This is a genomic window from uncultured Gemella sp. (genome assembly GCF_963525165.1).
Lineage (GTDB): Bacteria > Bacillota > Bacilli > Staphylococcales > Gemellaceae > Gemella.
Genome location: NZ_CAURJN010000004.1, coordinates 1 through 57,671 on the forward strand (window position 1 = coordinate 1; position 57,671 = coordinate 57,671).

The following is a 57,671-nucleotide window of genomic DNA, read 5'->3' on the forward strand; positions in this document are numbered from 1 at the left end:
CTTAATGACGAATTTCTTCCGTTTATGTTAAAACATGGAATAGTAAAAGAAAAATTCTCTACACTTCTTACGGATTCTGTTCGTAGTGAAGTCTTAGAAGCATTCGGATATAAATCTGATATAGTTGAGTTTATATCTGCTGAGAACACACCTAAAAATCAGCTTATCCGAGCTTATAAAACAACAAATACTATCGATAAAGATAAATTGTCCAATATAGAAAAATTCACTTCATCTTTAAATGTTAAGATGTTCTTACTAGATGAAGTAAAAAAACTAATATAAAGAAAAAAGCACTAGCTCTTACTTGAGAGCTAATGCTTTTTGTTATTCTAAAAATTATAGTTCACTAAAGTCGTAAACTTTACCTTTTTGTCTATTTGGTAATACGGCTGCAACTACTAAGCAAACTAATGCTGGTACTAACCATTCTAAACTTTGCGCTGCTAGTGGAAGTTTTGCGATTAAGCCACTTAAAGCAGCAACTTTGAATGTACTTCCTACTACAGAAAGGATAGATATTAGTGTAACTACTGCCATTGTTAATTGCATTCCTAATTTTGATAATGCAACGTATTTATTAACAATAACGATTAATACTAATGCAATTGTGATTGGGTATAAGAATAATAGCATTGGTACTGAGAATTGGATAACACTTTGTAATCCAACGTTTGCGATAGCAAATCCTACAACTGTGAATAATGTAGCATACATTTTGTATGAAAGTTGTGGGAATTTTTTGTTAAAGAATTCTGAAGTTGCCACGATTAATCCTACTGTTGTAGTGAAACATGTAAGAATTACCATGATTCCTAAGAACATACTTCCGAAGTTACCGAATAATTGACGAGCTGATTCAGATAGTACATATGCACCTTTATTAACTTTAGGGTTAGCAAGTACATCTGCAGGTACTGCAAATTTATTACCTAATAATCCTAATCCAACGTATAAGATACTGAATCCAATACCTGTTGCAATACCAGCAATCCATACACTAGATAAGAATTCTTTTTTATCTTTAAATCCTAATTGTTTTAAAGCACTCATCGCAATGATACAAAATGCTACTGAAGCAAGTGCATCAAGTGTGTTATATCCTTCGATAAATCCTGTACCAAATGCCAAACCACTAGTTGCATAAGTTTTAGCAGCTTCTCCTGTTGAGTTGAATTTAGATACTCCTAGGATTACTAAAATTACGATTAATAAAGCAAAAATAGGTGTTAAAATTTTACCTACACTATTTAAAATTTTAGTTGGGTTAACCGCTAATAAGAACGCACATACAAAATAAATAATTGTAAAAATTAATAACCATGGTAAACTACTTCCAGCTACAACTGGTGCTACTCCAATATCAAATGCAGTTGCTGCAGTTCTTGGAATCGCAAAAAGTGGTCCAATTGATAAATAAAGTAAAACTAAGTACGCTGTTGAGAATAATGGTGAAATTTTTTCATCCATCTCTGCCCCATAACCATTTGGATTAAGTGCCCCAACAATAAGTGTAACAATTGCTATACCTACTCCAGAAACTACAAATCCTAAAATTGCTGGCCAAAAGTTTCCACCAGCACTTACCCCTAGTGCTGGTGGAAAGATTAAGTTTCCAGCACCAAAAAAGATACCAAATAATAACAATCCGGTTAATAAACCTTTTTTCATATATAATATTTCCTTTCATTTTTTTGTAATACACTTATAATACTACAACTTAAAAAAAAAGGCAAACGCTTTTAAAAAACTAATATAAATTATTTAACTTTAATTAGAATTGACAGAAAATATGGTATATATGTAAAAAAATCGGGAGTGACTCAAAAATCGCGATTTCAGAGAAATCGATTTTATCGAATCACTCCCACACAGTTTATTAGATATCTAAAAAGCTTTTATAAAGCGAATTTAGATATCAATAAGCCACTGCATCTATGAGTTTTCATATGAATTCTGTTAAATATTAGGACTTTTGGTTCAGCCCCAACTTCTACTTTTATAAGATTTCTAGTTAATTATACATGTAACCATAACAACTGAATTACAAATAATATTGCGAATAAATACATAAGTGGATGAATATCTTTCCATTGTTTTTTAGATAATTTTAATACTACGTAGAAGATAAATCCAAATGCAATACCATCATTAATTGAACCTGTAAGTGGAATACCTACAATTGTCACGAATGCTGGGAAAGCTTCTGTAATATCAGACCAATCAATCTTAGCAATACTTTCCATCATAAATGACCCAATGATGATTAATGCTGGTGATGTAATCGCTGGTACTGAAGCTAAGCTACTTGCAAGTGGGAATAAGAAAATCGAAATTACAACTAAGATACTTGTTGTTAAAGCTGTAAGACCTGTACGTCCTCCGTTAGCAACTCCAGCAGAAGATTCAATATAAGCTGATGTTGGAGTAGTTCCGAATAAAGATCCTGCTAGTGAAGCAAATGAGTCAGCTAATAAAGCTTCTTTTGCTTTTTCCATTTTTCCATTTTTAATTAATCCTGCTTGACTAGTTACCGCAACCATTGTACCCGTAGTATCAAATAATGTTACCATTAAGAATGTGAATACTATACCGTATAATCCTAATTGTAAGGCATTAATACTTTCACTAACTGGATTATATAGCAAGCTTAAATCCATGTGAGGAATACCAAAGACTTTTTCTACTTTTAACATTCCTGTAAAGTATGAAACGATAGCAACTACTGCCATCCCAATGAAAATAGCTCCTTTTACTTCTAAAGCTAATAGAACAAGGATAATAAATATACCTAAGATTGTCATATAAGCTACAGGATTTTTCAAATCTCCCAATGAAAGAATTGTGTGTGGATTTGCTACAATAAGAGCAGAGTTTTTAAGCCCTAAGAATGCGATAAATAATCCAATTGCTGCTGAAATACCATATCTTAAATTATTAGGAATTGAATCAATTAAACTTTCACGGAATTTTGTTGCTGATAAAATTACAAAAATAACAGCTCCTAAAAAACACGTTGCTAATAAAGTTTTATAGTTATAACCTGATGTAGCAGCTAATGTAGCGAAATATGAGTTTATCCCCATACCAGGTGCAACTACTATCGGATAGTTTGCTGCCAATGCCATAATTAAAGTACCGACTAAAATCGCGATAATCGTTGCTGTAAATACTCTATCTAATGGAATACCTGCTGCTGATAATACAGCTGGATTTACCACTAAGATATAACTCATAGAGAAAAATGTAATTAAACCAGAAACAACCTCAGTTCTTGCATCTGTATTATTTTCTCTTAATTTAAAAAGACGTTCTAACATATATAGAAATGCTCCTTAGTTTTTTATTAATGCTTAAGCACATAAATAATAATATACGTTTCATCTCTAAAAGTCAAGAGCTTTTATTTTTAAAGTTCACATTTGACATGAAAATTCTATCTATTATATCAGTTTCCGATAAAATATATCTTCTCATTTTAAAAAATGCGAGAGTTTACATAAATAAATATTCGTTATAAACGAACTTTAACTTTATTTGCACCCGTGAAAATTCGACTAAAATAAATAAAAAATTCTTTAAACACTATACTACCTAAAGTTTAGATTTAGTATAATGGGGTTAACCCAAAAGTCCTAAAATTTAACAAAGTATATATGAGAACTCATAGACGCAGTGGTTTATTGATATCTAAATTAGCTTTATAAAAGCTTTTTAGATATCTAATAAACTGTGCGGGGGTGACTCGACAAAATCGATTTCTTTGAAATCACGATTTTTGAGTCACTCCCTTATTCTTTATCCTCTGGAATAACTCCCATTAATTTTAATAATTTATCCCATTCAAAAACATCTGCAAAGCATATAATGCTAAAAATAGATAAACCATCTTTGTAATTGGAAAATCATAATAATCTAAAAAGAAAAATCTTAAAAAAATCACAAATAATAGTGAAACAGAAGCTATCTTAAAATGCTTTTCACCTGATACTTTTACATTAAAAAATATCATAACTATAGGAATTAAACTCAAACTTACAAAACATTCTACTATATTCATGATATATCCTCCATATAAATACAACCCTCTTACTACTATAATTTCTACTTATATTATATCATATAGTTAACACAATATAAAGCGTTTTCAATATAGTTTTACATAGTAAAAATTCTATATTATATAAAAAATATCACTAAGAAATATTCTATATTTCTTAGTGATATGATAGGTTCTATATTATAATATTTTCGAGAAGAATTCTTTCGTTCTTTCTTCTTTTGGATTATCAAATATTTCTGATGGAGTTCCTTGTTCTAAAACTATTCCACCATCCATGAATATTACTTTATCAGCAACTTCTTTTGCGAAATTCATTTCGTGAGTAACTATTAGCATAGTTAATCCTTCTTCTGAAAGTTCTTTGATTACATCTAGTACTTCTTTTACCATCTCTGGATCAAGAGCACTTGTCGGTTCATCGAATAATAACACTTCTGGTGAATTAGCTAAGGCACGTGCGATTGCAACACGTTGTTTTTGTCCGCCTGAAAGACTATTCGGATAAACATCTTTTTTATCTTCTAGTCCTACACGTTTTAGCAACTCAACTGCTTTTTTCTCTATATTTTCAGCAGTATCCTCTCCAAATGTTTTGGGAGCAAGTGTAATATTTTCTAATACACTCATATTTGGGAATAGGTTAAAGTTTTGGAATACCATTCCAACTTTTTTTCTATATTTATTGATATTTTGTTTAGTAATGTCTTCACCGTTGTATAAAATTTGTCCACTAGTAGGAGTTTCTAATAAGTTCACACAACGTAACGCTGTGCTCTTTCCACTACCACTTGAACCTAGAATTACGATTTTCTCCCCTTTTTCGACGCTGATGTTTACACCTTTTAATACTTCTAATTTCCCGAATTTCTTATGTAAATCTTTTATTTCTAATAACAATTTCTTCACCTACTTCGTTAATTTTTTCTCTAAACGTTTTACCAATAGTGATAATATTGATGTAATGATAAAATATATTGCAGCGGCAACTAAATATGGTCCAAAAGTTTGGTATGTTGCATTTTTTACTGTGTTTGCTGTAAACATGATATCTGCTACTCCTACAAAGTAAACTATTGAAGATTCTTTTACTAATGAAATAAACTCATTCCCTAAGGCTGGTAAGCTATTTTTTAAAGCTTGTGGTAAAATGATTAATTTCATAGTTTGGAAATAACTTAATCCTAAAGAACGTCCTGCTTCCATTTGACCGTTATCAATGGCTAATATTCCTGAACGGAATATTTCACTAACATACGCCCCCGAGTTAATTGAAAGAGCAATTATCGCTGACATAAATGGTGTGAATGAAATTCCAATTTCAGGTAATGCAAAGTAAATTATCATAATTTGCACTAGTATTGGAGTATTTCTAATTACTTCTACATATATTCCTGCTATTATATTAAATACCTTAAAAGTACTAATTTTTGCTAAACATATTACAATTCCAAGTATTAATCCTACTAGTAAAGCTATAAGTGAAACTTTTAAAGTTGTTACCGTAGCTTCTAAATACGTCGTGTAATAATTTGGAAGAAAATCAAACATTCTATTTTATACCTCTCTTCTATTCGCTTTGTGCAGCAACTTTAGCATATTTATCAAGCTCTTTTTCAAATTCTTTTTGTGCTTGAATTTCTTTAATTACTGCGTTTACTTGTTCTAATAATTCTTTGTTACTATTATCTTTTCCTTTTTTGAAAGCAATTGCCATACCTGTTGCTTCTGGATCGTTATCTGCAGTAAATGTACTAATTTTAATATCAGTGTATTTGTTCATTGCAATTTTTGCAACGTCGTCCGGAATTAATACTGCATCAATTTTTTTGTTTTTAAGATCTTGTAATAAGCTTGGTACATCAGTTAAAGCTTGGATATTTTTCTCATCCATTTTTAGTTGTTCTTTAGCATAAGTCTCATATGTTGAACCTTTTTGAACACCGATTTTTTTGTTTTTAAGATCAGCTACTGATTTAATTTCTTGGCTATCTTTATTTACTACGAAAATTCCTTTACTTGTGTAGTAAACATCTGAGAAATCAACTGCTTTTTTTCTTTCCTCAGTTGGATTAACTCCAGAGATTACCATATCAACCTTGTTAGCATTTAATGCCGCAATTAATGAATCAAATGCCATTTCTTGAATTTCTACTTGAACCCCTAATTTTTTAGCAACTTGTTCTGCTAGGTAAATATCAGCACCAACAACTTTTTTATTACCGTTTTCTGTTGTTAAAAACTCATACGGAGGATAGTCTGGAGAAACTCCTAATACTATTTTGTTCTTATCCTTAATTTCTTGTGATTTTGTTTTTGTGCTGCTGCTTGAGCATGCTGTTAATGTAACTACTGTAATAATTGATGTAATGAATAATAATAATTTTTTCATTGTTTTGTCTCCTTTTTTCTTTATTATATTATAGAAAAGAACAAATTATAAATAAAAAATCTCTTTGTAACTAGTTATCCTAGCTACAAAGAGACGAATTTTCGCGGTGCCACTCTTTTTGATATACTAAAACTAAGAAAGATACAGTCCATGGTCTGTAGAACGGCACGAGATAAATAAAAAAGTCTTTTTATAATTTCCTAAGAAACTATAAAAAGACGAAATCAATTCCGCGTTGCCACTTTTCTTGGTATTTAGCATACCCACTCAATCTCTTTAAGGCAGAGTTACCAATTATTTTATAATTGCCTAAAAAGTGCGTTCATCTAGAAAAATTACTAACCTCACACCAACGTTAGCTCGCTAAAAATTTTTTACCAAATTACTATTCTTTTCTAAGGTTTTTGTTTTATTGTTACTTATTTTACACCTTTAATATTTTCTTGTCAAGTAAAAAATTATTATTTTTTACTTTTTTTCATTTGACTCATTTAATTTTTATGTATTATAAAAATGGGGCTGACCCAAAAGTCCTAAAATGTAACAAAGTTCAGATGAGAACTCATAGACGCAGTGGTTTATTGATATCTAAATTCGCTTTATAAAAGCTTTTTAGATATCTAATAAACTGTGCGGGGGTGACTCGACAAAATCGATTTCTCCGAAATCACGATTTTTGAGTCACTCCCATTGAGCTCTTTCCTTTTCTCTAAATATTATTTGTTTAATAGATTATACAATGTTTTAACATGTACTCCTGTAGCACCTTTTGGAAGGTATTTTTCGGCTTTTGATAGGTATGCAGTTCCAGCTATATCTAAGTGTACCCATGGAACATCATTTGCTACGAAGTTTTCGATAAATAATCCAGCAGTAATAGTTCCACCAAGTCTTCCACCTGTATTTTTTACATCTGCAATAGTAGATTTATTTAATTCTCTGAAGCTATCATCAGCTGGCAATTGCCATACCCTTTCTCCAGCATCTTTCGCAGCTTTACTTAGTTCGTTATAGAATTCTTGGTTGTTCGTCACAGCTCCTGTATAGAATTCTGCTAATGCTACTAAGCATGCTCCTGTTAATGTAGCTAAGTCTATTACTTTGCTAACTTTTAATTTTTCAGTAGCGTAGTATACTGAATCTGCTAAAGTAATACGCCCTTCTGCATCTGTATTTAATACTTCTACAGTTTTTCCTGAAAGTGTTGAAACTACATCACCTGGTTTGTAAGAACCGCCAGCTATCATATTTTCACATGCACCGACAACCGCGATTACATTAGTTTTTAATTTTCTAGTCGCAACTAGTTTCATTGTTCCAATTACAGTTCCTGCACCACCCATATCACAGTGCATTATATCCATGCTATTAGCAGTCGGTTTAATTGAGTAACCTCCAGAATCGTATGTTACACCTTTACCTACTAATCCAATTACTTCGCTTTCTTCTGGGCTATTTAAGTATTTCATAACGATAAATCTTGGTTTTCTATCTGAACCACGTCCTACAGCTAATAAACCTTTTAATCCTAGCTCTTCACATTGTTTTTCATCATATACTTCTACTTCAACGCCTAATGCTGACAATTCCTTACTAGCAATATTAGCAAGTGTTTCTGGATATAAGTACTCTGCTCTTTCATTTACTAAATCACGTGAGAAGAATACTCCATTCATAATATCACGAGCTTCATTCACTACTTCTTCTAAATTATCTAACTTCTCTTCTGTTGATAAGTTAATCGTAATTTCTGGGAATTCTTCTCTATCTGATTTATACTTATCAAATTTATAAGTCGCATGTAATGCACCTTCCACTGCCGCATTTACAAATTTTTCTGTTGAAACATTATCCACCTTAGGTAAAGTTACATACACTTCTAATTCTTTATTTTTTTCTAGTGCTTTCACCAACTTAAAGAATACTTCTCGTACTTTATCTTCTACTAACTCTTCTTTTTTTCCGAATCCTAAAAGTATTTCTTTTTCTCCATCAAAAGGAAGATTAGTATACACTTCTTTAATTTTTCCAGAAAATAATTCTTTTTCTTTTGTATATTCTAATAACTTACTATCGTATACTTCATCTTCAAATATTGGTGTTACTTTTACACCTGCTTGTTTATTTGTAAAAAATTTCATTTTTTTCACCTCGTACTGTGTACGTCCTTTCTTATCTTATATTTTCTAAAATTTGTTTGGCTACTTCTTTGGCTTCCAATACTGTATTTTCAAGAGTTGTACCTTTTTTCGACTTCCCTATTATAAACACATTTGGGTATTCTTTTTTCATATATTCGTTAAATTTATTTATGTTTTTATTGTAATTTTTACAACAAAATCTGTAGTTATCTTTAACCTTACTAACGTAGTACTTGCCAACTTTACCAACTACACCATGAACTTTAATTAATTCTTTTTCAATTATTTCTATTATTTCAGAATCACTTTTATCCATTAATTCGCTAACCGCTTCTTCTCTATTAATATAAGCCCTCACGATTTGTATTCCACTCATTTTAATATCTATCCATTTATTACTTACATACTCTAACTTTGTCACATATTCACTATCATCTTTTGGAAAAATTATTTCTCCAATTTCACGATTAATATGTAATTCATCTCGTTTATAAACAAGAGTGACAACTATATTAGAAACATAATTCATATCTGAATAAAATTCAGTAATTTTTTCATCACCATTAAACCACGGTAAAAAATTTTTCTGGTTTAATGTCAGTATTACATAATCATAATAATATATACTACCATTTGAATAAACTAAATACTTATCACCTTTTTTTTCTATTTTTTCAACCTTACGATTCAATTCTAAAAATACTTTATCTGAAAAATTTGACTCTAGTGTTTCTATAAATGATTTTAACGTGAATTTTAATCTATATTCCGAGCCAACGGTAATATTATCTATGACATTTTTATCATACATTTCTTCTAATATTTTATTAATATCTTCTTTTTGAATCGTTAAAAATGAAAGTTCAGGCATCAAACTAACCATACTTTGATTAGAAATATCACATGCATAATAACTAGTCAATAAAGGTTCAATAAGTTTATCATAAATTTTTTCGTTGATTACAGCTTTAAAAAACTCCTCAACCGTCAATTCTTTTATATCTTCATCTTCTAACGTATTATACATATTGTATATTATTGATAATTTTTCTTTAAAAGTAAATAAGTCTGACAGTAATAATTCTTTTTTATCTAATGGCACCCCATAAAGCATCTTTTCCGGCAAATATTTAATCCCTTCTTTTGTAAAAAATACTTTTTTAGTTACACCACTTTTAATTAAATATCTGTGAAGCCCTAACTCGATCATTAAATAAAATAGTACACCTTGTTCACTAATTGAATTATGCCAACCATTATCATAAATTTCTTGACCATATTGAAATTTTCCAAATCTATCATTCGAAAATTCTAAATCTCTTTCAATTAGATCAATATTAAATTTTCTTGAGTTTATTCCTGAGAATTTATCTAGAAAATAAGCACAGCTTACTCCTGATAAGTCTCCTCCTATTATCGCTATATTTTTCATGATAATACCTTCTATTTTACTTTTTCAATAAATATTTTAGCTATAATATTAGCTAACACTACTGATACAATAATTATTACTATCGTCATGACTTCAAAATTACTAAATAAGATAGCAAAAATTGCGAGCATAATAGTAGTAGTTAACATAACAACCATTAATAATTTTTTGAAACTACCTATTTTGATACTTTCATCAACTGGTAATATACTATGCCAAATATTATTACTCATCTGTTTATACAGAGGGACAAGTTGAATAATTGTTAAGTAACTATAAGATATAATAGCTACTGCACTTACGTACGGATTTTTAAAACTAAAAATTATTAATCCAGCTAATAACATAAGTCTTAAAGCTAGAAATACCGTATTTTCCTGTCTTAAAAAGACTCTATAATAATAATATTTAAAGCTATTTTCTTTAGTGAAATTGTCTTTAGTTAATTTAGGTAAAATCGCATCAAAATATTTTCTTCTAGCTACTTTTACTCCACTTAACGGAACATCTACAAACATATTCACGAATTTCAAGTAACTTTCCATACGATGTTTGTCATATTCAGCCGCTTCAGTCCATTTTACAACGAACTTTTCTTTATCGTCAGCGTTTCTTACATTTCCGGCATTCTTAAGAATATAATATATACTATACGATAACGCAATTATTCCAACTAAATCAGTAACTAGTATATAAGTATTAACTATAAAGACTGAAATAATTTGTATAAAACCCACAATAAATTGTAGAATTTTAACCCAAATAAGTTCTTTATAGTGAATAATTTGAAAGTATTTCAATAAATTATTTAATAAAATAACCATAATCAATAAACAAATAGCAATTCGATCAACAGTACCTATAATACTCGTAATAGGCTTAACTGCAAAATAAAAGATGACAAACGCTATAATGTGCACTACCGATATATTAATAACGTTTTTTCTACCAACGTTTTTATAATACTTCTCTAATGGTAATAAAAACACTGCATCTGCTTCTTTTATATACGTTTTAATCTTTGTACTTATCAAATAGTAACTAAATGCTAATGATGCGGCAATAAATACTGAATATAATTCAAATTGGCTAGCTACAGCAATCCATTTAGAATAATTAATCAATGCTGCTCCTAACACAATAATAAGAAACATAATTAGGTGCGAATTAAAAATGTACTTACTATAGGTTAGTTTTAGCTCCTGCTCTTTCTTGCGTCTATTGGCAAAAATATTCTCTATATTACTCATTACTATCTCGCACCGTTAATGATAGATAAATTTCATCTAAAGACGCACCTGCCATATTAAATTCAGCCCTTAGTTGTTCCAAATTCCCATTCGCTAGAATTTTCCCTTCATGAATAATAACGAAATTATCACAATACTTTTCTGCTGTAGCTAGTATGTGTGTAGACATTAATAAACTAGCTCCATTATCTCTTCTCTCACACATTAAATTAATTAAGTCATTGATTGCAATTGGATCAAGTCCTAAAAATGGCTCATCAATTATATATAAATTTGGTTCTACTAAAAAGGCACAGATAATCATTACTTTTTGTTTCATACCTTTTGAAAAATGTACTGGGAAAAATTTCTTCTTATCACTTAGTTTAAACAGTTCTAGTAATTTATCCGCTCTTTCCCACGTATCTTCCATATTTAATCCATAAGCCATTGCTGTTAGATTTATATGTTCTTCTAGTGTTAATTCTTCGTATAAAACAGGCGATTCTGGAATATAACTTATACTCTTTCTATATTTTTCATTATCACGAGTAATTGTAATGCCATTAACTTTTATCTCACCTTCCATAGGTCTAAGTAATCCCAATATATGTTTAATTGTAGTGCTTTTACCAGCTCCATTAAGACCAATTAGCGCTGTTATACTACCTTTAGGTATTTGTATATTGATGTTATCTATAATCTTTCTTCGATTATATCCACCACCAAGATTACTAATTTCTAATACATTAGTCATTGTGCTTATCTCCTCTTTTTAACTTTTCTAATATTTCATCAATTTGTTGAAATGTGTCTTCTTTTCTATAACTATTATTTATGACAAAATCACCTAATGATGCTTTTTCCTGTGGACTCATTTGACTTTCTATACGCTTAAGAGCCTCTTCTTTTGATAAAGAATTTCGCGTCATTAATCTTTCTAATTGTACACCTTCATCTACATATATAACTGCTACTTTTTCTACCAAGTCTACAAAATTGGCTTCATATAATAATGCTATATCTAAAAAGACCAGATCCTCATCTTTATGTTCTTCTTGTAATTTTAAAATTAATTCTTTAATTTTAGGATGAATAATACTATTTAAAATTTTTAAATTATCATCATTACCAAAAACTAACTTACCTAATTTTTCTCGATTTATTTCATTGTTTTCTAAAATCTCATCACCGAATTTTTCAGCTAGTTTTCTTTTTATATCATTGCTAGTAAGTGCAACATGTCCAAGTTTATCAGCATCAATAATGGTATACCCCTTAGCTATCAAATATTCTGATACAGTACTTTTTCCACACGCTATACTTCCTGTAATTCCAATATTCAAATTATCATCTCCATTAAATTACTTAAATACAATTTTATCATAAACTGCAAGCATTTACCATAGTTTAAAAACTATTAAATATTATAAATATACATATGGGCTTCATTACAGTTTTAGTACAAAAAAAAGGGAGTGACTCAAAAATCATGATTTCGTAGAAATCGATTTTGTCGAGTCACCCCCGCACAGTTTATTAGATGTTTAAAAAGCTTTTATAAAGCGAATTTAGATATCAATAAACTACTACGTCTATGAGTTATCATATACACTTTGTTAAAATTTAGGACTTTTGGATCAACCCCATCTTTTTCAAATACTAATTATCCTTTATATGGATGTATATCCATTTCTTCTAGTTTAACAAATTTTTTCTTTGTTATTATTTTAAATACAATATACATTACTACACCAACAGCCGGACAAACTAAGTTATATGACATTTTAACAAATCCACCTGTTGCATAATCAGCTACTAATTGTAGTAATATTATTGTTGCAAAAGAAATAAGTGCGATATATGATCCTACAATACCTGTTTTCGATGTGTAGGGAAGAACATCTTCAGCTTTTTTCCCTTGTTTCACAATTGCTTTTCTTAAGCGAATTTGAGATATTAAAGATATCATCCAAATTATCATTACTATAATTCCTACCATAGATAGTAACATATAGTAGCCACTTGGGTTTAATCTTTCGAAAATAAAACATAATACCATAAATACTGCTGAAAAAGTTAGAGCAAATACCGGTATTGAATTAGTATTTAATTTTTTAAATACTTTAGGCCCATAATTGTGTGAACTTAATGAAAATAGCTGTCTACTAGAAACATACATACCTGAGTTAGCTGCTGATAATACAGAAGTTAAAATTACAGCATTCATAATAACGGCAGCAATTTCTAAACCAATGTTTTGGAATACGATTGTAAACGGTGATGCTGTTACATTATTAGTATCTAATAGTCTTGGGTCATTCGCCGAAACTATTGAAGATATAATTAACATTGTAGCTATATAAAATATTAAAATTCTCCAGAATACTTGTTTAACTGCCTTAGGCATTGTTTCCTTAGGATTTGGAGACTCACCTGCTGTAACAGCTACTACTTCTGTACCACCAAATGAGAATGCTGCAGTAGAAAGAACACCAAATAATCCTAACACACCAGCACTACTTGTTTTTTCTCCATTTTGAATAAAAGTATTAATTCCAGCTTCACTATTTCCAGTGGCTCCAAAGATAATTGCAACTCCTACAATTAAAAATGCAACAACTGTCATTACTTTTATAATTGTTATCCAGTATTCGACTTCACCAAATACTTTAACACTCACTAAGTTTAATAAATACAATAATACTAAAAATACAATACAAATAGAAAACGTTGAAAATTGTCTGAAGAATTCCCAGTAATGTAATATTTTCGATAATGTTATTATGTCTACACTTGCTACTAATATCCACAGTATCCAGAACAACCACCCTACTCCAAATCCAACACCTGGATCTATAAATCTAGTTGCATATGCTCCGAATGACCCTGAAACTGGATAAAATGTTGCTAGTTCTCCTATAGAAGCCATTAAAAAGTAAATAATAACTCCAATTAATGCATAAGTTAAAACTGCTCCGTAAGAACCTGCTTTACTAACTACCGCTCCACTTGCCATAAATAATCCGGTACCTATACATCCACCTATAGCTATCATACTAATATGACGAGCTTGCAGTTTTCTTTCCATCTTTGAATCTGCCATTTTTTTCATCCTTTCATTATTTTATTATATAAATATAGATTATACAAGATTTAATAGTATTTGTAAATAAATTTTCAGACTTTTTTTAATAATTTTTTCACTTTTTATTTTTATAATTTAATTGTGCCTTTTTGAAAATGATATCACCTATCAACTAAAAAAATTTATTTTTATATTTTAAAATATAATATATTTATTAAAATGCTTATAAATATATCATTTCACATTAGTTAATTATAAAATATTTATTATATATTTTATATAAATTTATTTTTTAAGCACACTTTTAAACACTGTACAGAAAGCATTTACAGACTTGTTCTTTGTGGTATAATTTTTGTATAAAAATATATTAGATATATTAATGTTAGGAGGCATTATTATGACAACATTTTATTACGAAGCTAGGGAATTTGCAAAAAAATACATAGATCCTATTGCAAAAGAAATAGATGAAAAAGAAAGATTTCCTGAGGAAGTATTTAAAGAATTAGGAAAAGCTGGATATTTCAAACTTATGATTCCTACAGAACTTGGTGGCCTTGGAAAAGGTATGCAAGAACATGCCGATGCATGTCGCGCTTTCGCTAAATCAAGTGCTACAGTAGGTCTATGTTATATGATGCATAATGTTGCACTAAACTGTGTTCTCTCTTATGCCGACGATAATCTAAAATCAAAAATCTGTAGAGACATTGTTGAAAATGAAAAATTCATGGCACTAGCATATAGTGAATTAGGTACAGGTACTCACTTCTATATCTCAGACGTTAAAACTCAATTCAAAGACAACTCTGTGATTTTCAATGGACTAAAAAGCATGGTAACTTCTGCTGAATTTGCATCTTACTATCTAGTTCTAACACCATCAGATGTTGAAGGTGGTATCGACAACTGGGTATTCCCTCTAGGTAGCGAAGGTCTAGAATTCAAACCTTCTACTTGGCATGGTCTAGGAATGAGAGGAAATGTATCTTGTCAAATGGCAATTAACGATGTTGAATTAGATAGAGAACTACGTATTGGTAAAGCTGGATCAGGAGTTGATCAAGTATTCACCATTGTTGCTACATACTTCATCACTGGACTGGCTGCTGTCTACAGTGGTCTTTGCGAAGCAATACTAGAAGAAGCTGTTGCACATACTACTAATAGAAAATATCCTGATGGAAAATCTCTAAGCGAAATTGAAACAGTACAAATTCATCTTGCTAAAATCTATAACCAAACTAATGCAGCAGTTCTTGGAACTAATGAAGCTGTACGTAGTTTCTTAAATAATGATGCTGATATGCTAGCTAAAATCTTATCGGCTAGAATCTTTGCTAGTGAAGCTGCTATTGAATTAGCCCGTCTTGGTATGCGTGTTGGTGGTGGTAAAGCATATAACCGTATTGGAAATATGGAACGCTATTTAAGAGATGCATTCGCAAGTCATATTATGGCACCTAGTGTTGATGTTCTTACTATCTGGTTAGGTAAAGCCATCACAGGTCAACAATTACCATAGAATAGTTTTCTGAAATAACTCATATAAGAAGAACCCTAAAGTCCTAAATTTTCTAAGGTTTATATGAGAACTCATAAGCTTTGTAGGGGGGCTCGACAAAATCGATTTCATAGAAATAATGATTTTTGAGTTTCCTCCTATTTTTAAAATATAATTAAGAAGAGGTATATTATTATGACAAAATTAAAAGTTGGAGCTGTTATTTATGACCCTAAGGTTACTGTAATTTGGGGAATTATTGCAAAATTTTTTGAAGATGAAAACTTCCCTATCGAACCAGTTTATTACAAAGATTACAAAGGTCAAGTTGACGGTTTATTAGCTAAAGAAATTGGTGTAGCTTGGAATTCTCCTTTAGCATGGTTAGATACTCACCTACGCACTAACGGAACTGCGTTAAATGGTTCTATGCGTGATACAGACCGCGATCGTAGTTCATATTTAGTAGTAAAAACTAATAGTAACATTAACTCTATTCAAGACTTAAGAAACAAAACAATTGGATTTGGTGCAATTGATTCACCACAAGCTAGATTAATTCCAATTAATCACCTTCACAAAAACGGTTTAGAATTTGGAAAAGATTATACTGAAAAACGTTTTGATATTGGTGTCGGGCTTCATGGTGACCATGTTGGCGGAGAACTTGATTCAGCAATTGCTTTAAAAAATGATGAAGTAGCTGCTACGTGGATGTTAGATTTAAACTATAATGCTTGGATTGCAGATGGAACTCTAGATAAAAACCAGGTGAAAATCTTATCGAAAACTGATTTCTTTGATCACTGTATCTTCTCAGGACATCCAGAATTAGATGTAGCTCGTTTTGAAAAATTTATAGAAGTATTACATAAAATGGATTACAACAATCCAGATCATAAAGAAATGATGGATATGGAAGGCTTAAAAGAATGGATCTCAGGTCGTACTTCTGGATTTAAGCAACTTACTGAAGCCAATGAATATCTAGATTTTTTTAAAGAGTTTCATGGTGAATAATTATGAATAATTCATCTTTCTTAGTTTCTCTTCTTGGCAGTATGCCTCGAAGTAAGAAACTTCTTACTGCAAAGCGAAAATTAAATAAGGGCAATCTTGATATAGATACGTATCAAACAATTTTGGATGAAGAGACAAAACTTGTTGTCGATCTTCAAGTACATAACAATATAGATATTATTACAAGTGGTGAACTAAATAGAGATAATTATGTCTCATTTATTGCTGAACGTTTAGACGGTGTTACAATGATGAGTATGGCTGATATGTTTGATTATATTGAGGACAAACAAGGTTTTGAACAAATACTAGAAATATTAGACGTTCCTGCAATTAGTATAAAAAATGCAATTTGTACAGGGAAAGTAAAATATAATAAACCTCTGGTAGCTGATGAAATGATTGAACTAAAAAAATTAACCGATAAGAAAATTAAAGCAACATTACCAGGTCCTTATTTAATAACTAGGTCCATGTGGTTACCTGCTCTATCAAAACAATATTACGATAGCAAAGATTCTCTAGGAGAAGACATAATTAAAGTATTAAAAGAAGAAATTGATTCATTAGCAAAAATAGGCATAGATGTTATTCAATTTGATGAACCTGTATTAACCGAAGTGGTATTTTCTGAAGGTAAGACAAGATCTTTTATGTGTGCCGCATTATCTGAGAAAAAAGATCCTACAGAAGAATTAAAATTTGCTACTAAATTAATTAAATCTGTAATAGATTATGCCAAAGAAAAAGAAATATTAGTTTCTCTTCATGTTTGTCGTGGTAATTGGAGTCGTGATGAAAGTATTCTCCTTACCGGACCATATACTCCTCTACTTCCATTATTCGAAGAAACTCTTCCTAATATACTTACATTAGAGTTTTCTACTCCTCGCGCTGGAGAAATATCATCATTATTTAATAGTGGTTTAATTAGAGAAAATTGTATTCTAGGATTAGGTGTTATGAATCCAAGAACTGATGAAATTGAACCGCTAGAAGATATCCTAAATCGTGTAGAAGAGGTAATGCAATATATTCCTAAAGAAAGAATTTGGTTAAATCCTGACTGTGGTTTTGCTACATTTGCTAATAGACCCGTAAGTACAATAGATATAATCGATAAAAAATTAGCACGTCTTAATGAAGCTAAAAACACATTGAGGAATTTGTATGACTAATTTATACGAATCAAATAATTATGACCTTAGTTTTAGAGGGATTTTATCGAATAATGATTTTAAATTATATACTAACAATGATAGTATAACTATCTCTAGTGATATCAGTTTTGATATAAACGCTGATTATAAAAGTAGTATTAACTATTTTTCTGCTTCAATATTAGGAGGAATAGCTCATACCATAATAAAAGAAAGTAAACATTCTGATATAGAAATTGAAGAACTTGAAGGAAAAATTCATCTAGTATTAAAAAATCCTCTAACTCTTTTAAATGTTAAAGGATATGATGAAGAACCAAAAATTGAAAATTGTTCAATTACATATTATCTATATGCTGATATAGAAGAAGAACAGCTTATTGAATTTTGTAATAAAGCACTTCGAAAATCGTTTATATACAACACTTTAAAAAATGTAATCAACTTCGATATAAAATTCATCTTGATAGATTAAAACAACGTCATTCAAAAATTTTGAATGACGTTGTTTTAAATCTCAATAAACCACTGTGTCTATGAGCTTTTATATGAACTTTGTTAATTTTAGAACTTTTTGGGCAGCATCCATTTTCTTTAAAATTATTTTACTTTTTTTATATTCCAAATATCTTTAGCGTACTCTTCTACCGATCTATCTGCTGAGAAGATTCCAGCATTAGCTGTATTAACTAAACTCATTTGTCCCCATTTTTCTTTATCTTGATACGTTTGAGCTACTTTTTCTTGAGCTGCAACATAACTTTCAAAGTCCGCTAGACACATGTAATTATCTTGAGTTAGTAGATAATCAACAATAAAATTGAAGTTCATTCCACCTACAGTCATAGTTCTGATGAAATCTAATGTTTCTTTAATCTTCACTGAATTATTGTAGTATTCCCATGGTTTATATCCCTGTGCATTTAGTGCATCTACTTCTGGTGTTTCTAAACCGAAAATAAAGATATTTTCATCTCCTACCGCTTCATGGATTTCCACATTGGCTCCGTCAAGTGTCCCTAATGTTAACGCACCGTTCAGCATTAGTTTCATATTACCTGTACCACTTGCTTCCTTCCCTGCTTGTGAAATTTGTTCACTGATATCAGCAGCTGGAATAATTTTTTCCGCAAGAGTAACTTTGTAATCTGGTAAGAATACAACTTTGATGTATTCACGAACTAATTCATCACATTCAATCATTTGAGAGATTGAGTGGATAAATTTGATGATGTTTTTAGCCATTTGATATCCTGATGAAGCTTTTGCTGCAAAGATAAATGTTCTTGGTACTGGACGTAATCCATTGTATTTAATTTCTCTATATAAGTATACAATGTGCAATGCATTAAGTAATTGGCGTTTATATTCGTGAAGTCTCTTAACTTGAACATCAAAAATAGAGTCTGGATTTACAGTTATACCTGTAGTATTTTGAATGTATGTAGCAAGTTGTTCTTTTTTAACTTTTTTAATTTCTTGAAGTTTAGCAACAACTTTCTTATCATTTTTGTAGTCATTTAATTTACTAATCTTAGATAAATCTTTAACAAAATCATCACCAATTAGATCTTTTAGATAAGATGCTAACTCAGGGTTTGCTTGCCCTAACCATCTGCGGTGAGCTATACCATTCGTAACATTACCAAATTTTGTTGGATATAATTCGTTAAATGCTCTAAACGTAGAATCTACAAGAATATCACTATGTAATTTTGACACACCATTAACGTTATGACTTCCTACAATAGATAAGTTGGCCATTCTGATTTGATTATCATATATAATTGCTGTTTCTGCTAATGTATAATGTTTACCTTGATCGATTACCCACTGACAGAATCGTTTGTTAATTTCTTCAATAATTGAATAAATACGTGGTAATAACGGCTTGAATAAATCTACAGACCATTTTTCCAAAGCTTCTGCCATAATTGTATGGTTTGTGTAGGCAAATGTCTTATTTGTAATTTCCCAAGCTTTGTCCCAAGAATATCCGTATTCATCAAGTAATAATCTCATTAATTCCGGAACTCCCATGGCAGGGTGAGTGTCGTTAATGTGTAACGCTACATGCTCACTTAAATTTTCTAATGTTCCAAATTCATTGTAGTGATTTTTTACTAGTTGTTGTAAAGATGCACTAATAAAGAAGTATTGTTGTTTTATACGTAATTCTTTACCTTCATTTGTGCTATCTGCTGGATATAATAATTTAGAAATTGAAGAAGCAATTGCCTCTGCTTCAGAAGATTTTGAATATTCCCCACGTTCAAATAATTTCATATTAAATCCAGTTTTAGCTTTAGCTTCCCATAAGCGTAAAGTATTTACTGTTTTTGTTTTATATCCAGAGATTAATAAATCATAAGGTTCTGCTTGAATTGAAGTATAGTCTACATGCTCAACTTTAAATCCTTTGTCAGTAATTTTTTCTTCAACTCGACCGTAGAATTTAACCTCAATTTCTTCATCATTTCTATATACTAAACCATATTTTCCTAAATCTAGCCAATAGTCAGGGAATTCTTGTTGCCAACCATTATTGATAACTTGTTTAAAAATTCCATATTCGTATAAAATTGAGAATCCAGTTACTGGGTAATCACTACTAGTTAAGGCATCTAGATAACATGAAGCAAGTCTTCCAAGTCCTCCATTTCCTAAACCTGGATCTGGCTCAATATCATAGATTTCATCTAGATTAAAATTGTTTTTTTCTAAATATTCTTTAGTTTCCTTTTCAATTCCTAGATTAAATAGGTTATTTCTTAAAGTTCTACCTACAAGAAACTCCATTGACATGTAATATGCACGTTTTTGCTTAGTTTTTTTCAATTCTTGTTCATAAGCAAATTTTTTCTCAGATAATTTTTCTCTTACAGTACTCATTAACGCTTCATAAACTTGACGTTTACTTGCTGCAGTTATAGTAATACCAAATTGTCTTTTTAAATACTTCTCTATTCTTTGTTCAAATTCTTGATTTTTCATTATTTTCTCCTATAATCTAGTTTATTAGACTATTTCATTGTACATATTAATATATTGTAAAGCTGATTTTTTCCAACTTACATCTTGTTTAATCGCATTAGTCATTATTTTGTTCCAAATATGACGTTCTTGGTAATAGCAGTATGTCGCTCTGTAAACAGCATCTAGCATATCATATGCATCGAAACTTTCAAATGTAAATCCTGTTCCAGACTTACCGTCAAATGGTTCTACCGTATCTCTTAAGCCACCTACTCTGTGAACAATCGGCACTGTAGCATATCTCATTGAAATTAATTGAGATAAACCACAAGGTTCAGTTTTAGAAGGCATTAAGAACATATCACACGAACTATATACTTTTGAAGATACTTCTGATGAGAACATAATTAAACTTCTAACTTTGTCATGGCGACGGTATTCTAATGAACGTAGTGCATCTTCATAATGTCTATCCCCTGTTCCTAAAATTACCAACTGTGCACCAGTTTTTAAAATTTCATCAGCAACATGTAAAACTAAATCAATACCTTTTTGATGAGTTAATCTAGTTACCATTCCAATCATAGGAATATTTTCATTTACTTCCAAAGCTAATTCTTCTTGGAACTTCAACTTATTTTCTACTTTATTTTTTAATGTTTTAGCATCAAAGTTTTTGAAGATTTGTTTATCAGTTTTCGAATTAAATTTATCAATATCTAATCCATTAATAATACCATGAAGTTTCCCTTGTTCTACTCTTAAAATATCATCTAAACCATATGAAAAATATGGATCTAATATCTCATGTGCATAAGTTTCACTTACAGTATTTATCCTATCGGCTAATTGGATAGCTCCTTTTAATAGATTTAAATCTCCTTTGTAGATTAATGCATCAAAATACTTATTATCTAATCCAAACAAATTACCCATTTCATAAGGATTGAACTTACCTTGGAATTCAATATTATGAATAGAAACTACACTTTTAATATTTTGATAGAAGCCTTCTCCTCTTGCTTTAAAATCATCTAAATAAATAATAGATAATGCTGCATGCCAATCATTAGCGTTTATTACATCTGGTTTATAGTCAATATGAGGTAATATTTCTAATGCAGCCTTTGAGAAGAATGCGAAACGCTCTCCATCATCTTCTTGACCGTATACACTATCTCTATTGAAATATTGTTCATTATCAATGAAGTAATATGTTACTCCGTTTACTACAGTCTCAAAGATTCCACAGTAAACTGTTCTCCATCCTAAATTAATAAAAATATGTTGTCTGTATTTTAAATCGTACTTATCTCTGTCTATTGAAGAATACAACGGCAGTACAACCCTTGCTTCTACATTTTCATCTTGAAGGGCTTTTGGCAATGAACCTATAACATCACCTAGACCCCCAACCTTAACAAACGGTGCCGCTTCAGCTGCCACGAATAAAATTTTCATTATATTTCTCCTTATTCGTAATTTACTTTCATACTAAAAGGGTTAGTTTTAGATGTAGTCTATCTGTATATTATACTCTTTTTTCTTTTGAAAATCGAAAGTTTTACAAATCTCTCCCACATGTTAATCTAACCCTTTTTTTATTATTCTACTATTTTACCTTTTTCAACGATAACTTGGCAGTTTTCTGTTCCTTTTAATTCAACTTTTTCTGAAACTACTGCATATTTATCTAAAATCACACAATCTAAGTATGCTGATTTTTTAATCACACAATTAGGAAGTACTATTGAGTTTTTAATTACTGCCCCTTCTTCAACTACAACATCTCTAAACAGGATACTATTTTCTACAATTCCGTTAATTTCACAACCATCACCTAGTATAGAATTCTTAACTATTGCTCCGTCTCCATATGTAGTTGGCACACTATCTGCTACTCTTGTTAGAATATCAGTTCCTGATAAGAACAATTCATTTAACTTTTCTGGATTTAATAAGTCTCTATTGAAATTGTAGTATTCTTGTACGCTATTAATTGTTCTGTTGTAATTCTTAATTTCATATCCATAAACATTTAAACGATGGAAATTCTTAGTAATAAAGTCTAATAGAAGGTCTTGCCATCCCAACGTCGTCCCTTTTTTAACTAATTCTTTAAACATTTGTTTAGACATTATATAGATTTTAACCTGTGTCGAGCACACTTGATCATATCCATCATAATGATATAAACTGTCATAAACTCTATTTTTGTCATCAAAAATTATTTGCGATTCACGTTGTTGAGGTTTTCTATAAGTATAAGCTAACGTTATATCTGCATTTGTTGATTTATGGTAATTTACCATATCTCTAAAATCAATATTCCCTACAATGTTCCCATCAGCTAAAATACAATATTCTTCTAACAATGTATCTGCATATTTAGAAGCATCCCCTAATGCCTCAATCTTGTTTTGAGCTACACGGTTTGAATGATGGTTTGACATTGGTGTAATAAACTTAAGCCCACTATTTTTTCTATTTAAATCCCAGTCTTTTCCCCAACTAAGGTGATCCATTAATGATTTATAGTGATAATTTGTTACTACTGCAATATTTGATACTTCAGCTTTTACTAAAGAAGATAACATGAAATCAATCATTCTATACCTTGATGCAACAGCTAAAGATGCTAGTGTTCTATTTCTTACTAATCCTTGCAAATCATCATTACGATAGTTATCTGCAAATAATACACAAAACGCATTTACCATATTATTTTCCCTCTACTTTCCTATTGTCATTTACAACTTCATCCCTACCGATTACCGTTATTTGTTCTTTTCCTAAAACTATTTCTCTGTGACCAACTTCTACATTTTCTTTTATTACTGCTCCTTCAGCAATAATTGAATTATAGACTTTAGCACCTTTTTCTATTAGTACATCTTTCATTATTATACTTCCTACAACTTCTGCCCCTTCTTCAATTCTAACACCTGAAGAAATAATTGATTCAGAAACCGTACCATAAACTGAAGTACCATCAGAAATCATAGAATTTTTTACATTTGCACTATGTCCTAAGTATTGTGGCATAGCACCTTCATGACGATAGTAAATTCTCCATAATCTATCATCAATATTGAAGTTCTCTTTATTTTTAATAAGATCCATATTAGCTTCCCATAAGCTTTCTATTGTACCTACATCTTTCCAATATCCATAAAATGGATATGCATAAATATTTTTACCTTCATTTAGCATCATCGGGATAATATTTTTACCAAAATCTTTCTCACTGTCAGGATTTTCTTCATCACGAATTAGGTATTCTCTAAGTTCTTTCCAACTAAAGATATAAATACCCATTGATGCTTTTGTTGATATTGGATTTTCTGGTTTTTCTAAAAACTCTGTAACTTTTAAATCTGTATTTGTATTTAAAATACCAAAACGACTAGCTTCTTCAAGAGGAACGTTAATATGTGCTATTGTTAAGTCAGCACCTTTTTGTTTGTGGAAATCTAACATTTCTTTGTAATTCATTTTGTAAATGTGATCTCCAGATAAGATAAGTACGTATTCTGGATTATATTGCTCTATGTATTTAATATTTTGATAAATAGCATTTGCTGTTCCTTTGTACCATTCTCCCGTTTTACCAGCAGTATATGGTGGTAAAATAGATAAACCTCCATCCATTCTATCTAAATCCCATGGTTGACCATTACCCATGTATGAGTTAAGCTCAAGTGGCATAAACTGCGTTAATACCCCAACTGTTGAAATTCCAGAGTTTGCACAGTTTGATAATGGAAAATCGATAATTCTATATTTTCCACCAAAAGGTACGGCTGGTTTAGCCATATCTTTAGTTAATACTTGAAGCCTCGTACCTTGTCCTCCTGCTAGTAGCATAGCTACTACTTCTTTTTTTCGTGCCATAAATTTGACCCCCTTCTTCTAAAACTTATTATTTCTTTTCTATATACATCGTTGTATAAGGTGGTATGTTTGTACTCAAAGCATATTTAAATTCATTTTTCTCTTTATTTATAGTTTTTAAATTTCTATTTGAAATTGCTAATCCATCGTATTTTTTAGCATCTGAGTTCAATACTATTTTATAGCTTCCCCAAGTATTTACTCCTATTTCATAATTTTTCAGCACTTGATTAGAAAAATTACTTACTACTAAGACTTCTTTACCAGATCTATCTTTACGAGAAAAAGCAAAAACATTGTTGTTATTATCATCTACTACATGCCATTTAAAGCCGTCCCAATCACTATCGTTTTCCCATAATGCAGGTGTAGATTTATAGTATTTGTTAAGCTCTTTAACATATCTATGTGTAAATACATGTTTAGGATAAAGCATTAATAACCAATCTAACTCTCTTTCTTCATCCCATTCAATAAATTGAGCAATATCAATTCCCATAAATGTTAGTTTTTTCCCAGGATGTGCATACATATATCCTAAGAACGCCTTAAAATTACCAAACTTATCTTCGTAAGGAACAGGACTTTTATTTAATAGAGATTTTTTTCCGTGTACTACTTCATCATGTGAAATTGGTAAGATGAAATTTTCTGAAAATGCATAGTGCATTGAAAAGGTAAATTTGTTATGTACTCCTTTTCTGAAAAAAGGATCTGTTTCTAAATAATCAAGACTGTCATTCATCCAACCCATATTCCATTTAAAGTCAAAACCTAATCCACCATGTTCTACTGCAGCAGTTACCTTCGGATAACTTGTAGACTCTTCTGCTATCATAGATACACCTGGATAATTTTCTTTTATATATAAATTAAGATTTTTTATAAAGTCAATTGCTTCAAGATTCTCAAAGCCACCATAAATATTTCTTGCAGATTTATCCTCATCACGACAATAATTTAAGAATATCATAGAGCTCACTGCATCTACTCTAATACCATCAATATGATAATCTTCTATCCAAGAAATAGCACTTGATGTTAAAAATGACCTTACTTCATTTCTACCATAATCAAAGACTCTAGTCCCCCATCCTTCATGTTCCATTTTTCTAGAATCTGAATACTCATAACAATATGTTCCATCAAATTCATACAATCCATGTGCATCTTTTGTAAAATGTCCAGGTACCCAATCCAAAATTACTCCAATATTATTTTGGTGACAACAATCAACAAAATACATAAAATCTTCAGGTGTCCCATATCTAGATGTTGGTGAAAAATACCCCGTTGCTTGATATCCCCATGATTTATCGTACGGATATTCTGTTACTGGTAACAACTCAATATGAGTGTAGTTCATATCTTTAACATACCTTACTAATGTATCAGCAAGCTCTCTATAACCCATCTCTTTACCATCTTCATGATGTTTCCATGAACCTAAATGAACTTCATATATGTTCATTGGTCGGTGATGAGGAACTACTCTATTTTTCATCCATTTACCATCTTTCCAATCGTAATTTGGTAAAGAGTAAACTTTTGAAGCTGTTAATGGTCTAGTCTCAGCATGTTTTGCATAAGGATCTGCTTTCCATAATTCAGTTCCACTTTTAGTAACTATTACGTATTTATATGCATCATATTGTTTAATACCATAAAGCTCAACTTCATATATACCTTTATCATTAATTAATTTCATTTCATGAGCTTTCGGATGCCAAGAACAAAACTCTCCTGTTACAAAGACTTTTTTAGCATTCGGAGCCCACACTCTAAATGTACACTTATCTCCATCTAAAAACGAACCTAAGAATTTATAGCTATGGTAATTAGTTCCTTCATGGAATAAATATTCTGCCATACTGTTGTTCACTAAATAACCCCCTTTTTTCGCAAAAAAGTAAGCGTTTGCTTGATTGCGTAGAACTTTTTATTCAATAAAGAAATAACGAAAAAAATATTTTATTTTATTACTATTTATTCCTTTAATTTTTATACCTATAGTATAACACAAAGAGCCCTTGATGTAAATGTTTTCTTTAGTGTTTTGCAGCAAATAATTATACCCCTTACATTACTTTTATATTAATTAATTTCTGTTTTTTTATACTAATAATATTTACTTTTAAAAACTTTTATATTAAAATAAAATTGATTGTTTTTGTAAAACAGATTAAAAATGAAAACTTTGTATTCCGGAGATGAAAATATGATTAAATTTAATCCAATAAATAATAAATATCCCCAGGGGGCTATAAAAAATAATGATGATTTTAACTTTGAAGTTCTTATTAAAAATGATTTTTATTTTAATGACTTAAAAATAATTATTAAAAATGAATTTACAGGAGAAGTTATTTCTAAAAGTTTAGAGTTTAAAGAGAAACTCGATTCTGACTATACAAAATATGTTGTTTCTTTTGAAGCTCTTGCCACTGGTCTTTATTTTTATCATTTTGAAGTTCACTTTGACAGTTTCTATGTTTATTTAAAAAACGATAGACTTAATGCTAAGTTAGTTAATAACAAGGATGAATTACCTGATTGGCAATTGACAGTTTACGATAAAAACTTCACTACACCAGATTGGTATAAAGGTTCAATTATGTATCAAATTTTCCCAGATAGATTTAAATGCAGCGAAAAATTTACAGCAAAAGTCGCAAAGAATGAAAATGTGAGAATTAAACATAAAAATTGGAATAGTGTTCCTCATTCATCTATTACTCACGAAAATTATGGAGCTAAAGACTTTTTAATGGGGAATCTTCTTGGTATTGAAGAGGAAAAAGAATATTTCAAAAAATTAAATATAGAGAGTATCTATCTTAATCCAATCGTTGAAAGTCCAGAAAATCATCGTTATTCAACTTCAGATTATTTTAGCGTTGATCCATATTTTGGAACTAATGAACAATTTGAAAAATTTTGTAAAAACTTTAAAGATGATAATATTAGAATCATACTAGATGGTGTATTTAGTCATACCGGTTCAGATAGTATTTATTTTAATAGGTATAATAATTATGACAGCATCGGAGCTTATAATTCGCAAAATTCACCATATTATTCTTGGTTTAATTTCATAAATTTCCCTAACGAATACCATTCGTGGTGGGGATTTGATAACTTACCAACAGTAATCAAAGAAAATAAAAAGTACAGCGATTTTATTAATAATAAGGATAGCGGTGTTGTCAACTTTTGGCAAAAACTTGGAATTGCTGGATGGAGACTCGATGTTGCTGATGAGTTTCCGGATGAATTTTTAGATAGAATTCGTGAAAGTGCGAAATACTATGACAAAGATGCTCTAATCATCGGTGAAGTTTGGGAAGACGCAACAAATAAGATTTCATACAATACTCGTCGACGTTATTTCTTAGGTGCTCAACTTGATAGCGTAATGAATTATCCTTGGAAGAACGCAATTATTAATTTCGTAAAAAATAAAAATGCAGAAGACTTTACTCTTGAAATTTTAAAACTAGTAGAAAATTATCCGCGCCCCGCTCTTGATGCAGTAATGAACTTATTAGGAAGTCATGATACCGAACGAGTATTAACTATACTAGCATTTGATAATCCTGAAGATGTTCCTGTCCGTGAAAGACCAACATATACATTGTCTAATGAACAATATGCTAAAGCTAAAGAACTACTTAAGTATGCTAGTTTTATTCAATTTACTCTACCTGGTGTTCCTTGTATTTATTATGGCGATGAAATTGGAATGTACGGATTTAGAGATCCTTATAATCGTTTAGGATTTACACATAATGATAAGGATGAAGACTTATTAAATCACTATATTGAACTATCGAACTTTAGAAATGAAAATAAAGATGATTTTATTACAAACTTCGAGTTTATTTATACAAACAACAAGTGTGTTGCATATAGACGAAATAATGTTCTTTGTATTATAAACCTTGATTCTAAAGCACATTTCATTGAAAATTACTCTGGTGAAAAACTATTTGGAAATAATGAAGTTTATTCAACGCCTTTCGGAACAGTTGTTCCACCTAAGTGTTATGTCGCTATAAAAATCAGATAATTTAAAACACACAATTCTTAAAAATAAAGATTGTGTGTTTATTTATACGATTGAAATTCATATCTAATTATACAGTTATTAGGCATTAAATTTCTAAAGAAAGAGAGAGTGACTCAAAAATCGCGATTTCTTAAGAAACAAGATTTTTTAGAGTCACCTCCGCATAGTTTATTAGATGTCTAAAAAGCTTTTATAAAGCGAATTTAGATATCAACAAACCTCTACGTCTATGAGTTACCATATACACTTTTTTTAAATTTAGGGCTTTTGGGGCAGTCTCTCAATTTTCTATTATCCAGAGTTTCTAAGTCCTGTAGCTACTCCATTAATCGTTATGTGAATAGTGTTAATTTGTGATTCAGGTAATTTACCTTCTCTTGAGCGTTTAATTAACTCTAATTGAATTAAGTTTAATGTATTAAAGTACTGTAACCTATTTTCTAAACTTCGAGTTAAATAAGTATTATCTTCTAGGAACTCTTTATGTTCTGAAATTTCTAAAACAACTTGTTTTGTTAAATTCCATTCTCTTAAAATTTCTTCATATACCTTTTTAGTCTCTTCTTCTTTACACAAGTTAGCATATTCTTTAGCTATGTCCATATCTGATTTTGCCATAACCATATCTACATTTGAAAGTAAAGAGGTAAAGAATGGCCAGCCTTTATACATTTTACGAAGTTTTTCAATATTTTCTTTATCTTTGTTTATAAAGTTTGAAAATGCTGTTCCTACTCCATACCAACCAGGAAGCATAATTCTACTTTGTGACCATGAAAATACCCATGGTATTGCTCTTAAACCACCAATATCAGTAATTTTTTTACGTGATGCTGGACGTGAACCAATGTTTAAACTTGAAATTTCTTTAATTGGTGTCGCTTCAAAGAAATAATTGTAGAAGTTAGGATTTTCAAATACTAATTCTCGATATTTATTGTAACTATCTTCCACTATTTCATCCATTATACCTTGAATTTCTGGTATATATCTAATATCAGTATTCACTTTATCAGCATTCATTCTTTGAATTACAGCTGAAAATAGTGCTTCTAAGTTATAGTATGCCGCGTCACTATTTCCATATTTTGCTGCGATAATTTCACCTTGTTCTGTAAGACGAATTCTATCTTGGACACTTCCTAAAGGTTGCGAAATAATCGCATCATAACTTGGTCCACCACCACGACCAACAGTACCACCTCTACCGTGGAAGAATATAACTTTGATATTATGTTTTTCTCCTAACGATGATAGTTCTTGTTGTGCTTTATAAAGTGACCATCCAGATGATAGATATCCCCCATCTTTGTTACTATCTGAATATCCTAACATAATCTCTTGATAACTTCTATTGTCACTTACCCATTTTTTCACGATATCAAGGCTTAAATATTTGTCCATTACTTCATATGAATTTTTTAAATCTTCGATTGTTTCGAATAATGGTACAAGTTGTAATCTTGCAAAGTCACTTCCTACTAAACCAACTTCTTTCAGCATAATTGCAAGTTCTAATAAGTCAGAGACACTTGTTGTGTGTGAAATAATATTTTGTTTAATAACATTATCACCAAGTTTGTCCTTTAATTTTCTAGCAGTTCTAAAGATTGCTAATTCTTTTCTTAATTCTTCTGATTGTTTATTTTCATCATTTATACTTAATGGACGTGGATCTTCTTTTAATTGTTTTAACAGCAGTTCACATTTTTCTTCTTCACTTAATGAGCTGTAATCTTTTTCAATATTTGCACTACTTAATAATTCAGCCACTGATGCTTCATAGACACTTGAATCTTGACGCATGTCAATACTTGCTAAATAGAATCCAAAGATTTTAACCACATTAAATAATTCTTCAAACTCACCTGTGATTAAGATTTCACCTTTATTTTCTAACAATGATTTTTCTATAATCGTTAAATCTGCGATAAATTCATCTGCTGTAAGATATTTATCTCCAATTTCTTTATCTTGTAATAAATACTCTCTAGTATTTTCAAGTTTCTCTTTAATATGTGATATCGCTCTTCTGTATAATTCTTTTTCTCTATACTCAGAAGTATCACTTGAACGATTTGCTAATTCTTCTAGTTCTTTACTTCCTTTAGTAACATGAGATGACATTGAGAATGTTCTATATAAACTATTTAGTTTTTCAATATAATAAGCTGTAATAAGCTCGCATTGTTTCGTAGCTGAGAGATTCAATGTTTCAGCAGTTACAAATGGATTTCCATCACGGTCTCCACCAATCCACATTCCCATTGTTATAGGAGTTTCATTTTTTAATTCTATATTATTTTCTTCTAATAATAATTTATACTCTGTCATCAATTTTGCAATTGCTTTAATAAATGATAAGTTATAATACTCTAATACGTTTGTGATTTCGTTAGCTACTTTTAATTTCTTTTCTCGAATAATATCACTTTGTGTTAATATTTCAATATGTTTTTGGATTGCATTTTTCCATTTTCTTTCATTTATTAAACCATTTTTCACATCACGATGCTTTCTTAATAAACTATGAAGTTTTTCTGTTAAATCAAGAACTGTTTTACGTTGAACTTGTGTTGGGTGAGCTGTAAGTACCGGTACTACATTGATATTTTCTAAGATATTTTTATCTTTAATATTTTTAATAGACTCAGACAATTTCCCTACATATGATTCACCTATATTATTTTTATAGTTAACTTCATAAGCCAAGTCAACATCTTCTGCTATATTAATTAATAATGGTAAAATTGAAAAGAAATTTGCAACAATTTCCATTTCTTCTTGCGTTAAATCTTTTATAATAAGATTTAATTTGTCGTAATTTTTTTTATCAGCTAATGCTTTTAATTCTACAATTTTTTCAAATGTTTCTTCAGAAATCATTTTTTTTGTTGCCTTTAACAACATTTCTGTAAGAATTTGAATCTCTTCTTGTATAATATTTTCATTTACATTGCTTTCTAATCTTGTGTTTTGCATTTAGTTACTCCTTGATAAGATTTTTACTAATAAAGTATATTTATCAGTTTTAACTATATATTCCATTATAAAACTTTTTCCTCAATAAAACAATGAATTTTGAGAGTTTTTTTTATATTCTTAATTTTTTTACTAACTTTTTTTGAATATCGATTCATTGTTCATATTTCACTGCCATATAGTAGTTAAATTATTTTATTATTATTAAACCTTTAGTTTATTATAATTTTCACATCACTATACTTTGAAAATATGATAAATTACTTTATAATTTTCAAAAAAAGAGGAAACTGTATAAATAACCTTTTTCACTATTTATACAATTTACCTCTATTTATATATTTTATTCTTCTTCGTAGACTTCTTCTTTCGCTGCTAAAGTTACAGTCGCTACTTTTTGATCGTCAACAAGGTTAATTACTTTAACTCCAGTCGCTGTTCTTCCTAATGTACTAATTGTAGAAACATCTATTCTAATAATAATTCCTTGATCAGTCATTATCATTAAATCTTCATTTCCTGCAATTGATTTAACCGCTACAATCTTACCTGTTTTCTTCGTAACTTTTGCTACTTTAACACCTTTTCCTCCACGGTTAATTACATTAAATTCCGTAGATTTAGAAATCTTACCAATACCATTTTCTGTTACTGTTAAAATTTTCTTAGATTCATCAACTACTTCCATACCTACTACATAGTCATCTGGAGAAAGTGTGATACCTTTAACACCTCGACTTACACGTCCCATTGTACGAACTTTTTCAGCATTAATTCTAATTGCTTGTCCATTCGCTGTAACTATCATAATATCTTGATCATCTGTAATTCTTTGAACATCGATTAATGAATCGTCGTCATCAAGTTTAAGAGCAATCTTACCTTTCTTAAGAATACTTGCGTAATCTCCTAATTTAGATTTCTTAATGATACCGTACTTAGTTGAGAAGATTAAGTTTGTATCTTCTTCTTGTAAATCAGAGATTGCAATAATAGAGTTTACTTTTTCTTCTTTTTCAATTTCTAATAAGTTAATAATCGGTATACCTTTAGATTGACGGCTCATTTGGTTAATTTCATAACCTTTAAGAGTATAAACTTTACCCTTATCTGTAAAGAATAAGATATGATCGTGAGTTGAACAGCTTAGCATGTAAGCTACATTATCCTCATCATTTGTAGTCATTCCGTTTACTCCACGTCCACCACGCCCTTGTGATTTATAAGTACTTGCAGCAAGACGTTTGATGTATTGGTTGTGAGATAGAGTAATTATAATTTGTTCTTGTTCAATTAAATCTTCATTTTCAATTTGATCTACTTGCCCTTCGATAATTACGCTACGACGTTTGTCTCCAAATTTTTCCTTAACTTCTAATAACTCATCTTTAACGATTTGAATTACTCTCTCAGGTTTTGCTAGTATATCTTCTAAGTCAGCAATAAGTTCCATAAGCTTACTATATTCTTCTTCAATCTTATCACGTTCTAAACCTGTAAGTCGTTGTAATCGCATATCTAAGATCGCTTGAGCTTGAATTTCTGTTAATCCAAATTGATCGATTAATCCAACTTTCGCTTCTTCAGCAGTTTGAGAACCACGAATTAAGCTAATAATTCTATCGATATTATCTAAAGCAATTCTTAAACCTTCTAATATGTGGGCACGAGCTTGTGCTTTTTTCAGGTCGAACTTAGTTCTTCTTACTACTACTTCTTTTTGATGCTCTAAGTAGTGGTAAAGTACTTCTTTAAGATTTAATAACTTGGGTACTCCATTTACAAGAGCAATCATGTTAACACCAAATGAACTTTGTAATGGTGTTAATTTGTATAGATTGTTTAAAATTACGTTACTATTAACATCTCGACGTAATTCAATTACAATTCTGATACCTTTTAAGTTACTTTCATCACGAAGGTCTGTAACACCTTCAATTTTCTTATCACGAGCTAATTCAGCAATTTTTTCAACTAATTTTGCTTTGTTTACTTGATAAGGAATTTCTGTAATAACGATTCTTTCCTTACCATTTTTCATTTGTTCGATTTCAGTTTTACCACGCATAATTACAGAACCACGTCCTGTTGTATATGCTTTAACTATCCCACTACGTCCTAATAAGAATGATCCTGTTGGAAAGTCAGGTCCTTTAATTTTAGACATTAATTCAGCAATTGTTATTTCAGAGTTATCAGCTAATGCGATTACCCCATCGATAACCTCACCTAAGTTATGTGGTGGAATATTAGTCGCCATACCAACCGCAATACCACTACTTCCGTTAACTAATAAGTTTGGAATTCTTGCTGGTAATACTTTTGGTTCTTGTTTCGTTCCATCGTAGTTATCTTGTATATCAACAGTATCTTTGTTAATATCACGTAGTAACTCAGAAGCTATTTTACTCATTCTAGCTTCAGTATAACGCATCGCAGCAGCACCATCTCCGTCAATAGAACCGAAGTTCCCTTGACCATCTACTAAAGGATATCTACTATTAAAATCTTGTGCTAAACGTACAATTGTTCCATATGTCGCAGAGTCACCATGTGGGTGATACTTCGCCATTACTTCCCCTACAACGAAGGCACTTTTTTTGTAAGGTTTGTCATATGTTAACCCTAAATCATTAAAAGCATAAAGTATTCTTCTATGAACTGGTTTTAACCCATCACGTACGTCCGGTAATGCACGTGATACAATAACACTCATTGAATAATCTAAAAATGAATTTTCAATTTCAGTCGTTATGTTTCTTAAGGTAATATTATTTTTATTATCTTCCATGTTCTATCCTTTCTTTCTAAATGTCTAAGTTTATAACATTTAGCGCATTATCTTCGATAAATTTACGTCTTGGTTCTACTTTTTCACCCATTAATGTATCAAAAGCAGCATCTGCTCTTTGAGCATCATCAACACTTACTTGATACATTAAACGGTGGTCTGGATCCATTGTTGTATCCCATAGTTCTTCTGCGTTCATCTCTCCAAGACCTTTGTATCGTTGAACAGTATACTTTTTATCTTCAGCATGTTCTTCAATATTTTGTTTAAGTTCTTCTTCTGTATGACAGTAGAATTCTTTCTTACCTACTTTTAATCCATATAAAGGTGGTCTTGCGATATAAACATATCCAGCATCGATTAATTCTCTCATATATCTGAAGAAGAATGTTAATAATAATGTTCTAATATGACTTCCATCGACATCGGCATCGGTCATAATAACGATTTTGTGATAACGAAGTTTATCGATGTTTAATGTTTCACCAATACCCATACCAATAGCTGTAATTAACGAACGAACTTCATCATTAGCTAGTACTTTATCGATTCTTACTTTCTCTACGTTCAGAATTTTACCTTTAAGCGGTAAAATAGCTTGGAATTTACTATTACGTCCAAGTTTTGCACTTCCTCCCGCAGAGTCCCCTTCGACTAGGAATAATTCACACTCAGCTGCATCTTTACTTGAACAGTCTGCAAGTTTACCTGGTAGGTTTGTAAATTCTAAAGCATTTTTACGACGTGTAGATTCACGAGCTTTCTTCGCTGCGATTCTCGCACGTGATGCTTGAAGTCCCTTTTCAACGATTATTTTCGCTGTTTTTGGGTTTTCTAATAAGAATCTATCTAATTCTTCAGAGAATAGTTTGTTAGTAATAGTACTCATTTCTGAGTTACCTAATTTAGTTTTTGTTTGCCCTTCAAACTGTGGGTTTGGATGCTTAATAGAGATAATCGCAACAAGCCCTTCACGAACATCATCCCCTGTTAAAGATTCTTTATCTTTAATAAGTTTATTCTTTTTACCATAAGCATTAATTATTCTTGTAAGTGCAGTTTTAAATCCACTTTCGTGAGTCCCACCCTCATGAGTATTAATATTATTAGCATAACTTAAGACATTATTTGAATATCCTGTGTTATATTGCATTGAGATTTCTACTTCTTTACCATCCATCTCACCGTGAACATAGATAGCTTCATGTAGTGCATCTTTATTCTCGTTTAACATTTCTACATATTCTAATAATCCACCTTCATAACAGAAAGTTTCTTCTTTTTCTTGTCCTTCTCTTTCATCTTTAAGAATAATTGTTATTCCTTTGTTTAAGAAAGCAAGTTCTCTAATACGTGTTCTTAAAATATCGTATTCATATACTGTCGTTTCTTGGAAAATTTCTGGATCTGCTTTAAAACGAATAGTTGTTCCCGTTCTATCAGTATCTCCTACTACAGTAATCTCTTGAACAACATCACCACGTTCAAATTTCATACTGTATATTTTACCATCACGATGAACAGATGCTTCTAAGTTAGTTGATAAAGCATTAACTACACTGGCTCCAACTCCGTGAAGACCACCAGATACTTTATATCCGCCGCCTCCAAATTTACCACCTGCGTGTAGTACTGTAAGGATAACTTCAAGTGCAGGTTTTCCTGTTTGTTCTTGAATATCTACTGGGATACCACGCCCATTATCCTCTACTCTTATCCAATTTCCTTTTTCAATTGCTACTGTTATTGTATTACAGTATCCAGCTAAGGCTTCATCTATTGAGTTATCTACAATCTCCCATACTAGGTGATGTAGCCCTTTACTAGATGTAGAACCGATATACATACCTGGTCTTACCCTAACAGCTTCTAATCCTTCAAGGACCTGAATCTGATCGGCATTATATTCTTGTGTTTTTTTATTTTCTACCATGATTTTTCCTTTCATTTTAGTAAATTTAATAAATAAATTTTCTAGATTATTTCACTAATATTTCCGCTTTCTATTTTGAAAACTTTAGCTTTTTTCAATAAATCTTCTTTAATATCTGATATTGAAGGTGTCGTAATGAATGTTTGTACATTTTCATTAATTGCATCTAATAATTTAAGTTGTCTATTTTTATCTAACTCACTAAGTACATCATCCAAAAGTAGGACAGGATAAGTCCCCGTCTTATCTTTTAAATAATTAATTTCAGCGAGTTTGAGTGATAATACTATGCTTCTTTGTTGCCCTTGTGAGGCAAACATTTTAGCATCAAGGTCATTTATATAAAATTCTAAATCATCATGCTGTGGGCCTATTTTTGTACTTCCACGCATAATATCATCAAAAGATTTTCTCATAATAATATTCGTCAAATTTTCTTCGGTAAAAGCCTCATCCTCTGTATCTTTAATATTCAATGCCTCTAGAACAGAACTTTTATATCGTATTTTTAAAGTTTCTTGTCCATTTGAAATATTTAACATATTTTCATATGTTAACTTAGAAATATCTTGAACAAACGATACTCTTTCTTTCGTAATATACAATGCTACTTTAGCAAGTTGTGAGGTAAGAGTTTCTAGGTATGTTAAAGCCATTTCATCTTTTGGATTTTTCCTCATATCTTTTAAATACGAATTACGTTGTTTCAAAAGATGTTGATACATTAGGTTATATTTATGATAAATACGTGAAAATTGATAAAATTCTCTATTTATAAACTCACGACGTAGAGCTGGAGATCCTTTAACTATTTGCAAGTCCTCAGGAGAAAATAAAACAACATTAAGCTCCCCAACAAAATCAGTTAACTTAGTTTTCTTAACACCTGCTATCTTAGCGCTTTTACCTTTATTATTAATACCTAACATAATATCAAGATTCTTATTATTTTTACTAACTACACACGACATCGCCGTGGCAGTTTCTCCAAACATAATACACTCACTATCACTTTTTGTTCTGTAGCTTTTCCCAAGTGCTAAACAAAAAATAGACTCTATAATATTAGTTTTTCCATTCGCGTTGTTTCCTACTAAAACATTAAGCGAGGGATGTGCATCTATATTCGTAGATAAATAATTTCGAAAGTACAATAATTTTAAACTTTTAATTTTCATTAATTATTATAAATTCATTTCCTTCTAATTTTATTACATCATTTGAATATAATTTTTTCCCTCGTCTGTTCTCTAACTCTCCATTAAGCTCGACTTCTACATCTTGTAAAAAGTATTTAGCTTCTCCACCTGAACCTATAAATCCTTCTAATTTTAAGAATTGAGCTAATGTAATATACTCACTATTAATAAAAACTTCTTTCATTTCACACCTCCTATGATATTTAAAAATGAAACTTTATGTATATAAATATATTTTATACATTACAATTATATCAAATTTCTTGATTTTTTTCAACAATACACCATTTATTTACACTATTTAAATTAAAAATATCTATTTATACCAGCTATTTTTAAAGATTAGTACACATTTAAGTTCACATAAAAAATACTCCTCAAACTCCTAAAATGTATTTAATATATTCTTCTCAATATTATAAAAAAAAATAGCATTTTAATATAAAATGGAACTGACCCAAAAGTCCTAAAATTTAACAAAGTTCATATGAGAACTCATAGACGCAATGGTTTATCAATGTCTAAATTCTCTTTATAAAAGTTTTTTAGATATCTAATGACCAACTGCTGAAAGTTATTCAACAAAATCTTGTTTCTCCGAAATCACGATTTTTGAGTCACCTCCTACAATGTAATCGTTTTTCTTTGAACTTTTAACTCTATATTATATAATTAAAATGAAAAGACAATATATATTTCAGAAACAAAGGAGGGTATTCTTATGTATAGTTTAGAAAAATTAGAAAAAATATTAAATGAAAAGATTCTCGCTATAGAAGAAACAAGCTATGGAATCACCAATAAGAATTACATTATTACAACGAACAATAATAAATATTTCTACAGAACTTCTAAAGATTCTACAAATATTGTAAATAAAAATAACGAAAGAGAAGCTATTAGTCTTCTAGCTAATGAAGATTACTTTCTTAAACCAATATTCTTCAATAATGATAATCTAATTACAGAATTTCAACCTAATCCAAAAACATTTATTTCACAAAGAAAATTATCAAGTATCATAAGAATAGGCAAACTTCTTAATAATTTTCATTCAAAAAAATTTCAGGCTAAGCATATATTTGATCCTGTTAAACAATTTCATGATTATTATAACAAAATAGATGAAAAAAATAATATTTTTGATCAATACTTGTACATTATAGATGACTTCAGAAAGTTCTATGAACCTGACAGATTATGCCACAATGACTTAGTTGAAGGTAATTTCTTATTTTCAAGAGATAAATTATATTTAATAGATTTTGAATACGCAGGATATAATGATTATTACTTCGATATAGCGAGTTTCATATCAGAAAATGATTTAAACTACGAGGAAACAATTACCTTCTTAAAAGCGTATTTTAGTAATAAAGAATGCAATTATAAGAAACTAGATGTATTTTTACAGTTTTGTGATTTATTATGGTATACATGGGCAATTTTATTATATGAAAAAAGACGTGAACAAGTATATGATGAAATTGCTCAAAAAAAGTTCCATAGATTAAATAATCCTAGAAAAATAGTCTATTAATGAATAAAACACCTTAAGGTGCCTATTATGACTCTCTAAGGTGTTTTTTATTATAAAAAAGATTACTTACAAAATTATGTAAGTAATCTATCAATTCTCTTTAATTATTTAGCTAAAGCTGCTTTAGCTTGTTCACAAATGCTTGCAAATCCAGCTGCGTCGTGGATAGCGATTTCTGATAACATTTTTCTGTTAATATCGATTCCAGCAACTTTAAGTCCGTTCATTAGACGGCTGTAAGATAAACCATTTAATCTTGCAGCTGCATTAATACGAACGATCCATAATCTTCTGAAGTTACGTTTTGTTTGACGACGGTCTCTGAAAGCATACATTCCTGATTTCATTACTTGTTGCTTAGCAACTTTGAATAATGTATGTTTTGAACCAAAATATCCTTTAGCTAGTTTTAAAACTTTTTTACGGCGACGACGAGTCACAGTTCCACCTTTAACACGTGGCATATCTAATTCCTCCTTATGTATAACTTAAATAAGTATTTACGCTATAATTAATCTTCTTTAATATTATTTAACTAATAAAGTTCTAATACGTTTGTAATCACCACGAGATACTAATGAAGCTTTACGTAAGTGACGTTTTTGTTTAGTAGTTTTTCTTGAAAACCAGTGAGAAGTATAAGCACGGCTACGTTTTAATTTACCGCTAGCTGTTTTTTTCACACGTTTTGCTAAACCACGGTGAGATTTCATTTTTGGCATTATCAAATTCCTCCTATATTAAACCTTTATTTCTCTTTTTTTGGTGCTAGAACTAAGAACATACTGCGACCTTCCATTTTAGGTTTTTGTTCGACAGTAGCTATATCGCTAGCTTCGTTAGAAAAGTTTTCTAAAACTTTCTGTCCAATTTCTTTGTGGGTGATTGCTCTCCCTTTAAAACGAATAGAAACTTTAACTTTGTCTTCTTTTGCTAAGAATTTACGTGCATTTTTCAACTTAGTTTCAAAATCGTGCTTTTCAATTGTTGGAGATAATCTTATCTCTTTTGTTGTTACGATTTTTTGTTTCTTACGTGCTTCTTTTTCTTTCTTTTGTTGTTCAAATTTGAACTTACCATAGTTCATAATTTTCGCAACTGGTGTTTTAGCATTTGGAGCTACTAGAACAACATCTAAGTTCATACGCTCTGCAATTTGCATCGCTTCTGCCTTAGTTTTAACTCCTAATTGTTCTCCATTTTGACTAATTAAAAGAAACTCTTTCGCTTTAATACCTTCATTTACTTGTGCAGTATCTTTACTAATGATCAGCACCTCCTATTTATAAATTTCATTAAATACTAAAAGCATTAAAAAAAACTGAGTGCAAAACACCCAGCATAAAATTCTACATTTCATCTACATAAACCTGAACAATCAAAATTGGCAGGTGAGAAACGGGTGCTTCTACTTTTGTATTCAACATTATCTATTTTACATACTTTTTATAGATTTGTCAATAGGAATATAATATTTTTTTATATTCCTATTGACTTTTCTATGTTTCAGATTAAATAGAACCTAATTCTTCATGTAATTCTTCTTCAATTGGTCTACTTAATTCATTGTCCATTTCTTTTTCAAGTTCATTTTCTACTTTAATATCAACATCATTATATCTTGGCATTCCTGTTCCTGCTGGAATTAGCTTACCAATAATAACGTTTTCTTTAAGTCCCATAAGTCTGTCAACTTTTCCTTTAACAGCTGCGTCTGTAAGAACACGTGTTGTTTCTTGGAATGAAGCTGCAGATAGGAAACTTTCAGTTTCTAATGAAGCTTTAGTGATACCTAGAATTACTGGCTTAGCTGTAGCCATGTTCCCACGTACCGCAAGGATTTTTTTGTTTTCATCTGTGAATTTATGAATATCAACTAATGAACCTGGAAGTAAGTCAGTGTCACCAGCATTGATTACACGTACTTTTCTTAACATTTGACGCACCATAACCTCTACGTGTTTATCACTGATTTCTACCCCTTGCATACGGTAAACTTTTTGTACCTCAGTTAATAAGTAACTTTGTACTGCTTCTAAACCTGCAATTGATAGTAATTCTTTTGGTTCAATAGAACCTTCTGTTAAAGCTTGACCACGTTTAACTTTATCGTCTTCTTTAACTAACATACGGCTTGCACCATAGTCTTGATATTCTCTTTCTTCACCAATTTCACTTAATACATAAATTCTACGTACGTGATTATTATCAATTTCAACTTTTGTAACTGTTCCATCTACTTCTGAGATTAATGCCTTACCTTTTGGATTACGTGCTTCAAATAACTCTTGAATACGAGGTAAACCTTGAGTAATATCGGCACCGGCAACCCCACCTGTGTGGAACGTACGCATTGTAAGCTGTGTACCAGGTTCTCCGATAGATTGAGCGGCAATTGTACCAACTGCTTCTCCAACTTCTACTTTTTCACCTGTTGCTAAGTTTTTACCATAACATTTCTCACAAACTCCGTGACGAGAGTTACATGTAAATGCTGATCTGATTACAACACTTTCGATCCCAGCTGCTTCAATTTCTTTAGCTGTATCTAGAGTGATTAATTGACCATCTTCAACGATAACTTCTCCTGTCTCTGGGTGAATAACAGTTTCTTTACTGTATCTACCTTCAAGACGTTCTTGTAGACTTTCAATTTCATCTGTTCCATTTTTCAGTGCGGCTACTCTTAATCCACGAGATGTACCGCAGTCGTTCTCACGAACGATAACATCTTGTGCAACGTCTACAAGACGACGAGTTAAGTATCCTGAGTCGGCTGTCTTAAGCGCAGTATCGGCAAGACCTTTACGAGCACCGTGAGAAGAGATGAAGAACTCTAATACTGTTAATCCTTCTTTAAATGATGAACGTACAGGCATTTCCATGATACGTCCTGATGGAGACGCCATCAGACCACGCATTCCGGCTAACTGTGTAAAGTTAGACGCGTTACCACGGGCTCCAGAGTCACTCATCATGTAAATTGGGTTTGTAGCTGGAAGAGAGTCCATAAGTTGATCTTGGATGATATCTTTTGCTTTTGCCCATTGAGCGATAACATTTTGATATCTTTCTTCTTCAGTTAATAGACCACGTCTGTATAATGTTGTGATTTTATCAACATTAGCTTGTGAGTCTGCTAAAATTTCATACTTATTAGGTAGGACGAATACGTCACTTACCCCTACTGTAATACCAGCTCTTGAAGAGTATTTAAATCCTAAATCTTTCATTCTGTCTAACATCATAGATGTTTCAGTAATGTGGAATCTGTTAAAGATTTCAGAAATAATTTTTGACAAGAATCCTTTTTTGAATGGTGTTACAGCTTCTTTTTCAGCTATATAAGCTTTTAATCCACCTTCTGATAAATCAGATGTTGATACGAAATATTTGTCAGGAGTCGCTGTCTCTAAATTGTCCTTAGTAGGCTCATTTAGATATGGGAATCCTTCTGGTAATATGTCGTTAAAGATTACTTTACCGATTGTAGTAACAAGTAATTTTTTGTTTTGCTCTTCTGTGAACGTTGGGTTTTCAAATGATTTAGCCGCGATACCAACACGTGTGTGAAGGTGAATATATCCATTTTGGTATGCTATTCTTGCTTCATCGGCATCTTTGAAAATCATACCTTCCCCTACTGCTCCTGGTCTTTCAAGTGTTAGGTAATAGTTACCTAATACCATATCCTGAGATGGAGTAACTACTGGTTTACCATCTTTAGGGTTAAGGATGTTTTGTGCAGCTAGCATAAGCATACGTGCTTCTGCTTGTGCTTCTTTTGATAAAGGTACGTGAACGGCCATTTGGTCACCATCGAAGTCGGCGTTAAACGCTGTTGTTACAAGAGGGTGAAGACGAATTGCACGTCCTTCAACTAAGATTGGTTCGAATGCTTGGATACCTAGTCTGTGAAGAGTCGGGGCACGGTTAAGTAATACCGGGTGCTCACGAATAATATCTTCTAAGATATCCCACACATGATCTTCCATTCTTTCGATTTGGTTTTTAGCATTTTTAATGTTATTAGCTAACTCACGTTTAACTAATTCACGCATTACGAATGGTTTGAATAATTCAAGTGCCATTTCTTTAGGTAATCCACATTGGTACATTTTTAAGTTTGGACCAACTACGATTACTGAACGTCCAGAGTAGTCAACACGTTTACCTAATAAGTTTTGACGGAAACGACCATGTTTACCTTTTAACATATTAGATAATGATTTTAATGTTCTGTTACCAGGACCTGTTACAGGACGACCACGACGTCCGTTATCGATTAATGCATCAACAGCTTCTTGTAACATACGTTTTTCGTTTTGTACAATTAGCCCTGGAGCTTTAAGTTCGATAAGTTTTTTCAGACGGTTGTTACGGTTAATTACACGTCTGTATAAATCGTTTAAGTCACTTGTTGCAAAACGTCCACCATCTAATTGAACCATAGGTCTTAATTCAGGTGGGATAACTGGTAATACAGTCATAATCATCCATTCTGGTTTATTTCCAGAGTGCTTAAACGCTTCGAATACTTCAACACGTTTGATGATTTTTACAACTTTTTGACCTGATTTATAGTTGCTTTCACTTAATTCTTTAAGTTCGTTTTTAAGGTCTTTAAGTTCTTTTTCGATATCTAACTCAGCTAATAGATCGCGAATAGCTTCAGCTCCCATTTTAGCTACGAAAGAGTTTGCTCCAAATGTGCTACGTGCTTCACGTACTTCACGTTCTGAAACGATTTGTTTTTTCATGAAGTCAGTTTCACCTGGATCAATAACAATATAAGAAGCAAAGTAAATTACTTCTTCTAATTGTCTTGGACTAAGGTCAAGTAAAAGTCCCATTCTACTTGGAATACCTTTAAAATACCAAATGTGGCTAACTGGGGCAGCTAATTCTAAGTGCCCCATTCTTTCACGACGCACTTTAGCTAAAGTTACGTCAACTCCACATTTATCACATTTAATGTTTTTATATCTAACTCGTTTGTACTTTCCACAAGCACATTCCCAGTCTTTTGTTGGACCAAAGATTCTTTCACAGAATAGTCCATCATTTTCTGGTTTTAAAGTTCTATAGTTAATAGTTTCAGGTTTTTTAACCTCTCCATAAGACCAACTTCTTATTTTTTCAGGAGAAGCTAAACTAATTTTCATATATGCAAAATTATTTACGTCTATCAAGGAGCATACCTCCTTTATTTTTTTGTATAAAAGCCTTGAATAGTTCTTTGTGATTAATTGTAAAATTTATATTATTCTTCATCTGTATCATCTTCTACGTCTTCATACTCATCAGTATCTGACATTAAAAGACTTGCTAATGCTTGATATCCTGAAGTTTCTTCTTCGCTATCTTCCTCATCTTTAACATTTTCATATTCATCTGTATCAGATAAAATCAAGTTAGCTAAACTTTGATATCCTTCTTCAGCATTTTCTTCTGAAGCTGCAGCTTTTTCTGTTGCTTCTTCTGAATTTTCTTCATCGTGATCATGGTTATGTGCATCATGGAAATCGATTGTATCTCCTAAATCGATATCACCCATGTCTACTTCGTTATCCTCATTGTCCATTACTCTGAAGTCCATACCTAGTGCTTGAAGTTCTTTCATAAGTACTCGGAATGATTCAGGAACTCCTGGACGTGGAATGTTTTCACCTTTAACGATAGCTTCGTATGTTTTAACACGACCATTAGTATCATCTGATTTGTACGTTAATATTTCTTGAAGAGTATATGCAGCACCGTAAGCTTCAAGTGCCCATACCTCCATCTCACCAAATCTTTGTCCACCAAATTGAGCTTTACCTCCAAGTGGTTGTTGAGTTACTAATGAATATGGTCCAATTGAACGAGCGTGAAGTTTATCATCAACCATGTGTGCAAGTTTAATCATGTACATTACCCCTACAGATACACGGCTATCGAATGGTTCACCTGTACGTCCATCATAAAGAACTGTCTTAGCATCTTTAGCCATTCCAGCTTCCGCAACTGTAGACCAAACATCTTCATCAGTAGCCCCATCGAATACTGGTGTAGCCACGTGGATTCCTAATTGTTTAGCAGCCATACCTAAGTGTAGCTCTAATACTTGTCCAATATTCATACGAGATGGAACCCCAAGTGGGTTTAACATTACGTCAACTGGTGTACCATCTGGTAGGTAAGGCATATCTTCTTCTGGTAAGATATTTGAGATAACCCCTTTGTTACCGTGACGACCGGCCATTTTATCCCCTACACGGATTTTACGTTTTTGAACGATAAATACACGTACAAGTTCATTAACACCGTTAGGTAATTCAGCACCATCTTCACGTTTAAAGATTTTAACATCAGCAACTACTCCATCAGCACCGTGAGGTACACGTAATGAAGTATCACGTACTTCTTTAGATTTAGCTCCAAAGATAGCATATAATAATTTTTCTTCTGGAGTTTGTTCAGTTAATCCTTTCGGTGTAACTTTACCTACTAAGATATCTCCGTCTTTAACTTCAGCACCAATTCTGATAATTCCTCGTGCATCTAAGTTTCTAAGTGCATTTTCACCTACGTTAGGAATTTCACGAGTAATTTCTTCTGGCCCAAGTTTAGTATCACGAGCATCTGTTTCATATTCTTCTACGTGAATAGAAGTATAAACATCATCTTTTACAAGACGTTCACTCATAATAACAGCATCCTCATAGTTATAACCATCCCAGTTTACGAATGCTACTACAAGGTTTTTACCTAAAGCTAATTCTCCTTTATCCATAGATGGTCCATCTGCAAGGATATCTTTGGGTTCTACTCTATCACCAACTTTAACGATTGGTTTTTGGTTGTAAGCTGTAGAGTGGTTAGAACGTACGAATTTATGAATTACGTAAGTGTCTAAGTCACCTTTAATTTCTTTACCTTCTAGAGTTTCAATACGGCGTACTTTAATTTTTGCTCCATCTACGTATTCAACGATACCTGGGTATTTAGCGATAACCGCAGCTCCTGAGTCACGTGCTGCTAGGTGCTCCATACCTGTACCAACGAATGGTGCTTCAGTAATCATTAATGGTACTGCTTGACGTTGCATATTCGCTCCCATTAGGGCACGGTTAGAGTCGTCATTCTCTAAGAACGGAATACATGCAGTGGCAGCAGATACTACCTGTTTAGGCGATACATCCATGAAGTTCATCATTTCACGAGGTTTAACTGTGTTATCTCCTCTGAAACGACATACTACTTCTTCATCTACGAAGTAACCTTTTTCATCAACATTAGCAGTTGATTGTGCCACTACGTATTTATCTTCTTGATCAGCTGTTAAATATTGTACGTTTTCAGTCACGTATGGACGACCTTCTCCATCAAATTCAACTTTTCTATATGGAGTCATAATGAATCCAAATTCATTTATACGAGCAAATGATGAAAGTGAGTTGATAAGACCGATGTTTGGTCCCTCTGGTGTTTCAATCGGACACATACGACCATAGTGTGAGTAGTGAACGTCACGTACTTCCATCCCAGCACGTTCTCTTGTTAAACCACCAGGTCCAAGTGCAGATAAACGACGTTTGTGAGTAAGCTCACTTAATGGGTTTACTTGGTCCATGAATTGTGAAAGTTGAGAACTTCCAAAGAATTCTTTGATAATTGCTGTAACTGGTCTTACATTAATTAATTGTTGTGGAGTAATTTCATTTGTATCTTGAATACTCATACGTTCACGTACAACACGTTCCATACGAGAAATACCTACACGAATTTGATTTTGTAATAATTCACCGATACAACGTAGACGACGGTTACCAAGGTGGTCAATATCATCTACACGTCCGATCAATTCAAATTCAAATCCATCGTTATTTCTACGAGTTCTAATTAATAAAAGATAGTAGTTGATACTTGCTATAATATCAGCAATTGTTAATGTTAAAACATCTTTATTAGGTGCTCCATTACCAATTACGTGTAATATTTGATCATCAGTTAATTCATCGATATCGAAGTCGTTACCTACTTTAACTTGGTTTACAATCTTGAATAGTTGTAATTTTAGGCTATCACTTCCATCAAGACTTTCATTCATATCGAATTCAACTACGTTAGCTGTAGTTCCTAATTCTTCATAAATTCCATCAATGATTTCACGTGTTAATTTAGTACCTTTTTCTACTAAAATTTCTCCTGTTTCTGTATCAACGATTGGTTCAACTAGAATTTGATTTTCTAGACGTTCACCAACGTGAAGTTTGTTATTTAATTTATAACGTCCTACTTTAGCAAGGTCATATCTTCTTGGATCGAAGAATCTACCGTGTAAAGTTGCTTTTGCAGTTTCTACGTTAGCTGGTTCTCCAGGACGTAATTTATCATAAATTACTTTTAACGCAGTTCCTGTGTCTAGGTTTTCATCTTTTTCTAATGTGTTTAATAGCTCTGTATCTTCTCCGAATAATTTAATAATTGATTCGTCAGATTCAAAACCTAACGCTCTAATAAGCGTTGTTAAAGGAATTTTTCTAGTTCTGTCAATACGAGCGTAAACTAATCCTTTAATATCTTTTTCAAATTCCAACCAAGCTCCTCTGTTAGGAATAACAGTTGTTTTATAGGCATTTGGAATATTTTTTACTTTAAGTTTGTCATCTTCCGTAAAATATACAGAAGGCGAACGTACTAATTGAGATACAATTACACGTTCTGCACCATTAATGATAAACGTTCCAGTTTCAGTCATCAACGGTAATTCACCCATAAATACTTCTTGTTCTTTAATTTCGTCACGTTCTTTATTAATTAAACGTACGCGCACTCTTAAAGGTGCTGAATATGTAGCGTCACGTTCTTTAGATTCATCAACATCATATTTAGGAGTTCCTAATTTATAGTCAATAAATTCTAAACTTAATTTATCATTATTACCTTCTATTGGTGATACATCTTTAAAAACATCTTTTAGACCAGTTTCTAAAAATTTATCATAAGATAATGTTTGAATTTCAATTAAGTCCGGTAAATCAATTACCTCTGATATTCTAGCATAGCTACGTCTTTGTCTGTGCTTACCAAATTTAACTTTTTGCAACTGTGTCACCTCTCAGCTTTTCTCTTAAAAACTAAAAAGAAAATATATACATTTTCTCTTACTTACTTATGTAATTTTGGTAATTCTATCTAAAAGAAAATAGAATTACTTGCAATATATCATTTTATCATAGTCATAGCAAGTTGTCAATTATTTTACGGCTTTCAGGATATAGTAACCCTTATTTTTCGTAACTACTTCTACCATTGAAAAAGTATCTTCTAATAATTTTTTACAACTAGCCATTCCTTGTTTTTTTTGTATAACCACCCAAAGCTCACCTTGAACATTTAGATACTCATAACTATCTGTCATTATTTTGTGTACAATTTTTTTCCCTGCTCTTATAGGCGGGTTCGTTAAAACTATATCAAAGTTCCCTTCAACATTGTCAAAGGAACTACTTTCTAGTACTTCTACTTCATTTTCTATTTTGTTAAGTTCAATATTTTTTCTAGATAATTCTAATACTCTATTGTTTACATCTACCATAGTAAATTTAAATGTCGGGTATTTTTTCGCTAGGAATATAGATATAACTCCATAGCCGCATCCAATATCCGCAACCTTAGCATTTTCTTTAACTGTAGTGAAACTTTCTAACATTGTTTTAGTCCCGAAATCTACACTCTCTTTAGAAAATACTCCATTATCTGTATAAAATTTCAAATTCTCATTCGCTATTGTTGAGTTGATAATTTTTTCGCGACTTTCCGTCGTCGGATTATTTGTATAATAATGTTCCATAATAAAGACACCTCTTAAAATGAAAGAAAATAGTATATCCCATAGCTAGACACTTGAGATATACTATTTTTGTTATTATCATCGTATCAAATATTCTCAAATAGAATATTATTGTTTATTTACATCTATCTTTTTATCTACTTAGAATAGAAATTATTTAACTTCTACAGTTGCTCCAACTTCTTCTAATTTAGCTTTGATTTCTTCAGCTTCTTCTTTAGAAACTCCTTCTTTAAGTGTTGCTGGCGCTCCATCAACTTTTTCTTTAGCTTCTTTTAGTCCGTCTCCAGTGATTTCACGAACAACTTTGATTACTTTAATTTTTGAGTCTCCAGCGTTAGCTAAAACTACGTCAAATTCAGTTTTTTCTTCAGCAGCTCCAGCAGCAGCTCCACCAACTACAGCTACAGGTGCAGCAGCAGTTACTCCGAATTCTTCTTCAATTGCTTTTACTAAGTCGTTTAATTCTAAAACTGACATTTCTTTGATAGCGTCTAAAATTTGTTCTTTAGTCATTATAAATTTCCTCCGATTTTTAAATTATATGTTTTTAATATTTTTTTATTTATTAAGCTTCTTGTTCAGCTTTTTGGTCTGCAACAGCTTTAACAGCTAAAGCAGTATTGCGCATTGGCGCTGTTAATACAGATAGTAACATTGAAAGTAATCCTTCGCGACTTGGTAATGTAGCGATAGCTTTAATTTCAGCTTGATCTGCAACTTTTCCTTCTATAACACCAGCTTTTAGTTCTAAGTTTTCGTGTTCTTTAGCGAAATCGTTTAAAACTCTAGCAGGAGCTACAGCATCGTCTGTTGAGAAAGCAAAAGCATTTGGTCCAGTTAGAACTTCGTCTAATCCTTCAATTCCTGCTTGCTCCATCGCACGACGAACTAATGAGTTTTTATAAACTTTAAAAGTTAAACCTTCGTTACGCATGTTGTTACGTAATTCTGTTACTTCCGCAACGTTTAATCCACGGTAGTCAGCAATAACAACTGAAGAACTTGCTTTAATTTCTTCTGCGATTTGATTTACTAACTCTTGTTTTCTCTCAATAGCTTTTGACATTGAACTTCCTCCTAAGTAGATTTATCAATTTCAGTACCATTAAAAAACCTTCTTGCATGCGAGAACATACAAAAAGGCACATAAGTTTCTTTTCGAATTTTGTCCTCGGTAGGCTAATTAAGGATTTCTCCCCCTACTGTCTACGGTACATTTTCAACTGACTTAATTATTCTAATATATATAATTTCATTTGTCAATAGTTTTTTAAAAAATATTTTAAAAAGAATTCTAAACTAGATATTCCTTCTATAAATTACCTATTTAATCTACTATTACAATATACTTCTATAGCTTTAGAGGTATATTCAGCTACCCCTTCTCCAAATTTATCTATATTATTCTTAAATTCTAGATTTTGAGAATATCCCTTTCCTATATACGAAAATACCTCTACACTGCAATCAAATGCATACTTATTCATATAGTTATATAATTCTTCAACTTTCGATTGAACTTCTTTTTCTTCTATATTTATTTCATTTTTTCTATATTCTGCCATCGAACGGAAAACACTGTTAAATTTCTCTGTTACTATATTCTCCTTACCACTCTGTCTTTTCTTAGATTCTTCTATTGTTTCTTTACCATACTTTTCTATAGCTTGGTCTTCATACTTATTTAAGTCTTCTTTTTTAAATCCATTAAATTTTTCTTCTATAGTCATTGTTTCTTCTCCTTTATATGTTTTTATTGTTTTTTCTATATTATAAAGAATTATTTCAAACTTCTCTTTTTCTTTTAAAATTAATTCACGTTGCTGTTCAAGTATTGTTAAACTATCAATATCTCCATCAAGTAATTCTTTTATATCATTTAACTTGAATTTTAGAAATCTATAAAATAGAATCTTTTGAAGTTTATCTAAATTTTCATCTGAATAATCTCTATACCCATTATTTAACTTTTCTGGAATTAATAATCCTATTTCATCATAATATTGCAGTGTTCTTACACTTACTCCTGTGAGTTTTGCGACTTCATTTATCCTCATATTAATTCCTCTATACCTTATAATATTTCACTAGTGATAAATTTATTATATACTATCACACTACGTTAGAGTCAATACTAAAATAAAAAAATCGCTAAGGAAATTTCTTAACGATTTTTTATAAATATTATTCAAATACTTTTTTAAGATCAATAGCTTTATTTAAGGCTTCTGTAATAACAATACCGATTACCATTACAACAATTTGTGATAATAAAAGCAATCCATAAATTGCTGTAAATGCTTCAAATTCGAATGGTACTCTTGCAGAGTTTTCACCACTAAAAATAGCAATTTCATATGCAATAATTGGCATACAAACAACTAAATAGATAATAATATTAACGATGTGTCTGGCGATTCTATTTTTCACAAATTTGAATACAAGAACACTGATAGCTAACGCTAAACCTGTTCCTAATGTTCCAAAAAACACATCTACTATACCAAGTGGACTAAAAATATTTGCTATTGCAACACCTAAAGTTATAGGGAACCAATATTTTTTACTAAATACCACTAATTGAGATAGCGACTCACTAATACGTAATTGAATAGCACCGTATGAAAATGGCGCGATAGCAACTGTTAAAACAACATAAATAGCTGCTATTAATGCTTGAATAGTTAATACTTTAACTGTATTATTTCTCATTTATATCTCCTTATCTTGTTCAAGAGAAAAGAAAGAAGTACTGATTTGAGAAACCAGTACTTCAGGTTTTTTTATAGATGGATCTCTCAAACATCTTTTATTATAATAAAGTCAGAAGACAAATAACCTTACCTATGTAAAATTAAATATCAACGTCATATATACTAACACATATTATAGCTATTAGTCAACAAAAATCTAAAAAAAATATAAAAAATAAAGTATTACCAAAAAAATTCTAAAAATACCTTGCATTTACAATTTTAATATGATAAAATGAGGTAGTTGTATTTAACAACACTTAATTCATTGTAATTAAGAATATTAATTAATATTTCTTAGTAATAAAAATAAGGACCAGGAGGTGAATCGAATGCCAAACATTAAATCATCAGTATTAAGCGTAAGAAAAGATGCTAAAACTAATGCTGCTAACACAGCTAAAAAATCTGAAATGCGTACAGCTATTAAAAAAGCTAAAGTAGCTAAATCTGAAGGTGCTGCTAACGCTGCAGAGTTAGTAAACCTTGCTTACAAAAAAATTGATAAAGCTGCTAAAACTAACTTAATCCACAAAAACGCAGCTGCTAGATATAAATCAAACCTAGCTAAATAATCTTATTAACTACTCAGGCTTCTGAGTAGTTTTTTTATTACAATATAAAAAGGGAAAGGGAGCAACTCAAAAATCACAATTTCTAAAAAATTGATTTTATCGAGTTCCCCAAAAAAGGTTCTTAGATGGGAGTGACTCAAAAATCGTGATTTTGGAGAAATCGATTTTATCGAGTCAGCCTCGCACAGTTTATTAGATATCTAAAAAGATTTTCTAAAGCGAATTTAGATATCAATAAACCACTGCGTCTATGAGTTTTCTTATAAACTTTTTTTAAATCTAGGACTTTGGGACTAGCCTCTTCTTATTAATTCTAATTATTACAATTTTTAATTATTCTATTAATAGCCTCTTTAACATTTTCTGGGCTTGTCGCTAGATTTATCCTAATATATTTGTTATAACCTTTACCAAACCAATGACCAAAATCAATTGCTAGACCACATTCATCTTGTATAAATTGTTTTGTTGTTTTTCCATCTAGTACTCTTTCTAAACTCACTAAAACTAAATATGTTCCTTCTAGCGGATAAACCTTAATATCTGGAACCTTTTCTTCAAGAGTGTCATGTAGTAAATTATAATTATATAATATCGTTTCTTTCAATCCTTCAAGCCATTCATGACCTTCTCTATAACCAGCTTCTAATGCAATTTGCCCTAGCAAGCTAGGTTCCGCTTCTAAGTTCTCTTTTTTATACGCATCAAAAACTTTTCTGACAGCATCATCAGGGATTAATATAGTTGCATGAACTAATGATGCAAGGTTGAATGTTTTTGAACCTGAATTCGCGACAATAAGACGATGATTATATTTTCCATCTTCCAGTGCTAATGCAGAAATTTGCTTATGATTATTATATGTAAAATCTTGGTGAATCTCGTCAGATAATACTAGAACATCATATTTTTCACAAATTTCAAACACTCGTTTTTGTTCTTCTAATGTCCATACTCTACCTACTGGATTATGAGGTGAACAATGAATATATAATTTTACATTGTTATCACGAATTTCTTGCTCAAATGTAGCAAAATCTATTTTAAACTTACCGTTTTCCTCAAGTAATGGCGATTCAACTAGATTTCTACCACTATTTCTAATAGAATTAGCAAATGGATAATATACAGGTGGCATAATTATAACTGAATCATCTTTTTTCGTGTATGCATGAATCACCCATAAAATTGCTTGAACAATACCAGGAGCAAATCTTATCCATTGTTTTTCTACATTGATATCATATTTTTGTTTGTGCCATTTTTTGTATTGATCATAATAACTTTCAGGCAACTTAGTATAACCGAAAACTCCATGGTTTACACGTTCAATTAATGCTTCTCTTATACTATCTGGTGTTTTAAATTCCATATCCGCTACCCACATAGCAAGTAGATCTTTATCTCCAAATCTCTCCTCTAAAGCATCCCATTTTAAACTATTTGTATTTCTTCTTTCTATATAATACTTATTTACAAATTCTTCTACTCTACTCATTATATTTGTCCTCTATACCTCTAAAGCTTGTGTAAAATCTTCTAATAAATCTTCAATATCTTCAATCCCCACAGAAATTCTTAATAAATCTGGTGTAAGACCATAAGAAAGACGTAACTCTTCTGGAATGTCAAAGTGCGTTTGAGTTGTAGGGTAAGTAACTAATGTTTCTACTCCTCCTAAACTTTCTGCAAATATTGCAACTTTTAACGAACGTAAAAACTTATCAATCTTAGAAGCATCGTGAAGTTTAAAACTTAACATAGCTCCCCTTTTCGGATATAGAACTTCTTTAACATTTGGATTTTTTTCCAACTCTTCTGCTAATTTCATTGCGTTTTTTTCTTGTTGATTAAATCTTAATGGTAAAGTTTTTAAACTTCTAATGAATAACCAACTATCAAACGCTGATAATACAGCTCCTGTTGTATTAGAAATCCATGCTAATCTTTCTCCAATTTCTTCATTATTTGTAATTACAGCTCCAGCTAAAATATCGTTGTGTCCTGTTAAATATTTTGTAGCCGAATGGATAACAATATCAGCACCAATAGTTAATGGTTTCTGTCTTAATGGTGTTAATAAAGTATTATCTACTATTAATAACGCATTTTTTTCTTTAGCGATTTTCGCAACTTTTTCAATATCAACTTCTTGCATTAATGGATTAGTTGGTGTTTCTATAAACACAGCCTTAGTGTTATCTGTAATTTTATCTTTAAGACCCTCTTCATCTGTAAAATAGATAAACTTCTGTGCACCTTTACGTTCAAGTTCATCAAAATATCTAAAACTTCCACCGTATAAATCTCTAGAAACAAGAAATTCACTATTTAATTCAAATAATTCAAAAACTAATTGAATTGCACTCATACCTGAACTCGTTGCTATCGCACGACATCCTTCTTCAAGTTCACATAATCCTTCTTCTAAAATTGTACGAGTAGGATTTTTTGTTCTTGTGTAATCATAACCTGTACTCTCCCCTAGTCCAGGATGAGCATATGCTGTAGATAAATAAATCGGTGTTACAATCGCACCAGTTACTTTGTCTTTTCTATTTCCTAATTGAGCTAATTTAGTTTCAATTTTCTTCATTAAACAATACCTCATTTTATTAATTTCTTTTCAACGTAACTATTATAACATTATATTTACATATAATAAACAGATTTGTCTGAATTTTTTGTTTTTTAAGAACTATTTCAAGAGAATGCACTAAAATTCATTGAATTAACGAAAAAATGATTGTTTGAATCTTCTTCAAACAATCATTTTTTTATTAATATTTCTTTTTAAAAAGCATAACACCAGCAACATTTTTCCAGAAAATTATTAGCACATACAATCATCCTTGAATAAAGGGAAAACCAGTATTAACATTATTGATAAATTCACCAGCTAGATAAAACACACTATTTATAGCAAATAGAAACACCTGGTCATATTAAACACTCTTCATCCACTAATTCTTATACTTAATAATTTTTCTTCTTTTATAATAATGAGCAAAATCACATAAACACAGTATTTTATTTTAGCTCCTCAATTAGTTTATTAATAAAAAGATCTAATATCAAATATTTATCCATATATGAAGATTTCAATAACTTATCATAATCAGCAGCTAAAATTAGTGTCTTCATAATTTTGTCCACACTATAATTTCTAATCCCTTGTGCCGCTAGTTGTACTCTATATGGATGAACTCCTAATTCTCTAGCTATATCTTTTTGTGAATAGTGTTCATTTAGCAGAACCTTTACTTTATAATACATTCTTAACTGTCCGCTAATAAGCGATAACAAGAAAATAGGTTCTTCTTTTTTTAACACTAAAGAATTGTAGACTACCCTTAATTTCGAATAATTTTTCCCAAATAACTCGTTAGTTAAACTGAACACATCGTATTCTAAACTTCTTGTCGCTAGTAATTCGATATCTTCTTTAGTAATTACCTTCTTCTCGTCACAATAAAGAAGTAGTTTTTCTAATTCTTTTTTTATATTAGCAAAATCTAATCGTGTATAATTCACAAGAAATTCTGCATCATCTATTGAAATTTTCAAATTAGCATCAGCAACAGTTTTCACTATATAGCTAGATATTTCCTTTTCATTAAAATTAGAAAACTCCTTAACTTCTCCCACTTCTTTAATTTTCTTTATAAGTTTTTTTCTACTATCAATCTTTTCAGAAATCTTTAAAATCAATACGACTTCTTCACTAATATTATCCAAATAACTTATTAATATATCCACATTGTGTTCTACTTTAATCTTCTTAGGTTTAGCAAGTAGAAAATTACAGTTTTCTGCAACTACTACTTTTTCATTCCCAAATAAACCACTACTTCTACATTCATACACTAAAGACTCCAATGTATTTTCATGCATATTTATTTTTATATAGTTAAACTCATCAAGTTCTTTCAAATACTTTTTTGCTATATTTTTTTCATAATCATTAATGGCTTCAAAATTTTCACCATATATTACATAGACATTTTTCATTAATTATCTACCTCAACTTCAAATTCAGAATTCTTATTTGTTATTTTTACTTTTTTATTATAATAATAAATAGAACTCTTTCCAAATTTCATCTCTGTATTCTCTTTAAGGACAATATAATCTATTTTTTTATACTGTGCCATATTTTTTACTTCTGATAATTTATTTTCTAAACTATCTATTACAATAACTTTTCCTACTACATCTCTTGCTAGAAGATCTATAGAGTAACCACTTTTATTCTTTTTCTCAGAAGTCAAAAGCAAATACTCAAATTTATTTTTTCCTTCATAATCCAAAAGCAAATCGTACTGATTTATTATATCATAATCCTTGTCTTTTTTTCTGTAATCTGTATAAAAATTTTGAATATTATTGGATGTATTTATCAATAGATTATTCTTATTTTCTCTAATATATAAAACACTCTGTTTTCCTATATTTATATCTTCGATATATTCTTTAGGCATATATGTAGCTCCTAAACAAATTAGAATTATCCCCAGAACTCCATAAATAGCATTCATATATTTAAATTTATTCAAGTTTATCAATATAGTTAAAACAACAATAAATATAGCAATTATAAAAAATATGTTTAATCTACCTATGCGAATAGGTTGAACAATTAAAAACAGATCCTGAATTTTATCGAATATGTTGAAAGTAATATTTAATATTGGTCTACAAATAATATTAAACACCTGGGCATTTATTAGGAATACAAGATAGCTAAAAATTACTAATGGAAAAATCACAATACTAAAAATTGGTACTAAGATAATATTACTAAATACAGAAATATAAGTTATAGTATAAAAATTATACAATAAAATAGGAAGACTACCTAGGGTAGAAATTATACTAATTCTAAGCGCATCATAAATTTTATTTCTAGAATTTTTTATATAAGTTCCAGACATCAATAGACAGAATGTAATTAAAAATGATAATTGAAAACCTATATTAAAAGCATAAAATGGATTATACATTAATAAAATTAAAAAAGTAAAAAGTAAACTTCCTAGTTTATCTATATTTTTCCTTCTTAACAGGATATAAAATACAATCATAAAAC

At 30.8% G+C, this 57,671-nt stretch carries 43 protein-coding genes, 1 pseudogene and 2 other annotated features (1 of these 46 running past the window's edge); of the genes and pseudogenes, 8 read left to right on the forward strand and 36 right to left on the reverse strand.

The genetic code is table 11. The features are described 5' to 3' along the window. Window positions 1-285 (forward strand): annotated as a pseudogene (locus RWQ74_RS01315) (SAM-dependent methyltransferase); the annotation flags it as partial. 54 nt (window positions 286-339) lie between these two features. Here the strand turns inward: RWQ74_RS01315 and brnQ are convergent. From brnQ to RWQ74_RS01375, 12 genes are all read right to left on the reverse strand, one after another. Beyond that, window positions 340-1,671, reverse strand: coding sequence for a branched-chain amino acid transport system II carrier protein (gene brnQ / locus RWQ74_RS01320; RefSeq protein WP_314396073.1), 1,332 nt, complete (start codon window positions 1,669-1,671; stop codon window positions 340-342). A 347-nt stretch (window positions 1,672-2,018) separates the two neighbouring features. Continuing rightward, window positions 2,019-3,320 carry an NCS2 family permease gene (locus RWQ74_RS01325; protein WP_314396075.1) on the reverse strand — a complete coding sequence of 434 codons (1,302 nt, stop codon included), beginning with the start codon at window positions 3,318-3,320 and terminating at the stop codon, window positions 2,019-2,021. 506 nt (window positions 3,321-3,826) lie between these two features. Then, the gene (locus RWQ74_RS01330) at window positions 3,827-4,060 is read right to left on the reverse strand and encodes a hypothetical protein (RefSeq protein ID WP_314396077.1); all 234 of its coding nucleotides are present in this window, start codon (window positions 4,058-4,060) and stop codon (window positions 3,827-3,829) included. Between the two features lie 180 nt (window positions 4,061-4,240). Further along, window positions 4,241-4,960 (reverse strand): amino acid ABC transporter ATP-binding protein, encoded by a 720-nt coding sequence (locus tag RWQ74_RS01335; RefSeq protein WP_314396079.1) that lies wholly within the window; start codon window positions 4,958-4,960, stop codon window positions 4,241-4,243. Between the two features lie 9 nt (window positions 4,961-4,969). Further along, window positions 4,970-5,611, reverse strand: a complete 642-nt coding sequence (locus RWQ74_RS01340; RefSeq protein ID WP_314396081.1) for an amino acid ABC transporter permease — start codon at window positions 5,609-5,611, stop codon at window positions 4,970-4,972. 19 nt (window positions 5,612-5,630) lie between these two features. Further along, window positions 5,631-6,452 (reverse strand): transporter substrate-binding domain-containing protein, encoded by an 822-nt coding sequence (locus RWQ74_RS01345; protein ID WP_314396083.1) that lies wholly within the window; start codon window positions 6,450-6,452, stop codon window positions 5,631-5,633. Between the two features lie 716 nt (window positions 6,453-7,168). Further along, the gene (locus RWQ74_RS01350; protein WP_314396084.1) at window positions 7,169-8,593 is read right to left on the reverse strand and encodes a leucyl aminopeptidase; all 1,425 of its coding nucleotides are present in this window, start codon (window positions 8,591-8,593) and stop codon (window positions 7,169-7,171) included. 31 nt (window positions 8,594-8,624) lie between these two features. Further along, complete coding sequence (locus tag RWQ74_RS01355; protein WP_314396086.1) at window positions 8,625-10,025, reverse strand: FAD-dependent oxidoreductase; 1,401 nt, start codon at window positions 10,023-10,025, stop codon at window positions 8,625-8,627. 11 nt (window positions 10,026-10,036) lie between these two features. Continuing rightward, window positions 10,037-11,275, reverse strand: a complete 1,239-nt coding sequence (locus tag RWQ74_RS01360) for an ABC transporter permease (protein ID WP_314396087.1) — start codon at window positions 11,273-11,275, stop codon at window positions 10,037-10,039. Further along, window positions 11,268-12,011, reverse strand: coding sequence for an ABC transporter ATP-binding protein (locus RWQ74_RS01365; RefSeq protein ID WP_314396089.1), 744 nt, complete (start codon window positions 12,009-12,011; stop codon window positions 11,268-11,270). Before RWQ74_RS01365 ends, RWQ74_RS01360 begins: the two co-directional genes overlap by 8 nt. Then, complete coding sequence (gene coaE, locus RWQ74_RS01370) at window positions 12,004-12,600, reverse strand: dephospho-CoA kinase (RefSeq protein WP_314396090.1); 597 nt, start codon at window positions 12,598-12,600, stop codon at window positions 12,004-12,006. The genes RWQ74_RS01365 and coaE overlap by 8 nt, the downstream gene beginning before the upstream one ends. 320 nt (window positions 12,601-12,920) lie before the next feature. Continuing rightward, window positions 12,921-14,360 (reverse strand): amino acid permease, encoded by a 1,440-nt coding sequence (locus RWQ74_RS01375; RefSeq protein ID WP_314396091.1) that lies wholly within the window; start codon window positions 14,358-14,360, stop codon window positions 12,921-12,923. 382 nt (window positions 14,361-14,742) lie between these two features. Between RWQ74_RS01375 and RWQ74_RS01380 the strand changes: the two genes are divergently transcribed. From RWQ74_RS01380 to RWQ74_RS01395, 4 genes are all read left to right on the forward strand, one after another. After that, window positions 14,743-15,870, forward strand: coding sequence for an acyl-CoA dehydrogenase family protein (locus RWQ74_RS01380; RefSeq protein WP_314396093.1), 1,128 nt, complete (start codon window positions 14,743-14,745; stop codon window positions 15,868-15,870). A gap of 174 nt (window positions 15,871-16,044) precedes the next feature. Further along, window positions 16,045-16,869: a PhnD/SsuA/transferrin family substrate-binding protein gene (locus RWQ74_RS01385; protein WP_314396095.1), complete on the forward strand. Its 825-nt coding sequence runs from the start codon at window positions 16,045-16,047 to the stop codon at window positions 16,867-16,869. 2 nt (window positions 16,870-16,871) lie between these two features. Beyond that, window positions 16,872-18,047, forward strand: coding sequence for a cobalamin-independent methionine synthase II family protein (locus RWQ74_RS01390; RefSeq protein WP_314396097.1), 1,176 nt, complete (start codon window positions 16,872-16,874; stop codon window positions 18,045-18,047). Beyond that, a complete protein-coding gene (locus tag RWQ74_RS01395; RefSeq protein ID WP_314396099.1) occupies window positions 18,040-18,504 on the forward strand; it encodes an OsmC family protein in 465 nt (154 codons plus the stop codon). Before RWQ74_RS01390 ends, RWQ74_RS01395 begins: the two co-directional genes overlap by 8 nt. Window positions 18,505-18,629: 125 nt before the next feature. Here RWQ74_RS01395 and RWQ74_RS01400 read toward each other — a convergent pair whose 3' ends face one another. From RWQ74_RS01400 to glgB, 5 genes are all read right to left on the reverse strand, one after another. After that, window positions 18,630-21,023 carry a glycogen/starch/alpha-glucan phosphorylase gene (locus RWQ74_RS01400; RefSeq protein ID WP_314396101.1) on the reverse strand — a complete coding sequence of 798 codons (2,394 nt, stop codon included), beginning with the start codon at window positions 21,021-21,023 and terminating at the stop codon, window positions 18,630-18,632. A 24-nt stretch (window positions 21,024-21,047) separates the two neighbouring features. After that, entirely contained in the window at window positions 21,048-22,466 is a 1,419-nt protein-coding gene (gene glgA / locus RWQ74_RS01405; RefSeq protein ID WP_314396103.1) for a glycogen synthase GlgA, read from the reverse strand. Window positions 22,467-22,609: 143 nt separating this feature from the next. After that, a complete protein-coding gene (glgD, locus tag RWQ74_RS01410) occupies window positions 22,610-23,725 on the reverse strand; it encodes a glucose-1-phosphate adenylyltransferase subunit GlgD (RefSeq protein ID WP_314396105.1) in 1,116 nt (371 codons plus the stop codon). Window position 23,726: 1 nt separating this feature from the next. Beyond that, window positions 23,727-24,899 carry a glucose-1-phosphate adenylyltransferase gene (locus tag RWQ74_RS01415; RefSeq protein WP_304095044.1) on the reverse strand — a complete coding sequence of 391 codons (1,173 nt, stop codon included), beginning with the start codon at window positions 24,897-24,899 and terminating at the stop codon, window positions 23,727-23,729. Between the two features lie 28 nt (window positions 24,900-24,927). After that, window positions 24,928-26,781, reverse strand: coding sequence for a 1,4-alpha-glucan branching protein GlgB (glgB, locus tag RWQ74_RS01420; protein ID WP_314396107.1), 1,854 nt, complete (start codon window positions 26,779-26,781; stop codon window positions 24,928-24,930). A 336-nt stretch (window positions 26,782-27,117) separates the two neighbouring features. On the opposite strand from glgB, the gene RWQ74_RS01425 reads away from it, so the two are divergent. Further along, window positions 27,118-28,968 carry a glycoside hydrolase family 13 protein gene (locus RWQ74_RS01425; protein WP_314396109.1) on the forward strand — a complete coding sequence of 617 codons (1,851 nt, stop codon included), beginning with the start codon at window positions 27,118-27,120 and terminating at the stop codon, window positions 28,966-28,968. Between the two features lie 291 nt (window positions 28,969-29,259). Here the strand turns inward: RWQ74_RS01425 and ppc are convergent, their stop codons facing one another. From ppc to yaaA, 5 genes are all read right to left on the reverse strand, one after another. Next, window positions 29,260-31,950, reverse strand: coding sequence for a phosphoenolpyruvate carboxylase (gene ppc, locus RWQ74_RS01430; RefSeq protein ID WP_314396111.1), 2,691 nt, complete (start codon window positions 31,948-31,950; stop codon window positions 29,260-29,262). Window positions 31,951-32,293: 343 nt separating this feature from the next. Continuing rightward, complete coding sequence (gene gyrA, locus RWQ74_RS01435; RefSeq protein ID WP_314396113.1) at window positions 32,294-34,741, reverse strand: DNA gyrase subunit A; 2,448 nt, start codon at window positions 34,739-34,741, stop codon at window positions 32,294-32,296. Between the two features lie 16 nt (window positions 34,742-34,757). Next, window positions 34,758-36,674, reverse strand: a complete 1,917-nt coding sequence (gyrB, locus tag RWQ74_RS01440) for a DNA topoisomerase (ATP-hydrolyzing) subunit B (protein ID WP_314396115.1) — start codon at window positions 36,672-36,674, stop codon at window positions 34,758-34,760. 41 nt (window positions 36,675-36,715) lie between these two features. Continuing rightward, a complete protein-coding gene (recF, locus tag RWQ74_RS01445) occupies window positions 36,716-37,852 on the reverse strand; it encodes a DNA replication/repair protein RecF (RefSeq protein WP_314396117.1) in 1,137 nt (378 codons plus the stop codon). Continuing rightward, the gene (yaaA, locus tag RWQ74_RS01450) at window positions 37,842-38,057 is read right to left on the reverse strand and encodes a S4 domain-containing protein YaaA (protein WP_314160853.1); all 216 of its coding nucleotides are present in this window, start codon (window positions 38,055-38,057) and stop codon (window positions 37,842-37,844) included. Before yaaA ends, recF begins: the two co-directional genes overlap by 11 nt. Before the next feature lie 537 nt (window positions 38,058-38,594). On the opposite strand from yaaA, the gene RWQ74_RS01455 reads away from it, so the two are divergent. Beyond that, on the forward strand, window positions 38,595-39,413 hold the full coding sequence (locus RWQ74_RS01455) for a phosphotransferase (RefSeq protein ID WP_314396120.1): 819 nt from the start codon (window positions 38,595-38,597) through the stop codon (window positions 39,411-39,413). A gap of 104 nt (window positions 39,414-39,517) precedes the next feature. Here RWQ74_RS01455 and rplT read toward each other — a convergent pair whose 3' ends face one another. From rplT to RWQ74_RS01505, 10 genes are all read right to left on the reverse strand, one after another. Next, a complete protein-coding gene (gene rplT, locus RWQ74_RS01460) occupies window positions 39,518-39,877 on the reverse strand; it encodes a 50S ribosomal protein L20 (protein WP_003146326.1) in 360 nt (119 codons plus the stop codon). A gap of 63 nt (window positions 39,878-39,940) precedes the next feature. After that, window positions 39,941-40,135 (reverse strand): 50S ribosomal protein L35, encoded by a 195-nt coding sequence (gene rpmI, locus RWQ74_RS01465; protein ID WP_003145690.1) that lies wholly within the window; start codon window positions 40,133-40,135, stop codon window positions 39,941-39,943. Between the two features lie 26 nt (window positions 40,136-40,161). Then, window positions 40,162-40,689, reverse strand: a complete 528-nt coding sequence (gene infC, locus RWQ74_RS01470) for a translation initiation factor IF-3 (protein ID WP_003145601.1) — start codon at window positions 40,687-40,689, stop codon at window positions 40,162-40,164. Between the two features lie 30 nt (window positions 40,690-40,719). Then, window positions 40,720-40,833 (reverse strand) — a sequence feature (ribosomal protein L20 leader region). A gap of 91 nt (window positions 40,834-40,924) precedes the next feature. After that, complete coding sequence (gene rpoC, locus RWQ74_RS01475; protein ID WP_314396122.1) at window positions 40,925-44,605, reverse strand: DNA-directed RNA polymerase subunit beta'; 3,681 nt, start codon at window positions 44,603-44,605, stop codon at window positions 40,925-40,927. A 71-nt stretch (window positions 44,606-44,676) separates the two neighbouring features. After that, window positions 44,677-48,504 (reverse strand): DNA-directed RNA polymerase subunit beta, encoded by a 3,828-nt coding sequence (gene rpoB / locus RWQ74_RS01480; RefSeq protein WP_314396125.1) that lies wholly within the window; start codon window positions 48,502-48,504, stop codon window positions 44,677-44,679. A gap of 150 nt (window positions 48,505-48,654) precedes the next feature. Further along, the gene (locus RWQ74_RS01485) at window positions 48,655-49,251 is read right to left on the reverse strand and encodes a class I SAM-dependent methyltransferase (RefSeq protein ID WP_314396127.1); all 597 of its coding nucleotides are present in this window, start codon (window positions 49,249-49,251) and stop codon (window positions 48,655-48,657) included. A gap of 153 nt (window positions 49,252-49,404) precedes the next feature. After that, complete coding sequence (rplL, locus tag RWQ74_RS01490; protein WP_003146330.1) at window positions 49,405-49,767, reverse strand: 50S ribosomal protein L7/L12; 363 nt, start codon at window positions 49,765-49,767, stop codon at window positions 49,405-49,407. Window positions 49,768-49,819: 52 nt separating this feature from the next. Then, window positions 49,820-50,320 carry a 50S ribosomal protein L10 gene (gene rplJ / locus RWQ74_RS01495; protein WP_003146331.1) on the reverse strand — a complete coding sequence of 167 codons (501 nt, stop codon included), beginning with the start codon at window positions 50,318-50,320 and terminating at the stop codon, window positions 49,820-49,822. Between the two features lie 32 nt (window positions 50,321-50,352). After that, window positions 50,353-50,484 (reverse strand) — a sequence feature (ribosomal protein L10 leader region). A gap of 89 nt (window positions 50,485-50,573) precedes the next feature. Further along, window positions 50,574-51,311 carry a MerR family transcriptional regulator gene (locus RWQ74_RS01500; RefSeq protein ID WP_314396129.1) on the reverse strand — a complete coding sequence of 246 codons (738 nt, stop codon included), beginning with the start codon at window positions 51,309-51,311 and terminating at the stop codon, window positions 50,574-50,576. A gap of 127 nt (window positions 51,312-51,438) precedes the next feature. Then, window positions 51,439-51,966, reverse strand: coding sequence for a QueT transporter family protein (locus RWQ74_RS01505; RefSeq protein ID WP_314396131.1), 528 nt, complete (start codon window positions 51,964-51,966; stop codon window positions 51,439-51,441). 373 nt (window positions 51,967-52,339) lie between these two features. Here RWQ74_RS01505 and rpsT point away from each other — a divergent pair, with 373 nt between their 5' ends. Further along, on the forward strand, window positions 52,340-52,582 hold the full coding sequence (rpsT, locus tag RWQ74_RS01510) for a 30S ribosomal protein S20 (RefSeq protein WP_003145397.1): 243 nt from the start codon (window positions 52,340-52,342) through the stop codon (window positions 52,580-52,582). Between the two features lie 313 nt (window positions 52,583-52,895). Here the strand turns inward: rpsT and RWQ74_RS01515 are convergent, their stop codons facing one another. The 4 genes from RWQ74_RS01515 to RWQ74_RS01530 all read right to left on the reverse strand — a co-directional run. Further along, window positions 52,896-54,080, reverse strand: a complete 1,185-nt coding sequence (locus tag RWQ74_RS01515; RefSeq protein WP_314396134.1) for a MalY/PatB family protein — start codon at window positions 54,078-54,080, stop codon at window positions 52,896-52,898. 12 nt (window positions 54,081-54,092) lie between these two features. Continuing rightward, window positions 54,093-55,178, reverse strand: a complete 1,086-nt coding sequence (locus RWQ74_RS01520; protein ID WP_314396136.1) for an aminotransferase class I/II-fold pyridoxal phosphate-dependent enzyme — start codon at window positions 55,176-55,178, stop codon at window positions 54,093-54,095. 434 nt (window positions 55,179-55,612) lie between these two features. Continuing rightward, window positions 55,613-56,593, reverse strand: coding sequence for a DNA polymerase III subunit delta (gene holA, locus RWQ74_RS01525; RefSeq protein WP_314396138.1), 981 nt, complete (start codon window positions 56,591-56,593; stop codon window positions 55,613-55,615). Further along, window positions 56,593-57,671 carry the 3' portion of a ComEC/Rec2 family competence protein gene (locus RWQ74_RS01530; RefSeq protein WP_314396140.1) on the reverse strand. The gene runs 847 nt beyond the window's last position, so the window shows 1,079 of its 1,926 coding nt (coding positions 848-1,926); its start codon lies beyond the right edge, outside the window; it ends in the stop codon at window positions 56,593-56,595. The genes holA and RWQ74_RS01530 overlap by 1 nt, the downstream gene beginning before the upstream one ends.

Excerpts from the sequence above, each read along its gene's own strand:
- brnQ (WP_314396073.1), bottom strand. The coding sequence starts at position 1,671 with ATGAAAAAAGGTTTATTAACCGGATTGTTATTATTTGGTATCTTTTTT.
- RWQ74_RS01325 (WP_314396075.1), bottom strand. The coding sequence starts at position 3,320 with ATGTTAGAACGTCTTTTTAAATTAAGAGAAAATAATACAGATGCAAGA.
- RWQ74_RS01330 (WP_314396077.1), bottom strand. The coding sequence starts at position 4,060 with ATGAATATAGTAGAATGTTTTGTAAGTTTGAGTTTAATTCCTATAGTT.
- RWQ74_RS01340 (WP_314396081.1), bottom strand. The coding sequence starts at position 5,611 with ATGTTTGATTTTCTTCCAAATTATTACACGACGTATTTAGAAGCTACG.
- RWQ74_RS01345 (WP_314396083.1), bottom strand. The coding sequence starts at position 6,452 with ATGAAAAAATTATTATTATTCATTACATCAATTATTACAGTAGTTACA.
- RWQ74_RS01350 (WP_314396084.1), bottom strand. The coding sequence starts at position 8,593 with ATGAAATTTTTTACAAATAAACAAGCAGGTGTAAAAGTAACACCAATA.
- RWQ74_RS01355 (WP_314396086.1), bottom strand. The coding sequence starts at position 10,025 with ATGAAAAATATAGCGATAATAGGAGGAGACTTATCAGGAGTAAGCTGT.
- RWQ74_RS01360 (WP_314396087.1), bottom strand. The coding sequence starts at position 11,275 with ATGAGTAATATAGAGAATATTTTTGCCAATAGACGCAAGAAAGAGCAG.
- RWQ74_RS01365 (WP_314396089.1), bottom strand. The coding sequence starts at position 12,011 with ATGACTAATGTATTAGAAATTAGTAATCTTGGTGGTGGATATAATCGA.
- RWQ74_RS01375 (WP_314396091.1), bottom strand. The coding sequence starts at position 14,360 with ATGGCAGATTCAAAGATGGAAAGAAAACTGCAAGCTCGTCATATTAGT.
- RWQ74_RS01380 (WP_314396093.1), top strand. The coding sequence starts at position 14,743 with ATGACAACATTTTATTACGAAGCTAGGGAATTTGCAAAAAAATACATA.
- RWQ74_RS01385 (WP_314396095.1), top strand. The coding sequence starts at position 16,045 with ATGACAAAATTAAAAGTTGGAGCTGTTATTTATGACCCTAAGGTTACT.
- RWQ74_RS01390 (WP_314396097.1), top strand. The coding sequence starts at position 16,872 with ATGAATAATTCATCTTTCTTAGTTTCTCTTCTTGGCAGTATGCCTCGA.
- RWQ74_RS01395 (WP_314396099.1), top strand. The coding sequence starts at position 18,040 with ATGACTAATTTATACGAATCAAATAATTATGACCTTAGTTTTAGAGGG.
- RWQ74_RS01400 (WP_314396101.1), bottom strand. The coding sequence starts at position 21,023 with ATGAAAAATCAAGAATTTGAACAAAGAATAGAGAAGTATTTAAAAAGA.
- glgA (WP_314396103.1), bottom strand. The coding sequence starts at position 22,466 with ATGAAAATTTTATTCGTGGCAGCTGAAGCGGCACCGTTTGTTAAGGTT.
- glgD (WP_314396105.1), bottom strand. The coding sequence starts at position 23,725 with ATGGTAAATGCGTTTTGTGTATTATTTGCAGATAACTATCGTAATGAT.
- RWQ74_RS01415 (WP_304095044.1), bottom strand. The coding sequence starts at position 24,899 with ATGGCACGAAAAAAAGAAGTAGTAGCTATGCTACTAGCAGGAGGACAA.
- RWQ74_RS01425 (WP_314396109.1), top strand. The coding sequence starts at position 27,118 with ATGATTAAATTTAATCCAATAAATAATAAATATCCCCAGGGGGCTATA.
- ppc (WP_314396111.1), bottom strand. The coding sequence starts at position 31,950 with ATGCAAAACACAAGATTAGAAAGCAATGTAAATGAAAATATTATACAA.
- gyrA (WP_314396113.1), bottom strand. The coding sequence starts at position 34,741 with ATGGAAGATAATAAAAATAATATTACCTTAAGAAACATAACGACTGAA.
- gyrB (WP_314396115.1), bottom strand. The coding sequence starts at position 36,674 with ATGGTAGAAAATAAAAAAACACAAGAATATAATGCCGATCAGATTCAG.
- recF (WP_314396117.1), bottom strand. The coding sequence starts at position 37,852 with ATGAAAATTAAAAGTTTAAAATTATTGTACTTTCGAAATTATTTATCT.
- yaaA (WP_314160853.1), bottom strand. The coding sequence starts at position 38,057 with ATGAAAGAAGTTTTTATTAATAGTGAGTATATTACATTAGCTCAATTC.
- RWQ74_RS01455 (WP_314396120.1), top strand. The coding sequence starts at position 38,595 with ATGTATAGTTTAGAAAAATTAGAAAAAATATTAAATGAAAAGATTCTC.
- rplT (WP_003146326.1), bottom strand. The coding sequence starts at position 39,877 with ATGCCACGTGTTAAAGGTGGAACTGTGACTCGTCGTCGCCGTAAAAAA.
- rpmI (WP_003145690.1), bottom strand. The coding sequence starts at position 40,135 with ATGCCAAAAATGAAATCTCACCGTGGTTTAGCAAAACGTGTGAAAAAA.
- RWQ74_RS01485 (WP_314396127.1), bottom strand. The coding sequence starts at position 49,251 with ATGGAACATTATTATACAAATAATCCGACGACGGAAAGTCGCGAAAAA.
- rplL (WP_003146330.1), bottom strand. The coding sequence starts at position 49,767 with ATGACTAAAGAACAAATTTTAGACGCTATCAAAGAAATGTCAGTTTTA.
- rplJ (WP_003146331.1), bottom strand. The coding sequence starts at position 50,320 with ATGTCAAAAGCTATTGAGAGAAAACAAGAGTTAGTAAATCAAATCGCA.
- RWQ74_RS01500 (WP_314396129.1), bottom strand. The coding sequence starts at position 51,311 with ATGAGGATAAATGAAGTCGCAAAACTCACAGGAGTAAGTGTAAGAACA.
- RWQ74_RS01505 (WP_314396131.1), bottom strand. The coding sequence starts at position 51,966 with ATGAGAAATAATACAGTTAAAGTATTAACTATTCAAGCATTAATAGCA.
- rpsT (WP_003145397.1), top strand. The coding sequence starts at position 52,340 with ATGCCAAACATTAAATCATCAGTATTAAGCGTAAGAAAAGATGCTAAA.
- RWQ74_RS01515 (WP_314396134.1), bottom strand. The coding sequence starts at position 54,080 with ATGAGTAGAGTAGAAGAATTTGTAAATAAGTATTATATAGAAAGAAGA.
- RWQ74_RS01520 (WP_314396136.1), bottom strand. The coding sequence starts at position 55,178 with ATGAAGAAAATTGAAACTAAATTAGCTCAATTAGGAAATAGAAAAGAC.
- holA (WP_314396138.1), bottom strand. The coding sequence starts at position 56,593 with ATGAAAAATGTCTATGTAATATATGGTGAAAATTTTGAAGCCATTAAT.